At 42.8% G+C, this 54,557-nt stretch carries 69 protein-coding genes and 2 tRNA genes (1 of these 71 running past the window's edge); 28 read left to right on the top strand and 43 right to left on the bottom strand.

What is annotated here, in order from left to right; genetic code table 11:
- Positions 1-448, bottom strand: partial view of a galactose-1-phosphate uridylyltransferase gene (locus NITUZ_RS00345; protein ID WP_048194040.1) — the 5' portion only. Its footprint begins 569 nt before the window's first position; the window shows 448 of its 1,017 coding nt (coding positions 1-448); the start codon lies at positions 446-448; its stop codon lies off the left edge, out of view.
- Positions 449-539: 91 nt separating this feature from the next.
- Between NITUZ_RS00345 and NITUZ_RS00340 the strand changes: the two genes are divergently transcribed.
- The gene (locus NITUZ_RS00340; protein WP_244443772.1) at positions 540-1,844 is read left to right on the top strand and encodes a BPG-independent phosphoglycerate mutase family protein; all 1,305 of its coding nucleotides are present in this window, start codon (positions 540-542) and stop codon (positions 1,842-1,844) included.
- On the opposite strand, the gene NITUZ_RS00335 is transcribed toward NITUZ_RS00340, so the two are convergent.
- Positions 1,837-2,412, bottom strand: coding sequence for a DUF309 domain-containing protein (locus NITUZ_RS00335; RefSeq protein WP_048194038.1), 576 nt, complete (start codon positions 2,410-2,412; stop codon positions 1,837-1,839). The genes NITUZ_RS00340 and NITUZ_RS00335 overlap by 8 nt on opposite strands.
- A gap of 70 nt (positions 2,413-2,482) precedes the next feature.
- Here NITUZ_RS00335 and NITUZ_RS00330 point away from each other — a divergent pair, with 70 nt between their 5' ends.
- Together NITUZ_RS00330 and NITUZ_RS00325 are read left to right on the top strand one after the other, a co-directional pair.
- Positions 2,483-2,815, top strand: a complete 333-nt coding sequence (locus NITUZ_RS00330) for an eS24 family ribosomal protein (RefSeq protein ID WP_048194118.1) — start codon at positions 2,483-2,485, stop codon at positions 2,813-2,815.
- Positions 2,815-2,994, top strand: a complete 180-nt coding sequence (locus tag NITUZ_RS00325) for a 30S ribosomal protein S27ae (protein ID WP_048194036.1) — start codon at positions 2,815-2,817, stop codon at positions 2,992-2,994. Before NITUZ_RS00330 ends, NITUZ_RS00325 begins: the two co-directional genes overlap by 1 nt.
- Here NITUZ_RS00325 and NITUZ_RS00320 read toward each other — a convergent pair.
- The 6 genes from NITUZ_RS00320 to NITUZ_RS00295 form a co-directional block, all read right to left on the bottom strand.
- Positions 2,988-3,695, bottom strand: coding sequence for a hypothetical protein (locus NITUZ_RS00320; protein ID WP_048194035.1), 708 nt, complete (start codon positions 3,693-3,695; stop codon positions 2,988-2,990). The two genes, NITUZ_RS00325 and NITUZ_RS00320, sit on opposite strands and share 7 nt — an antisense overlap.
- A gap of 12 nt (positions 3,696-3,707) precedes the next feature.
- On the bottom strand, positions 3,708-4,886 hold the full coding sequence (locus NITUZ_RS00315) for a tRNA pseudouridine(54/55) synthase Pus10 (protein WP_081844805.1): 1,179 nt from the start codon (positions 4,884-4,886) through the stop codon (positions 3,708-3,710).
- A gap of 35 nt (positions 4,887-4,921) precedes the next feature.
- Positions 4,922-6,250 (bottom strand): signal recognition particle receptor subunit alpha, encoded by a 1,329-nt coding sequence (locus NITUZ_RS00310; RefSeq protein WP_420887303.1) that lies wholly within the window; start codon positions 6,248-6,250, stop codon positions 4,922-4,924.
- Entirely contained in the window at positions 6,247-6,930 is a 684-nt protein-coding gene (locus tag NITUZ_RS00305; RefSeq protein ID WP_048194030.1) for a diphthine--ammonia ligase, read from the bottom strand. Before NITUZ_RS00305 ends, NITUZ_RS00310 begins: the two co-directional genes overlap by 4 nt.
- Before the next feature lie 437 nt (positions 6,931-7,367).
- Entirely contained in the window at positions 7,368-7,778 is a 411-nt protein-coding gene (locus NITUZ_RS00300; RefSeq protein ID WP_048194028.1) for a translation initiation factor IF-5A, read from the bottom strand.
- A gap of 60 nt (positions 7,779-7,838) precedes the next feature.
- Positions 7,839-8,450: a hypothetical protein gene (locus NITUZ_RS00295; RefSeq protein ID WP_420887302.1), complete on the bottom strand. Its 612-nt coding sequence runs from the start codon at positions 8,448-8,450 to the stop codon at positions 7,839-7,841.
- A 92-nt stretch (positions 8,451-8,542) separates the two neighbouring features.
- On the opposite strand from NITUZ_RS00295, the gene NITUZ_RS09900 reads away from it, so the two are divergent.
- Positions 8,543-8,662, top strand: a tRNA-Tyr gene (locus tag NITUZ_RS09900).
- A gap of 181 nt (positions 8,663-8,843) precedes the next feature.
- Here the strand turns inward: NITUZ_RS09900 and NITUZ_RS09595 are convergent.
- The 3 genes from NITUZ_RS09595 to NITUZ_RS00280 all read right to left on the bottom strand — a co-directional run bounded on the left by NITUZ_RS09595 (position 8,844) and on the right by NITUZ_RS00280 (position 10,425).
- Complete coding sequence (locus NITUZ_RS09595; protein WP_052370012.1) at positions 8,844-9,752, bottom strand: DUF642 domain-containing protein; 909 nt, start codon at positions 9,750-9,752, stop codon at positions 8,844-8,846.
- A 110-nt stretch (positions 9,753-9,862) separates the two neighbouring features.
- On the bottom strand, positions 9,863-10,051 hold the full coding sequence (locus NITUZ_RS00285; RefSeq protein WP_048194026.1) for a hypothetical protein: 189 nt from the start codon (positions 10,049-10,051) through the stop codon (positions 9,863-9,865).
- Positions 10,048-10,425: a hypothetical protein gene (locus tag NITUZ_RS00280; protein ID WP_048194024.1), complete on the bottom strand. Its 378-nt coding sequence runs from the start codon at positions 10,423-10,425 to the stop codon at positions 10,048-10,050. Before NITUZ_RS00280 ends, NITUZ_RS00285 begins: the two co-directional genes overlap by 4 nt.
- Positions 10,426-10,972: 547 nt before the next feature.
- Between NITUZ_RS00280 and NITUZ_RS00275 the strand changes: the two genes are divergently transcribed.
- On the top strand, positions 10,973-11,911 hold the full coding sequence (locus NITUZ_RS00275; protein ID WP_155991143.1) for a hypothetical protein: 939 nt from the start codon (positions 10,973-10,975) through the stop codon (positions 11,909-11,911).
- 50 nt (positions 11,912-11,961) lie between these two features.
- Positions 11,962-13,221: a hypothetical protein gene (locus NITUZ_RS00270; protein ID WP_048194019.1), complete on the top strand. Its 1,260-nt coding sequence runs from the start codon at positions 11,962-11,964 to the stop codon at positions 13,219-13,221.
- Here the strand turns inward: NITUZ_RS00270 and NITUZ_RS00265 are convergent, their stop codons facing one another.
- The 5 genes from NITUZ_RS00265 to NITUZ_RS00245 form a co-directional block, all read right to left on the bottom strand.
- Positions 13,222-13,980, bottom strand: a complete 759-nt coding sequence (locus tag NITUZ_RS00265) for a PhnE/PtxC family ABC transporter permease (protein ID WP_052370011.1) — start codon at positions 13,978-13,980, stop codon at positions 13,222-13,224.
- Positions 13,970-14,674: a phosphonate ABC transporter ATP-binding protein gene (locus NITUZ_RS00260; RefSeq protein ID WP_211198866.1), complete on the bottom strand. Its 705-nt coding sequence runs from the start codon at positions 14,672-14,674 to the stop codon at positions 13,970-13,972. The genes NITUZ_RS00265 and NITUZ_RS00260 overlap by 11 nt, the downstream gene beginning before the upstream one ends.
- 29 nt (positions 14,675-14,703) lie before the next feature.
- Complete coding sequence (locus NITUZ_RS00255) at positions 14,704-15,666, bottom strand: phosphate/phosphite/phosphonate ABC transporter substrate-binding protein (protein ID WP_052370009.1); 963 nt, start codon at positions 15,664-15,666, stop codon at positions 14,704-14,706.
- 98 nt (positions 15,667-15,764) lie between these two features.
- On the bottom strand, positions 15,765-17,273 hold the full coding sequence (pstS, locus tag NITUZ_RS00250) for a phosphate ABC transporter substrate-binding protein PstS (RefSeq protein WP_052370008.1): 1,509 nt from the start codon (positions 17,271-17,273) through the stop codon (positions 15,765-15,767).
- A 123-nt stretch (positions 17,274-17,396) separates the two neighbouring features.
- Positions 17,397-17,675 (bottom strand): hypothetical protein, encoded by a 279-nt coding sequence (locus tag NITUZ_RS00245; protein ID WP_048194017.1) that lies wholly within the window; start codon positions 17,673-17,675, stop codon positions 17,397-17,399.
- A 126-nt stretch (positions 17,676-17,801) separates the two neighbouring features.
- Between NITUZ_RS00245 and NITUZ_RS00240 the strand changes: the two genes are divergently transcribed.
- Positions 17,802-19,061, top strand: a complete 1,260-nt coding sequence (locus NITUZ_RS00240; protein WP_244443771.1) for a cation:proton antiporter — start codon at positions 17,802-17,804, stop codon at positions 19,059-19,061.
- Positions 19,062-19,235: 174 nt separating this feature from the next.
- Here NITUZ_RS00240 and NITUZ_RS00235 read toward each other — a convergent pair whose 3' ends face one another.
- The 3 genes from NITUZ_RS00235 to NITUZ_RS00230 form a co-directional block, all read right to left on the bottom strand.
- On the bottom strand, positions 19,236-19,628 hold the full coding sequence (locus NITUZ_RS00235) for a response regulator (protein ID WP_048194015.1): 393 nt from the start codon (positions 19,626-19,628) through the stop codon (positions 19,236-19,238).
- Between the two features lie 84 nt (positions 19,629-19,712).
- A complete protein-coding gene (locus NITUZ_RS10320) occupies positions 19,713-19,847 on the bottom strand; it encodes a hypothetical protein (protein WP_275040812.1) in 135 nt (44 codons plus the stop codon).
- Between the two features lie 78 nt (positions 19,848-19,925).
- Positions 19,926-20,834, bottom strand: coding sequence for a transcription initiation factor IIB (locus tag NITUZ_RS00230; RefSeq protein WP_048194098.1), 909 nt, complete (start codon positions 20,832-20,834; stop codon positions 19,926-19,928).
- A gap of 286 nt (positions 20,835-21,120) precedes the next feature.
- Here NITUZ_RS00230 and NITUZ_RS00225 point away from each other — a divergent pair, with 286 nt between their 5' ends.
- A complete protein-coding gene (locus NITUZ_RS00225) occupies positions 21,121-21,621 on the top strand; it encodes an Lrp/AsnC family transcriptional regulator (RefSeq protein ID WP_048194013.1) in 501 nt (166 codons plus the stop codon).
- On the opposite strand, the gene NITUZ_RS00220 is transcribed toward NITUZ_RS00225, so the two are convergent.
- The 3 genes from NITUZ_RS00220 to NITUZ_RS00210 form a co-directional block, all read right to left on the bottom strand.
- Positions 21,610-22,362, bottom strand: a complete 753-nt coding sequence (locus tag NITUZ_RS00220) for a response regulator (RefSeq protein ID WP_052370007.1) — start codon at positions 22,360-22,362, stop codon at positions 21,610-21,612. The two genes, NITUZ_RS00225 and NITUZ_RS00220, sit on opposite strands and share 12 nt — an antisense overlap.
- Positions 22,363-22,429: 67 nt before the next feature.
- Positions 22,430-23,422, bottom strand: a complete 993-nt coding sequence (locus NITUZ_RS00215; protein WP_048194006.1) for an inorganic phosphate transporter — start codon at positions 23,420-23,422, stop codon at positions 22,430-22,432.
- Positions 23,423-23,426: 4 nt separating this feature from the next.
- On the bottom strand, positions 23,427-24,059 hold the full coding sequence (locus tag NITUZ_RS00210) for a DUF47 domain-containing protein (protein ID WP_048194004.1): 633 nt from the start codon (positions 24,057-24,059) through the stop codon (positions 23,427-23,429).
- A gap of 123 nt (positions 24,060-24,182) precedes the next feature.
- Between NITUZ_RS00210 and NITUZ_RS00205 the strand changes: the two genes are divergently transcribed.
- Entirely contained in the window at positions 24,183-24,518 is a 336-nt protein-coding gene (locus NITUZ_RS00205; protein WP_048194003.1) for a P-II family nitrogen regulator, read from the top strand.
- Here the strand turns inward: NITUZ_RS00205 and NITUZ_RS00200 are convergent.
- Together NITUZ_RS00200 and NITUZ_RS00195 are read right to left on the bottom strand one after the other, a co-directional pair.
- A complete protein-coding gene (locus NITUZ_RS00200) occupies positions 24,515-25,072 on the bottom strand; it encodes a P-II family nitrogen regulator (protein WP_048194002.1) in 558 nt (185 codons plus the stop codon). The two genes, NITUZ_RS00205 and NITUZ_RS00200, sit on opposite strands and share 4 nt — an antisense overlap.
- A 13-nt stretch (positions 25,073-25,085) precedes the next feature.
- Positions 25,086-26,135 carry an alcohol dehydrogenase gene (locus tag NITUZ_RS00195; protein ID WP_048193999.1) on the bottom strand — a complete coding sequence of 350 codons (1,050 nt, stop codon included), beginning with the start codon at positions 26,133-26,135 and terminating at the stop codon, positions 25,086-25,088.
- A 97-nt stretch (positions 26,136-26,232) separates the two neighbouring features.
- On the opposite strand from NITUZ_RS00195, the gene NITUZ_RS00190 reads away from it, so the two are divergent.
- From NITUZ_RS00190 to sufC, 7 genes are all read left to right on the top strand, one after another.
- Positions 26,233-26,904 (top strand): chromosome segregation protein ScpA, encoded by a 672-nt coding sequence (locus tag NITUZ_RS00190; protein WP_048193997.1) that lies wholly within the window; start codon positions 26,233-26,235, stop codon positions 26,902-26,904.
- 2 nt (positions 26,905-26,906) lie between these two features.
- The gene (scpB, locus tag NITUZ_RS00185; protein WP_048193995.1) at positions 26,907-27,467 is read left to right on the top strand and encodes an SMC-Scp complex subunit ScpB; all 561 of its coding nucleotides are present in this window, start codon (positions 26,907-26,909) and stop codon (positions 27,465-27,467) included.
- Between the two features lie 45 nt (positions 27,468-27,512).
- The gene (locus NITUZ_RS00180; RefSeq protein WP_048193992.1) at positions 27,513-27,893 is read left to right on the top strand and encodes a 30S ribosomal protein S8e; all 381 of its coding nucleotides are present in this window, start codon (positions 27,513-27,515) and stop codon (positions 27,891-27,893) included.
- 4 nt (positions 27,894-27,897) lie between these two features.
- Positions 27,898-28,197: a signal recognition particle subunit SRP19/SEC65 family protein gene (locus NITUZ_RS00175; RefSeq protein WP_048193991.1), complete on the top strand. Its 300-nt coding sequence runs from the start codon at positions 27,898-27,900 to the stop codon at positions 28,195-28,197.
- 74 nt (positions 28,198-28,271) lie between these two features.
- Positions 28,272-28,535, top strand: coding sequence for an H/ACA ribonucleoprotein complex subunit GAR1 (locus tag NITUZ_RS00170; RefSeq protein WP_081844804.1), 264 nt, complete (start codon positions 28,272-28,274; stop codon positions 28,533-28,535).
- On the top strand, positions 28,532-29,491 hold the full coding sequence (locus tag NITUZ_RS00165; RefSeq protein WP_048193989.1) for a transcription initiation factor IIB: 960 nt from the start codon (positions 28,532-28,534) through the stop codon (positions 29,489-29,491). Before NITUZ_RS00170 ends, NITUZ_RS00165 begins: the two co-directional genes overlap by 4 nt.
- Positions 29,492-29,572: 81 nt before the next feature.
- Positions 29,573-30,337 carry a Fe-S cluster assembly ATPase SufC gene (gene sufC, locus NITUZ_RS00160; RefSeq protein ID WP_048193987.1) on the top strand — a complete coding sequence of 255 codons (765 nt, stop codon included), beginning with the start codon at positions 29,573-29,575 and terminating at the stop codon, positions 30,335-30,337.
- A gap of 59 nt (positions 30,338-30,396) precedes the next feature.
- On the opposite strand, the gene NITUZ_RS00155 is transcribed toward sufC, so the two are convergent.
- On the bottom strand, positions 30,397-31,140 hold the full coding sequence (locus NITUZ_RS00155) for a tetratricopeptide repeat protein (RefSeq protein WP_048193985.1): 744 nt from the start codon (positions 31,138-31,140) through the stop codon (positions 30,397-30,399).
- A gap of 146 nt (positions 31,141-31,286) precedes the next feature.
- Here NITUZ_RS00155 and NITUZ_RS00150 point away from each other — a divergent pair, with 146 nt between their 5' ends.
- The 5 genes from NITUZ_RS00150 (at position 31,287) to NITUZ_RS00130 (ending at position 34,689) form a co-directional block, all read left to right on the top strand.
- A complete protein-coding gene (locus tag NITUZ_RS00150) occupies positions 31,287-31,955 on the top strand; it encodes a chlorite dismutase family protein (RefSeq protein WP_048193983.1) in 669 nt (222 codons plus the stop codon).
- A complete protein-coding gene (locus tag NITUZ_RS00145; protein ID WP_048193981.1) occupies positions 31,956-32,501 on the top strand; it encodes a DUF1802 family protein in 546 nt (181 codons plus the stop codon).
- Positions 32,498-33,493, top strand: a complete 996-nt coding sequence (locus NITUZ_RS00140) for an aldo/keto reductase (protein ID WP_048193979.1) — start codon at positions 32,498-32,500, stop codon at positions 33,491-33,493. Before NITUZ_RS00145 ends, NITUZ_RS00140 begins: the two co-directional genes overlap by 4 nt.
- A gap of 124 nt (positions 33,494-33,617) precedes the next feature.
- The gene (locus NITUZ_RS00135) at positions 33,618-33,896 is read left to right on the top strand and encodes a hypothetical protein (protein ID WP_155991141.1); all 279 of its coding nucleotides are present in this window, start codon (positions 33,618-33,620) and stop codon (positions 33,894-33,896) included.
- A 16-nt stretch (positions 33,897-33,912) separates the two neighbouring features.
- Positions 33,913-34,689, top strand: coding sequence for a hypothetical protein (locus NITUZ_RS00130; protein WP_048193975.1), 777 nt, complete (start codon positions 33,913-33,915; stop codon positions 34,687-34,689).
- Here NITUZ_RS00130 and ahbA read toward each other — a convergent pair.
- Positions 34,686-35,708, bottom strand: a complete 1,023-nt coding sequence (gene ahbA, locus NITUZ_RS00125) for a siroheme decarboxylase subunit alpha (RefSeq protein ID WP_420887301.1) — start codon at positions 35,706-35,708, stop codon at positions 34,686-34,688. The genes NITUZ_RS00130 and ahbA overlap by 4 nt on opposite strands.
- A gap of 99 nt (positions 35,709-35,807) precedes the next feature.
- Between ahbA and NITUZ_RS00120 the strand changes: the two genes are divergently transcribed.
- From NITUZ_RS00120 to NITUZ_RS00105, 4 genes are read left to right on the top strand one after another with little or no spacing between them, the layout of a single operon-like run.
- Positions 35,808-36,461: a precorrin-2 dehydrogenase/sirohydrochlorin ferrochelatase family protein gene (locus tag NITUZ_RS00120; RefSeq protein ID WP_048193969.1), complete on the top strand. Its 654-nt coding sequence runs from the start codon at positions 35,808-35,810 to the stop codon at positions 36,459-36,461.
- Entirely contained in the window at positions 36,452-37,711 is a 1,260-nt protein-coding gene (gene hemA, locus NITUZ_RS00115) for a glutamyl-tRNA reductase (RefSeq protein WP_048193967.1), read from the top strand. Before NITUZ_RS00120 ends, hemA begins: the two co-directional genes overlap by 10 nt.
- A 45-nt stretch (positions 37,712-37,756) precedes the next feature.
- Positions 37,757-38,740: a porphobilinogen synthase gene (gene hemB, locus NITUZ_RS00110; RefSeq protein WP_048193965.1), complete on the top strand. Its 984-nt coding sequence runs from the start codon at positions 37,757-37,759 to the stop codon at positions 38,738-38,740.
- Entirely contained in the window at positions 38,737-39,048 is a 312-nt protein-coding gene (locus NITUZ_RS00105) for a hypothetical protein (RefSeq protein WP_048193963.1), read from the top strand. The genes hemB and NITUZ_RS00105 overlap by 4 nt, the downstream gene beginning before the upstream one ends.
- Here NITUZ_RS00105 and NITUZ_RS00100 read toward each other — a convergent pair.
- From NITUZ_RS00100 to NITUZ_RS00090, 3 genes are all read right to left on the bottom strand, one after another.
- On the bottom strand, positions 39,045-39,665 hold the full coding sequence (locus NITUZ_RS00100; RefSeq protein WP_048193962.1) for an HD domain-containing protein: 621 nt from the start codon (positions 39,663-39,665) through the stop codon (positions 39,045-39,047). The two genes, NITUZ_RS00105 and NITUZ_RS00100, sit on opposite strands and share 4 nt — an antisense overlap.
- Position 39,666: 1 nt before the next feature.
- Positions 39,667-40,287, bottom strand: coding sequence for a hypothetical protein (locus NITUZ_RS00095; protein WP_048193959.1), 621 nt, complete (start codon positions 40,285-40,287; stop codon positions 39,667-39,669).
- A 290-nt stretch (positions 40,288-40,577) separates the two neighbouring features.
- Positions 40,578-40,675: transfer RNA gene (locus tag NITUZ_RS00090), tRNA-Leu, on the bottom strand.
- Positions 40,676-40,800: 125 nt separating this feature from the next.
- Here NITUZ_RS00090 and NITUZ_RS00085 point away from each other — a divergent pair.
- Positions 40,801-41,094, top strand: coding sequence for a single stranded DNA-binding domain-containing protein (locus NITUZ_RS00085; RefSeq protein ID WP_155991140.1), 294 nt, complete (start codon positions 40,801-40,803; stop codon positions 41,092-41,094).
- On the opposite strand, the gene NITUZ_RS00080 is transcribed toward NITUZ_RS00085, so the two are convergent.
- Positions 41,091-41,690, bottom strand: a complete 600-nt coding sequence (locus tag NITUZ_RS00080) for a hypothetical protein (RefSeq protein WP_048193957.1) — start codon at positions 41,688-41,690, stop codon at positions 41,091-41,093. The two genes, NITUZ_RS00085 and NITUZ_RS00080, sit on opposite strands and share 4 nt — an antisense overlap.
- A gap of 46 nt (positions 41,691-41,736) precedes the next feature.
- The gene (locus tag NITUZ_RS00075; protein ID WP_052370005.1) at positions 41,737-42,525 is read right to left on the bottom strand and encodes a coiled-coil domain-containing protein; all 789 of its coding nucleotides are present in this window, start codon (positions 42,523-42,525) and stop codon (positions 41,737-41,739) included.
- A 142-nt stretch (positions 42,526-42,667) separates the two neighbouring features.
- Between NITUZ_RS00075 and NITUZ_RS00070 the strand changes: the two genes are divergently transcribed.
- Complete coding sequence (locus NITUZ_RS00070; protein ID WP_048193955.1) at positions 42,668-42,979, top strand: hypothetical protein; 312 nt, start codon at positions 42,668-42,670, stop codon at positions 42,977-42,979.
- Here NITUZ_RS00070 and NITUZ_RS00065 read toward each other — a convergent pair.
- Positions 42,962-43,561 carry a phosphatase PAP2 family protein gene (locus NITUZ_RS00065; RefSeq protein WP_244443770.1) on the bottom strand — a complete coding sequence of 200 codons (600 nt, stop codon included), beginning with the start codon at positions 43,559-43,561 and terminating at the stop codon, positions 42,962-42,964. The genes NITUZ_RS00070 and NITUZ_RS00065 overlap by 18 nt on opposite strands.
- A gap of 173 nt (positions 43,562-43,734) precedes the next feature.
- Here NITUZ_RS00065 and NITUZ_RS00060 point away from each other — a divergent pair, with 173 nt between their 5' ends.
- Positions 43,735-44,943, top strand: a complete 1,209-nt coding sequence (locus NITUZ_RS00060; RefSeq protein ID WP_048193953.1) for a phosphoglycerate kinase — start codon at positions 43,735-43,737, stop codon at positions 44,941-44,943.
- Here the strand turns inward: NITUZ_RS00060 and NITUZ_RS00055 are convergent.
- The 11 genes from NITUZ_RS00055 to NITUZ_RS00005 all read right to left on the bottom strand — a co-directional run.
- Positions 44,936-45,259, bottom strand: coding sequence for a hypothetical protein (locus tag NITUZ_RS00055; protein WP_048193951.1), 324 nt, complete (start codon positions 45,257-45,259; stop codon positions 44,936-44,938). The genes NITUZ_RS00060 and NITUZ_RS00055 overlap by 8 nt on opposite strands.
- Positions 45,260-45,267: 8 nt before the next feature.
- Positions 45,268-45,708 (bottom strand): Fe-S cluster assembly sulfur transfer protein SufU, encoded by a 441-nt coding sequence (gene sufU / locus NITUZ_RS00050; protein WP_048193949.1) that lies wholly within the window; start codon positions 45,706-45,708, stop codon positions 45,268-45,270.
- Positions 45,701-46,948 carry a cysteine desulfurase gene (locus tag NITUZ_RS00045; protein WP_048193947.1) on the bottom strand — a complete coding sequence of 416 codons (1,248 nt, stop codon included), beginning with the start codon at positions 46,946-46,948 and terminating at the stop codon, positions 45,701-45,703. Before NITUZ_RS00045 ends, sufU begins: the two co-directional genes overlap by 8 nt.
- Positions 46,949-47,257 (bottom strand): Rieske (2Fe-2S) protein, encoded by a 309-nt coding sequence (locus NITUZ_RS00040; RefSeq protein ID WP_048194084.1) that lies wholly within the window; start codon positions 47,255-47,257, stop codon positions 46,949-46,951. It lies immediately after the preceding gene.
- A 5-nt stretch (positions 47,258-47,262) separates the two neighbouring features.
- On the bottom strand, positions 47,263-48,663 hold the full coding sequence (locus tag NITUZ_RS00035; protein WP_048193945.1) for a SufB/SufD family protein: 1,401 nt from the start codon (positions 48,661-48,663) through the stop codon (positions 47,263-47,265).
- A 27-nt stretch (positions 48,664-48,690) separates the two neighbouring features.
- Positions 48,691-50,091, bottom strand: a complete 1,401-nt coding sequence (gene sufB / locus NITUZ_RS00030) for a Fe-S cluster assembly protein SufB (protein WP_048193942.1) — start codon at positions 50,089-50,091, stop codon at positions 48,691-48,693.
- Between the two features lie 82 nt (positions 50,092-50,173).
- Complete coding sequence (locus tag NITUZ_RS00025; protein ID WP_048194081.1) at positions 50,174-50,974, bottom strand: uroporphyrinogen-III synthase; 801 nt, start codon at positions 50,972-50,974, stop codon at positions 50,174-50,176.
- On the bottom strand, positions 50,971-51,714 hold the full coding sequence (cobA, locus tag NITUZ_RS00020) for a uroporphyrinogen-III C-methyltransferase (RefSeq protein ID WP_048193940.1): 744 nt from the start codon (positions 51,712-51,714) through the stop codon (positions 50,971-50,973). Before cobA ends, NITUZ_RS00025 begins: the two co-directional genes overlap by 4 nt.
- Positions 51,711-52,643, bottom strand: coding sequence for a hydroxymethylbilane synthase (gene hemC / locus NITUZ_RS00015; protein ID WP_048194079.1), 933 nt, complete (start codon positions 52,641-52,643; stop codon positions 51,711-51,713). The genes cobA and hemC overlap by 4 nt, the downstream gene beginning before the upstream one ends.
- The gene (gene hemL, locus NITUZ_RS00010) at positions 52,643-53,926 is read right to left on the bottom strand and encodes a glutamate-1-semialdehyde 2,1-aminomutase (RefSeq protein WP_048193938.1); all 1,284 of its coding nucleotides are present in this window, start codon (positions 53,924-53,926) and stop codon (positions 52,643-52,645) included. Before hemL ends, hemC begins: the two co-directional genes overlap by 1 nt.
- A 54-nt stretch (positions 53,927-53,980) precedes the next feature.
- Positions 53,981-54,557: calcium-binding protein (locus NITUZ_RS00005; protein ID WP_048193934.1), on the bottom strand; the 577-nt coding region annotated here is incomplete at its 5' end.

Raw genomic sequence — 54,557 nt, 5'->3', positions numbered from 1 at the left:
TCACATAAATTGATACATAAGTTACGCCGCGCTGCGTGTAGAGCCATCTGAGCCTGTCCTGTATTACTACCAGGATGTTGGACCACTGCTCCACAGGTATTGTGGAAAGCGACTCTTTGTGCTTTTCTGATGCTACTACTACATAATGGTATCCGTATGCCGGCTCAGAGTACAGCGGCCTCTCAGAATACGAGTTTTCCGCCGAAGTTGATACTGCGGGGAACTTTGATTCAAAGACTCGTACCGTCCAATCCTCGACATAGTTGTCCTCGCTGTCCTGTAGTCTTTGCAGCATGCCGTCCTTTGCGACAAGTGATAAAAGTGAGGGATTTGTCATCGATTCGTTTCCAGGACAAAATGAGCATTTTTTTGTCTCTTCAGAGGGCGCCTCGTTCGGGGACACTATCACAAACCTTTCAGAGATGTAGTCTTTTCTCATGCTCCCCATACTCGTTACTATGATTACGTGCATGATAAAACCTTTTTTGAATGATCGCATGTATTGTGAATTTTCTGGAAAGTTTAAAGTGATCTTGCATATGCAAAAATCAAGTGAGTTTATGATGGATGCAAATTCTAGTGTAAAGATGGTTTATGTTTTGCTTGATGGTGTCGGGGATCTTCCGCATCCAGATCTGAAGGGCACAACACCACTAGATCATGCAAGTACACCAAATCTTGACAGACTTGCAAGAAATGGTGCCATGGGCGAGGTAATCTCCGTAGGAAAGGGTATTGCTCCGGAATCAGATATTGCAGTCTTTAACATGTTAGGTTACAAGTTTCAGCATTCCGAGTATGCTGGAAGGGGAGTAATTGAAGCCGTTGGCACGGGCATAGATTTTAGAGATGGGGACTTGGCGCTTAGAGGAAACTTTGCCACGCTCGATGATGATGGAATCATAATAGATAGAAGGGCGGGCAGAAAGATAGAGAGAGAGGACGCTGTAGCAGTTTCAAATGAGATTGAGGAAAAGATCAAATTCTCAGTTCCAGGCGCTTCAGTGGTCGTTGCGCCCACAATAGGCCATAGAGTAGTAGTGAGAATACGGTGTGATGGAAAGCAACTTTCTGCAGAAATTACAAACACTGATCCGGCATATTCCAGGGTGGACGGAATGGGAATTGCAAAGGCAGTAGGGGATTATTTGAAGATTGAGAGATGCCTGCCGCTCAAAGACATACCTAATGCGTCGTTGACAGCTAAACTGGTTAACGAGTTCACCGAGCAATCGCTCAGAATACTATGTGATAGTCCCACAAACAAGAAACGAAGGGAGCAGGGCAAAAAGCTTCTCAACAGCATTCTTTTGCGTGACGCCGGAAACCATTACCCAAAGACAGTTCCCATAAACGAGCTGTACTCGCTTAGATTTTCATGTATTGTAGACATGCCAGTAGAGATAGGAATCGCAGAGATTCTCAAGATGAAGACGTTCAATGCTGGTGGACTGACTGACTATGAAGAAAAAGCGCGTGTTGCCGCAAAGGCCATGGAGACAGAGAATGCCATATATGTACACCTGAAAGGACCGGATGAATTCGGGCACGACGGGGATGCACTAGGTAAGATGAAAAACATTGAAGAAATAGACAGGAGATTTTTTGGCACATTGCTTGAGAATATAGATACTGGCAAGGTTGCAGTGGTCATATCTGCGGATCACTCAACACCGTGTATAAACAAAGGACACAGTGATGATCCTGTTCCGGTTTTGGTATCAGGTGACATGGTCAAAAAAGACAATAGTATGAGGTTTACGGAAAAAAATGCAAAAATAGGAAGTATTGGACTTTTGGAAGGGGCCCAAGTGCTCAAGACGGCGCTACAGATGATCAAATAGAGAAAAGCGAGATATTCCCAGAACTAATAATTGATTTGATGTTGTTCCGCAACAGATCTATATTGATATTATGATAGGTTCCTGTCGCGTTTGCGAGTTTATCAAGTGCTCTACCAAGCACAGAGAGGCATATTGATGTCTCATCTTTTTGATAATGTACAAAGGCTGCTGCAACAAGTATGATTCCCTGCACCAGATCCCTTTCGCCTTCAAAGCATTTTTTCCAGACTCCTTCAAGTACTTCGTGTGCCTCCCAGAATCTCTCCTCGTTAAAGTAAAAGACCCCGAGCTTGACTGCCTCGTTCTTTTCAAGGTGCTCTTCTATCACCTGCCTTGCATGATCAATATCTGCAATGGGTTTTAGCTTCTCGACAAGGCTGTTCATATGCGATTTGTCTATTGATACGTCAAATTCGACGTATTTTGTTGCGACACGGCAATCACGTATTGTGGCATCAAATCCTGCAGCAAGACTTCTTGCATCGGCGAGGAGTTTGGTTGTATCAGAAGGCGCAAATCCGGTGTTCTTCAGGTGTAGCATGAACCTGTCCATTATCTCCAATGACATGGTTTTTCTTAAATTCCTTCTTGCGGTCAGATTGAAGATTTATATGAAATGGTTAATCGAGGTGGAATACATGTCAATAATAGAGACCGTAAGCGATGTCAACAATACGTTTCTTGCAAGACGTGAGCTTGTTTGCACCTTCAAGGGACTTGGCGGTAAGCTCAAAAAACTGGAAGCTGCCGATATGATCGCAAAACAGTTCAAGCTTGACGGCAAGGTGATCATTCCAATTAATATGAAAACTCATAGTGGTACGCAAGAAGTTACAGGAACATTCTATGTATACGATGATGAAGGACTTGCAAAAAAACAGGTAAACCCCGTGATCTTTGCAAGGCTGGAAAAGGCAAAGGCAAAAGCAACACCACCAGCTGAGGAAAAGAAAGAAGAGGTAGCAGCGTAATGGCAGGAAAGAAAGAAGCTAAAAAGGTGGCCGGCATTGCAGCTTACTATAAAGTAGACGGAAGCAAGGTGACGCGACTGCATAAGGTCTGCTCACGTTGTGGTAAAGGGGTCTTTATGTCAGAGCACAAGAACAGGCGCACTTGCGGCAAGTGTGGACTTACAGAGTTTAATCAGTAGATTTTTTTCTTCCTAAGTTTTGATTCGCGTGTTTCGTATTCTTTTATTTTTTCGAGCAATTGCGGATCCCATGATATTTTTGCCAGCGATTCTGCCGACAGCTTTACTGTGTTGGCGTCAAGTGCAACGTTAATCACTGGAAGCTGTTTTGATATCCATAGTTTTTCTGTCTTGTCTTCAAGCTTATAGTCTTTAAAGCCGGTAGGAAATTTTTTTGTAATGTGTGTGAGCAGCGTTTTGTCGTCGAACACTGCACGTGCTTCAAACAGTCTTGTGCTGTCTGCATAGACGTTCTCGAATAGACTGGCAGATATCTCGTCTGAGAGCATCTCCATTCTTGATGCCTTTCTTACAAGTTCAAGATAGTGTAAAAATTCATGAGCAAGAATAGCATGAATTGTGCCCTTGAGTCCAAAGGCCACAAGTGGTGCGGATATCTGGATCATTACTTGAAACTTTTCCTCAAAGAATACAGGTAGTGTTCTTGCATAGAGTATTCCGTAGCCAAATGTGACATCAGGTGAGCTTGTCAGGATTGCCGAAGGCTCTACATAGTATATTGGAAATTTTGTTCCAGATGCTCTCTCTATTCTTTCAATTCCAGTTGTGACAAGAGAAAGTCTTTCTTTGATTGTCTCATAGACGGTCTGCGGTATGAGTCCTTTTTCAAAGGACTCTCTGACCTTTACTAGATGATCCAATAAAAAATCTGCTCAGACATGGTGTAAAAAGTGTTGGTTTGTTATCGAGATTTCTTCAAAATCGAATGTTTCACACCGGCATTTTGTACCTAACAGATCAGAGATGTTTGGAAATACATTCTCTCCGCTTACAAAATGCTTCATGGGCAAACCTCCCTCTGCAGTCATTGAAAGAGTAAGCAAGTTATCAGATTCGGCGCGGTATCGTACGTTGCGCACAGATTTTTCAGATCTTTTTCCGGAATCCTCGTATACTGTTATCTTTGATTTCTGCAGTTCGTCAAGTTTAGAGAGGGTTTGGTCAGATAGTGGCTGTTCGGATGAGATCAAAAGCGTCACATCAGAGATAAAGGATACCGGTCCTGCCGGCAGTCTTGGTATTTTTTTCAGATTTAGGACAGTGATTTTGTCAGTTGTGATTTTTTTCTCCATTCGAATATTGCGCTTTTTTGGGTTGATAAGCTTGACAAAGAACGGCCTTCCAGAACCCAACACCTTGCTTGTGGCATCCTCTCCCCCAACCCAAGTAATTTTTGTCTGAACTGCCCCGAATCTCTCAAATAGCATTTTTGAAATCATTCCTTCTACACTGTCAAATTCCGTCATACCGTGTTGTTTGCATGTGACGCATCCCTTTCCAAGGCAATTCTCGCACGGCTTTTGTTTTTGTGGTACGCCCCGCACGCTTTTGGTGTACCTACCAAAAAGAAACAATGGTTTTGACTGGATAGTGCAAGAGTCGGCCTTGAAATCAACCGTGAACACTACGTCTGGTTCCGCAGGATTTGCTGTTGCCCCAGTTTTTTTTGAGAATTGGCGTGCAAGATGGCGTGTTATCGCAGTCTTGATCGAATCGATTCCCCTTAGCTGGAACTGGGATCTTATTTGGTCATCACGGTCTAGAATGGAAGGCTTTATCTTGGCGCCCACAAGGAACGTCTCAAATTCGTATTCCTTTGAAATATGATCTAGTTTTTCCACGTAATGTTCTAATGAATCAAAGAGGTTTTTGCAGACATAACATTTGATTGTTTTTTTTCTGAGCAGCGCGTGTAGTTTTTTTCCAAGGCGGGAGTTTGATTGCAGATGCAGTTTTTTTACAAACAGTCTGCCAAGACAGTCATCGCATAGATCATATTCGCCAAGTATTTTCCTTGATATATGAAGAACGTCAGATGGATTACCGCTCACACTATCGATTTGAGATACTTGGTATTCTTTCTTTGCTAGCCAAGCCCCATCTTGCGCATAAAGCCTTGCATCTGCCTTCCCTTGGCTGCCTTCATCATGCCCTTGGAGTTCTTATAATTTTTGAGAAGCTCTTTTACTTCGTGTTCAGGCCAGCCAGATCCTCTTGCGATTCTTTTGATCCTTGAGGCGTTAAGCAGATCAGGATCTGCTTTTTCCTGTTTTGTCATTGACTGGATGATAAAACGCCATTTTTGTATTCGGCCTTCCATCTGGTCTAGCTGATCCTCCTTTACCATTCCTGAAAGTCCAGGCATGCTATCAAGGAAGCCGCGTAGTGAGCCGACCTTTGTTACTTCTTCTAGTTGATAGTAAAAATCATCCATATTCATTTTGCCAGACGAGATTCTCTTCATGCGCACATCATCTGCCTCTGATTCTAGTCGTTTTGCAAGATCAAGAAGTGCCTGGATGTCACCCATGCCAAGAAGCCTGCCAACAAACCTTGTTGGCGAGAAAAGCTCAAGGTCGTCTATTCGTTCGCCGGTTCCAACATACATTATCTTAGCGCCAGTAGCAGCAGATGCCGCCAGTGCTCCTCCACCTTTTGCTGAGCTGTCAAGCTTTGTTATCACTATTCCCCCGACAGGCACTGTCTTGTGGAATGATTCTGCTTGGCTGTAGCACTGCTGGCCAATCGTACCATCTATTACAAGCAGTGCGAGATCAGGCTCTGCGATCTTGCTTATCTCCTTCATTTCATCGAGGAGATCTTTTTCCTCCTTGTGTCTGCCTGCAGTATCTATTAGTATGATATCAAGCCCCGAGTCGGCAAAGTGTTTGAGCCCGTTTTTCACTATTGCCGGAGAATCTTTGTTTCCCTCCTCTCCATACACGTCCACGTTTGCTTTCTCACAGTTTGTTTTCAGCTGTACCAAAGCGCCAGGTCGGTACGTGTCAGCCCCGATTACCCCTACTTTATATCCCTGTTTTGTTAGGAATTTTGCAAGCTTGCCTGTCAAGGTGGTCTTGCCGCTTCCTTGGATGCCCAGCATCAGTACTTTGTTGAGCTTGCCAGGCTTGAATGAGAACTCGTTTTCCTTGCCAAGAAGATTTGCAAGCTCGTCGTATAGTATTTTCACAATGTGGTCTTTTCGTGAAAGTCCGGGTGGAGGATTTTCATTCAGTGAGCGATATTCCAAGTTTTTTGTAATCTCTAGTACTAGTTTGACGTTAACGTCAGCCTGTAACAGTGCGCGCTGCACGTCCTTGGCCAGTTCCTTGATTAGTGCCTCATCTACCCCAGAAGAGTTTACTATTTTCTTTATTGCCGCCCTGAGGCTTGTCTTGAGATTATCTAGCATTATTTTTCTAATTTTGCTTGGAGTATTTCAATGGTTCCACGGTATCCGTCCCAGCTTGACCGTGTCTTTTCCAATGCAATTGGCCAGTGAAATAAAGGACAGTTGAGTACGAATGTTTCGGCTTCTCCTCCCTCAAAGCTTAGATTAAAGTGGTATTTTTCCGAAAGATATGCTAATTCTGCAATATTGGTTTTTGTTATTTTTTTGCCTAGCCATGAGCTGTCAAGGCCATCACATGAAACAGATGTTATTATGAATTCAAATCCAAGGTCCACCAGCTGGTGCATATACTGTTTTTGATCAGATCTCCATATTGGCGCAATCACTTCAAGTTCGAGTTCCTTTGCCACACTTTCAAACTTGGAGCGTTGAAATTCGCTCAGTATCCCGCCGTGAACTATTCCTTTGATAGAGTATTTTGTTTTTGCTTCAATTAATGCCGACTTTATCAGCTCAGTCTCTTTTTGTGTTTCCTCAGTATTTGATGCGATGATTAGCTGCGGAATATTCATAGACTCAGCCTGAAGTGCCGTGGTTCCAATATTTGGATGATGTAAAAGATGACTTTCAGCTGACTGAGGCATTATTGTTATCAGACAGACTACCTGATGACCTAGTTGCTGTGCTTTGTATATTGAAAATGTGCTGTCTTTTCCTCCAGAAAAGAGCGCTGCAAGATTCATCTGATTTTCATGTTGCGAGCCTAATAACTAAACATATGGATTGGCGGATGCCTCATCACTCATAATCGTCATCAACGCTCAGATGGCTTTTCCAACTCATCATCAGCATCCAAGGTGGGCAGGCATTACGCGTTATTTATTCAGATAGAGTTACAAGAGATTAAAAGTGTGGTTTTTATCTCATTGCATGCCTGAAGAAATTCTCTTTTTTTACAAGTTTCCGAGCATTTTTGCCAAATGAGAACTTGCCGTTCACGAGTATCTTGCATTCCAAGGTATGGTAATGCCTTTAGGCTATCATACGGTATGTAAATCGGCTTGCCTGAGCCTTGCTTTAGCCATCAAGAAATCGTGCCATAATGAGTCCGTTGCTCACATCTATGTTTGGAGTTTTGCGTTATGTATTGTCAAGCAGAATATCAGATATGAGAGTGAATCTAGCTTTTGATTCGCATTATCTTGGTTCGGTCCATGACCTTCCAGTATTCGACCATCTGACCCTGTTCAAGCTTGCCTTTAACCTCGTCATCTATCATCTGCACGTCGACTGTTTCAAACGTCTCATTGTCCATCACTTGGACCTGTTCGCCTGTAATTGAGATTATCTGGCCGGTTCTCTTGTCAATCAGTGGCACATGGACTTGCTGGCTCACAGGACTGACGTGCGGACGCTTTTGATTGTCAAATATACCAACACCTACGATCCTTGCCTTTGCTGCTCCGTGTTTTCCAGGTTTGCTTGTATCATATTCTATTATTCTGCACGGCTCTCCAGTTGGCTGATCCGCCACTGGTAAAAGTATGTAAGAGCCTATCTTTAGTGAACCAAGTTCTGCAGGCTTGCTCATATCAAGACAGATTTTTGATCAATATTTAACATTTTTGAACGAGTTGTGATCTGATAGATCCTACTTTAGCTTTTCAAGAATTGATAGTCCAACCATGTTGGTCATTGTTATTCCCTTTCTGCATACGTTACGGCGTGTCATCTCGCAGTATTTGTTAACACTCTGATGGCTTTTCTGGCTGGACACCTCAAGCACCACCATATTGTTACTATACGGGAATGTGAATTTGGACGGTTCCGAGGAAAATGTGAGCATGTTTCCAGTAGAAGCCTTGCTAACACGATCGTTTTTTGATACTACCATTGCTAAATCGGACAGATCTTCGTCCGATTTTGAATATTCTAGATAATACACTGAAACAAAGTTCATTGTGCCTTCCACGTCACGCTCAAAAAGCTCGCTGCTTATGTTAAAGACAAATGCTGTTTTTTCCTGTGGATGCATTGCCATATCTTTTGTAATTTTTGCATTATCTGAAAATTTGGCCAGCAGGTAGTGGTTAGCATGGGACGGAAAATACGGTTTGCTATCGCTGGAAAAGGTGGCGGTCACAAAAAACATGTTTTCCACGTTGTTTGATGCATACCACGCATCCTTGATTTCAATCGATCTATGATCATGCATGTATGGGACGCATGCATATCCATCAAGCATTGTCTGCGACAACGAGATTTTCCGTCCTTTTTGCTATTTAATATTTTTTAGATCGACAATACGATGCTTTCGATAGTTATTTAATGGCAGTGTGTGCCGACAATTTTTGTCCCAAGCTAGCTCAGCCTGGTAGAGCTTCCGGCTGTAGTGGTCGGCCATTGGCTAACCGAAATCAGCCTACTAGGCACACAGAAACCGGAGTGTCGAAGGTTCAATTCCTTCGCTTGGGACTACAACTTTTATTGTTGAATAGAATATGGTAGTATCACTTCATAGCTAGCTTTGGATCCAGATCGTCGTATGATCTTCGTTGCATAATAATCAACACTTAATGAATGCCCGATCATCCATTAAAAGTGTGTATTTACGTCATCATTACATCGATTAGAAAATAGAAAAAAGAAGAAAAGGTTATCTTTTCACAATTCTAACGCTGTCTGTTCCTTCAAACAGTCCGTTAGCATTAGAGCCTGCCACTGTAACTGGTTCTGTCCCACTAACCACGGTTGTTGCAGCACAAACATCAAATGTATTTACATGGATTACAACATCGTCAATAGAATCTTCATTCAAATCTTCAATGTGTAAAATTCCATGCGCCTCTGTTACCGGTTTGCCGTTTATGGTGATGTTTGATAAATCAATTGTTGTCGCATCAAATGAACCGTCAGAGTATATTCCAATTGGTACGACGCCTTTTGATTTACAATTTACGCTGTTTGGATCACTTCCTGGTTTGATGTCTATGTCAGCTTCAAAGGTTGCTACAACGACACTTACGTCGTCAATAAAGCCTCCCAGCGTTTCAGGTGTTCCAGCCGCCCTAAATTCAAGTACAGTAGAACCGCTTGATGAGACAAGTGTGTATGTTTTGACACTCCAATCTGTGCTAGTAAGACCTATGCCATCCTCTGAAAGCGTATCTACTAAGGAGCCGTCCCAATAGACTTCAATTGTATTTGATTCTGCTGAAACCCCCGGTCTTGGAGTATACGCAAAGCTGAGTTCATAAAATGTCCCTGGTGCGGTAGATAATGTCTGTGCCATTCCACTGTTTCCAGGATTTGGATGACTGTCTAGCTCCACATATTGATCGCCATCAAATGCAAGTGTTGGGTTGTCTTGGATTTCAATTCCAGGTCCAAACGATGTTATCCATCCCGGGATGCTGCCGAACACAGCAAACGAGATTGATGGAATGTTTGGCTCTTCAAAGCTTCCATTGACAACAAGATTTGTATTTGCATTTGCAGTGGGTGATATTACAGTACCGAAAAGTATGGCAGAAACGAACGCAGTAAACAGTATCGTTTTTGTCATTAGCGCATATCATACTTTAAGCAAATATTAAATTTACTCGTATTAATGAGACATATTTTTTGCATGATTATAATGAGATTAATGCATATTCGTTGAATAGAACCTCAAGATCATGCAGGGATTGTATCAGATGATTTGCCATATTTAGTAACAATATAGCTTATTTTATCATCGTTTTCAGGCATCGGGTTGGAACACTTGCCGCATAATGGCATTGTGATTTCAGCGTCGAACTCTATTTCTCCGATAAACTTGCCGCACCGATAACAGTGTATCTGCTTCATATCATAAATGTTCATGTGTTTACACCCGAATATGCCTGATCATAGATTTTTTTCAAGTTTTCCACATATTGTATGACTGCGATATCATCCGAAAGGTTTGTAGCAATTGCAACCACTATTCTGTCCTTGCTTATCTGCTTGCATACAAATTTTGACTTGTCACGCTTTGTCAGCAGGAATTGCATTTTTCCAAAGTCGTCGTCTTGCTCATCTTGCATGGAGCACTGGAGAGCAGTCTGTATGAAAAGCATCTCTTTTTTCTCCTTTGAGATGCTCATTTTGCCTTCGCCAAAAGAATCGATAACCCTCCCCCTTTTGTTTATTATTGTAAGCGTCATGATGCCGATTTGTGCCATCTGACTTTCCACTTCTGACGACGTAATGCTCATAGAAGTCATGCGTTTAGATTCTCATGCTGATTAATAACCACGATCCGTGCAGCTGCTAAAACATGTTTGGTTTTTTTAAAAAAATTTCACAAAACGAATTTCATCTTTTTAGTATACGCAGTATCCTAGTCAGATGGCCATCCAACTACGGTTGACAATAAGATTGCCATGCACTCAGTCAAATATGCAGGCAACCGCTACCAAATTTTGGTGTCAGCACAAGATCGACGTTGCATTTGATTCAAGTAGATCCCTGCGTTTAATTGCCTGAATTGTGAGTGATGATTATCTTTTCCTCTTCAACTAGCATTACTCGTTGTCGTAGTTGTTAGGCCAGACATTTCTGTTACTGTCAGTGTATGTACTGCGATCGCAAAAAACACAACAAAAAAACAAGATATGTCCGAGATCGTATAACGTACATCTCTAACGAATAGGAACTATTTGGATCACATAGCATACCACAAATCATGAATAATGCTTAAGTATGTAATTTCAACGAACACCCACATAGGACTAGAAGATAATGAAATATTTGTTGTTGATAATGGTTCTTGGACTAGTCTCATTTGTAAATGCTTTTGCAGAGCCGCTCATCATGCTTGACAAGCAATCATATATCGAAGGAGATACTATCAGAATCTCCGGCAAAGTTCAGTACGAGCAAGGCATGTTTGTGTTAATACAGCTCAGGAGCCAGACAGACATTGTTGGCATAAACCAGATATTCCCAAGTCAGTCAGGCTCATTCTCATCTACCTTCGAGGCAGAAGGCCCAAAGTGGCAGCAATCTGGCACATACACGGTTATGGTATCATACCAAGGACAGACTGCAGAAAAATCATTCCAATACACAAAACCTGTACGTCAAGAGTCAGTTGAAGAAAATAAGCAAGTGCAGCCCATGCAGCCTGTAAAACCGAAAATAACCATAAAGGGATTCCCAGACATTACGCAGCCGCCACAGCACTATTATGACAGATATGACAATGAGCCGGAATTCAAGGCATGGTTTGACTCCATATTTGCTGGTCATACCATATATGAGATAGTAGGCTACAGACATACACATGTTGCAGGATTTCCTGACCCTCAGTACTCTCCACAATATTATATCGAGCGATACACACACGAAGCTGCATTTCAGGAATGGTTTGACTTGCAGTTCCCAGAAAAGACCATACATGATGTGGTAGGAGTCCCAGAAGAGGTAAAGGTGCTGGTCCCAAGCTGGGTAAAACAGTATGCAAGATGGTGGGCGACAGGTGCTATTGATGATGCGCAGTTTGCTTCGAGGATATCTGAGCTCATAAAACAGGGAATAATCACAATCGATGGCCACATTCCAGTAGCAGGCGGCGCGGATAACACAATTCCCAACTGGTTCAAAAACAACGCAAGATGGTACTCTGACGGACACATAACAGAGGAGGACTTTTTGCGTGGAATAGAATACCTTGTGGAAAATCACATAATAATAATTTAGGAAAATCCGTGCTGCATAACATTTTTTAGCGATGGTATCGTGCATTTTCCATGAAAGCAGTTTTTTTCCTCCCGGTGTTCTTGATTGCAAGTATTTTTCTAGTGAATAGCGCGTACGGGGATGCAATATCTCCGATACGCCAGTTAAATGCAGGAATAATTCCCTCAGAGGTTGTATGCAATGACGGACTTGTCAGGATAGTAGACCATGCAAAGAACAAGTCCGCTTGCGTGAAGAGCTCGTCAGTTGAGACGCTTGTCAAAAGAGGTTGGCAGGAAGCCCCTGGCAGGCAGGTACAGACAACAGAGATTAACGATACGATAAAGCCGATCTCAACTACCAAAGTAGAAGGTGTCGGCGTTAAAAAGAGCACCACCGCGGTATATGACCACATATTTGAGATCTGCGCAGGCTCAATTGACCTTGTGGCGCCAGAGGTAATCATAAAATCAGACATAGAGACAAAGACTGTGATAATATCTGCCGACGTTACGGCAAACTCTTGTATCATATCTGCAGCAACCATAATAGCAATAGACGACGAATCCATTCAATCGGAGCTAAGAAATCAGGACAGTATTATTGCAAAGATAGCCTCTGTAAGATCAGACATTGAGAGATCAATATTACAGCTCGAAGAGGAGCGAATGAAATTTGCCACGATCCTAGCAGAGCAGGACGGAGAGATAAAAAAGCAGAGAATGGATGAGAGCATAGCGAAAATTAGTCAGCTGAGACAGTCAATTAGCGACCTCAAGGATGACCTGAACCGATATTATTTTGTGTTGTATGATGTGCCAAAATCAAAGACCGTACAGCAGTCTAAAGTCTCATTCACTGGCTCTGATATAACAGAGCGTTCCGTGAAGATAATTTCTCTGACTCCTGCAAGAACGGAGGGCGTCTTTGATGTGGCACTTGAAGTGTGCGCTGGAAATAACCCGATTTCAGATCCGATGATAAGCCTCTCATCGGATAGAAAGCAGAGTACGCTTAAGCTCAACAAGGTAATTGCCAACACGTGCTACAAAACTGGTGCCAAGATAGATGCCACCTTGCAAGAAAGCATAACTGCCAGCTTTGTCGACTCTGTCTCCGACACAATCGCACTTGAGAGCACGATAAGGGAGCTAGAGTCAAAGATTAGTCAGGCAAGGGCCGAGCTTACCAACCTGACCCAGAACACGATAAACCCAGACCCAAAAAGAATCCACCAGTTAACAGAAGAGATAACAGCTCTCAGAGCAGACATTGTGGCAACAAAGGCAATGTACTATCAGAGCCTGTACAAGGCATACAAGGCAGAATAGTTAGTTGTGCACCAGTTTCTTTCTGAGTTTGGTGCTAAGATAATCCATTCCAAGCGTTACTGCCAGTATTGCAAGTATGAATGGCGCTGCCTTACCATAGTTGAGACTCTCAAGATGATGTATTATGTAAAATCCTATTCCGCCTGCACCTACAAGGCCCAGTATTGAGGATTCCCTTACGCTGTATGCAAGAAGGAAGAGATATTGGTTGCTCATGTGTGGCAGCGCCTCCGGGATTGTTACAAACTTGGCAATCTGCATCCTAGTTGCTCCAAGGACATGCATTGTATCGTATGCCGCTGCATTCTGTGATTCATAAATCTCATACAGGTATTTGCCACTCAGTCCCATTATGTATAACGTTATTGCGAAGATTCCCGCAGTCGGCCCAAGTCCAACTATCACCACGAGTAAGATTGCCCACAATAATGGAGGCATGGACCAGAGAATCCCAAGCAGTCCCCTGAATATGGCACTCATAAAGGAGGGTGAGATGTTCCTTGCGGCAAGCAGCGCTGCAGGTATCGACAATGCAAATCCAAGACTTGAGCCAATTAACGCCATCTCAAGAGTCTCAATTAGCGAGAAGAACACCTTGTCGCCTACGCTAAAGTCAAACTGGAGCAATTCGCCAATTATTGTTGCAGAGTTGTTGGCATCTTGCAATATCGAGAGAGGATTAAATCCCATATGTACTGAGCTCCCGACTATTACCAGTACCAGTACTATCCACGCATACTGGAATCGGCTAGGTCTCATACAGGTCTTCCACCGCTTCTTTTGTAAGATCCTTTGATTGGATATTTTTCTCTATCCTGCCGTTCATCATGATAAGTACATTATCGCTGTACATCCGCGCAATCTCAGGGTTGTGGTGCGTCATCAGTAGTGTGATTCCCATTTTTTCTTTAATCTCTGCAAAAATATCCATTACTGCCACTGCTGCCTTAAAGTCAAGACTGGCTGTCATCTCATCTGCAAGTATAATCGATGGTTTTTGTATCAGAGTTCGTGCTATTGCTACTCTTTGTTTTTCACCACCGCTTAATTTTTTCACTTTGGTGTTCATCAGGTGGGAGACCTTCAAGTCATACATTAACGAGTATGCTTCAGTGACAAGATCTTTTGTATACACACCTGCAATGGAGCGCCATCTTGGCATTCTCTTTATGGCGCCGATCATGACATTTGAGAAAACGCTTAGCTCGCCTACAAGCCCCAGATTTTGTGGAATGTATCCAAGAAGTTTGCGATTTTCCTTGTCAAAACCCCTATTCCCAAAAATATGCAAGTCTCCTGCGGTGGGTTTTACAAGCCCTAGTGCTACACGAAGCAATGTGGTCTTTCCAGCCCCATTGGGCCCCATTATCGTAACTGCGCTGCCATGCGGAACTGACATTGAGAGGTTGTTGAGTATCTTTCTGTTGTTAATGACCAGCTGAACTGAGTTCATGCTGAGCGCATCAGACATATGGTTCCTGACTATACTCTCTCTGTATATTTCAAACCGGTCAGATTGAGCGCATCCTGGAGGTTTCCAAGGTGTTGGTCTGCAGTCGTCTCGCGGAAGCCCACAAATATGGCAGATATGAGCTTTCTCATGATTTGTTTTGAGCTTTCATCTTTGCCAAGCTCTAGTAGTGCTGCTTTTACCTTGCTTTTTGCAGTTGCATCCATGTCCTTGCTAAACACCACACCGTGCGATGGAATCGGACCTTGCTCATGAATCACTTTGGTGCCATCTCTTACTTCTCTGTACAATTTCTCGCTTACATCGCCTGCGATTATGCTAACATCAACTCGTTTGTTCTTTAGTGCTTCCCAAGCTTGTCCGTAACCGCCTGCAAAGACGACATCTGAAAAGTATGTTTTCGGATCAATCTCTTTTCCAGGTTCCACCGTTACAAGTCCAGTCTCCACCAAAGTCTTCATCGGAGTCACGTATCCTGATGTTGACAGTGGGCTTGGAAATGCCGCGCTCTTGCCACGCAAATCTTCAAGTGTGTTATACGGGGAATCCTTTGGAACCACCCAATAAGAGTAATAGTATGTTTCTGCAGTCAGTGTGTCACCTATGACGACCTCGCGTACTTCTGCAAGCTCTAGTGTAGCTCCGGCCTTTTGCACTGCAAGGTATGATGGCCATGCGCTCATAAACGCCATGTCTGCTTTTCCAAATCGCAGTGCCTCCACTACACCTGCGTACGAAGTTGGTACGTAGATTTGTATGTCATAACCAGTTTTTTGTTCCAGAAACTGTTCAAGCTCTTTTGCTTGTGATTCAATATCACTTGCCTGAGCTGTTGGCTGGATTGCAAGAGTTACGATTTGTTTGGTAGGAGTCTGCACTGTGCTAACACCACTGTCTGCTGCTACGAATATTCCATATCCTATACCGATTCCAGCGGCCAAAATTATTGGAATTATTGCGTAGAGTTTGTTCATGCCATGCGTGAATTTGAATCGTTATTTAAATCCGTAAGAAGATTCTATAGTTTTAGACCATACACCGAAAACAGTATCTGTTTTGTCAGGCAGAAGGACTAGAATCGCTTCTTTCTTGTAGCAAAAGATTTTCTTGCAATAATCAAGGTGGTCGGTGCTACAAAATAGATTCCAAGATTTAGCAATATTATTCCTATGCCGTATCCGAGCATTTCCTGTTCTGAATCAATATCAACATAATTTAGAACCGAAAGTGTCAACAACATTGGTGTTATTGCAATCTTGACAAACTCTTTGAAAACAGGTTGGTCACGCTCAAGGTCTGCCACTGCGGGGCTGAACGTATAGTATAGTACATTGAATCCAGACATAAAGTGTGTGCCAGATTTAGTATTAAGCAAAACTCCGTCCCGTATTTCGCGCAACATCTGCACTTGCGGTGCAAGTTCCGAACCGTATGCGGCAGTTGCAATCAGGCACCCACCTCCCTGTGAGGAATCCGGTTTTGCCTCATGTATCGTCGGTTGTGTTTCCGATAAACTCTGACCGTTATACGTAACGCGCTCAAGTCCACGCAAGCCGATTTCTGTTACTTCGCTTGGAATCGGCACATACAGTAGTTCAGGCGAATGTTTTTGGCCGTTTGTTATTGTCCATCTTATAAAATTCACAGTTTCGGCTGCGTGTTCTTTGCTCTTTGTTGACACATCCATATTCTGGTGTATCAAAAAGTACGAAAAGCTGGTTATCGGGTACGAGTTAGGCCCCGGCGCATTGTTGATTGTGATGCCCTCCCAGTTTTCGTGTGCGGCAGGAAGACTTGGCGCTGCGCCTGCTGCGGCCGCAGATAAAGTGTCAAGTGTTGGCTCTACGAATGCAGTACCATCGCCATTCAAAATATACGCGTATGTCATTTTATTTTGGAATGCGTATGCAAGCTCCACGTATCCTACCGAGTACGGAGTTGTCCTCACAGTAGCTGCAACTCCCTCGTTTCCTGCAGCACCAACTCCCACCGGCCAAGGAACGCTCTTTCCAAATCCGACCTTCTGGTCCCATTCCTGACTGACCAGGTGAAGATATTCCGTAAAGACGTGTGTTGTTCCCGAGCCATCAGAGCGACGCGCCACCAAAATATCCCTGTCTGGAAGATTCAGATCAGGATTGTTTTCCCGTATCGCAGGGTCATTCCATTTTTTTATCTTACCAAGGTATATGTCTGCCACATTTTCTCCAGTAAGTCTCAGTCCACTGCTTGGAACCTCAGGAATATTATAGCTTACTGTCACGCCGCCTATTGTCATAGGTATGTGTAGCGAGTCTGGAACTAGATTCATCTCGTTTGTAGTAAGCGGCGCATCGCTTGCGGCAAAGTTAACTGTGTTTTCTATGTGTTGTTTTACGCCGCCGCCGCTCCCTATTGACTGGTAATTCAAAGTGATGTTTGGATGTTCCTGGTTGTACTTTACACGCCACAGATCAATTAGTGGGAACGGGAAAGTGGCTCCTGCGCCAGTTATGGTAAACTCGCTTTGCGCAATAGCCGTTTGCGAGAGCATTGCACCAAATAAGATTGCAAAAACCACTGCGGCTTTGAAAACTTTCATGTATGTGCTCACATTGTACTTTATTTCTGTAAGCCCACTATAGATTACGGTTTTTCAGTAAAACAATATTTTCTATATAGGGCTCTGTATAGATACCTGCAGTTCCAATATTAAAAAAATGGATCAGAGCCGCCTGATGGACTGGACTAGACGTTCTTTGATTTTGACATCATACTCTGTTGTGATTATCTCTCCCTGTTTTGCGTCGCATTTGCCTATTGGCACAAGATAGTTATCTGCAGTTTGCGCAACGCATCTTCCCTGATCGTCCACATAGACTACAAGTACTTCTTCGGTAACATAGCTTGGAATCAGGTTCCAAAAAGGCCAGACAAATACACCAAATACGGTCACTGCTATACCTATTACGACTGCAGCAAATATTGCGTTCTGTCCTACCATACAGGTAATACAAAATACAAATATTTAGTACCAAAACTCGATGTTCATTTCTGATTATCAGTGCTGAGAATTTTGCTGAAATCGAAAATTCATATGATTTATGTAACATGAATGTGAGCAGAATGTGTGGAGTCTGATATCATCTCCCAGGTGTCAAGACCTATTTTAGACAAAGTCTTTGCTACTCCTTCAACGTCTGAGCTGATAGTGCAGGATTTTGCAGTAATTATGATAATTGCATCCATCATGGCGCTAATCTCATATAAGCTAAAGCAACCAATGATAATGGCTTACATTATTGCAGGAATGCTCATAGGACCGCATACACCTCCATTTAGCCTGATCGTGAATGTGGACATTTTGCATGTGTTTGCAGAAATCGGAATCATCCTGCTCTTGTTTGTAATTGGCATGGAATTTCCAATTGAGAAGCTCAAAAACATTGGAAAAAAGGCCACATTCATAGCTGTGGTTGAAGCATCTGGCACGTTCATGGCAGGATTTGCAGTGACGCAAGCTATGGGATTTGCGTTTTTTGATAGCTTGTTTTTGTCGTTGGCAATATCAGTGACAAGCACTGTCATCATAATGAGGGTTCTAGAGGAGCTCGGTATGCTAAAAGACGAGGCAACATACCTTGTCATCGGCATTGCAGTGATAGAGGATGTCATAATAATCTCGCTACTTGCCGTGCTGCAATCTGTTGCAGCCACTGGAAACCTTTCCATTACAGAGGTCGGCGTTTCCATCACGCTGGTAATTGCTTTCATTGTGGGCGCCATCATAGTAGGCTCCAAGGTAATTCCAAGATGTGTGGATTTGGTCGGCAGAACAAATCATGATGAGTTATTGATCATAGGTGTACTGGGAGTAGCCTTTGGTCTTGCATTCATTGCATTCAGACTAGACATATCGGTTGCAACAGGTGCATTCTTTGCTGGTGTTTTGGTGGCAGGCTCCAGGATGAGAATGGCTACCAAAGTGCTTGCCACTCCAATTAGAGACATGTTTGCAGCCCTCTTCTTCATTTCAGTTGGCGCTCTGATGGATATCAAGCTGCTGCCCATGTTCATTGTGCCTGCCGTGATTTTGGTGCTTGTCTCTTTTGTTGCAAAGTTTTCCACAGTGTGGGCATCCGCAAGAGCCCAAAAGCTTGGAAAGGTCACATCGCTCAAGACAGGCGTGGGCCTTTCCTCATCAGGGGGCGAGCTTGCACTTGTTGCTGCAAAGGGAGGAGTAGATGTGGGCGCCACTAGTTCATTTGTGCTTCCCATGGTTGGCGCCATGACAATTATCTCCACTTTCATCTCTCCATACGTGATAAAATACGGATGGAAGTTCACGGAGCGCCTCGCAAGAAAAGAGGTAGAAGGAAAGGACGGCTAAACATCAGATGTATCAGGCGTATTCGAATATTTGTCTAATGTAGGCAGAGATCTACTTTGTGGTCAGCCGCAAAAAGCAGACTGCACGCATTGCATTCTGTCATCTTTGCGTCATAAAGCTCGTCATTTTATGCCATGTCTTGACTATAGTCAGCACCAAACCCAAGACTGAACACTAGCCTCTGATGCGTTGGAGTGGCTTTCTGTGCTCGTCTACCAATTCTGCTACCACATCAACATCAAATGGCTTTAGTATTACCTTGCTTGGGCGCATCTTCTCAAGTCGTTTTTGATCATACCAGTCAAGATGGCTTGCTGTTAAAATCACCACGTTTGCCTCTGGATCGGCCTGCATTATCTTTTCCAGCGCGTAAAAGCCGTCATAGTCAGGCATTACAAGGTCCAAAAATACAATGTCCGGACGAAATTTGACATATAGCTCCTTGGCTTCTTTCCCGTTGTAGCCAAAGCCCTCTACCTTGACATCCAGAATCTTGAGATATTCGCAAAATACTGAGACTGTCTCTGCGTCATCGTCTACCACTATGGCAGTAGGGATATTGTACATTAACAAAAAACCACGCGTAATGACATATGAGTTGGCGTTTGATTATAATGAAAAGATCATACCATCATAAAAAAAGTGGGCATCCTAGGCGGTTGCTAGGAATGCTCCAATTCCGGCACCTACGCCGATTCCAAGGACGAAAAATAGCGTGTCCCAGGCAATCACCTTTTTGAAAGGTGCCTTGACTTGATAGTTCCAGTGTGTTTGACTTGTTTTCATGATTATACTACGACACGCTCAGTGATAATACCAGCTCAGCTAATGTGCTGAAAAGTAAGCTTGGCATTCAGACGCGACCTATAGATTGAGGGATTTTTTCAAATCCTTGTATCTATTGCGTATTGTGACCTCGGTAACGCCAGATGCGAGCGCTATTTGTCTTTGAGATATATCTACATCATATTTCATGCAAGATATGTAAAGTGCGGATGCGGCCATGCCCATTGGATCCTTGCCTGCAGTCAACCTCATTCCGTTTGCCTCCTTTAGGACTGCAAATGCATCTCTTTTGACCTTTTCACTTAACCCAAGATTATTTGCTATCTTGGACATGCATATAATTGAGTTCACCACCGGTATCCTCAGATCAAGCTCGTGCACAAGTAATCGATAGTTTTTAGAAAGATTCTTTCTCTTTATGTTAATTGCGTCAGCTACGTCGTTTAAGGTTCTTGGAGTTTCAGCATCCCTACATGATGCATAAACTGCCGCCGCAAGTACTCCTTCAATAGAACGACCCCTTACAAGACCTTTTGCCACTGCCTTTCTATACACATATGCTGCCTTCTCTACTATTGCGTCAGAAAGTACGAGTTTATCTCTTAACTTGCCAAGCTGAGTAAAAGCATGTTTTAGATTTCTGTCCATCTGCTCGTGCATCTGGCTACGACTGTCCCACGTTCTCAAACGGTTCATGCTGTATCTCATCGATGATGTTAGTGGCTTTCCCATAGCATCTCTGTTTGACTGTCCTATCATAGTGGCAAGCCCCATATCGTGAATTGCAAGTGATGCTGGGATTCCAGAGCGACTCTTATCATCATGTCCATCTTTTGAAAAACGTCTCTCAGGGCCAGAATCCTCGATCTGCTCAGATTCCACGTACCCACAACAGCTGCAAAAACGTTCGCTTGTAGTGCCATCAGTTAGCATTAGGCCTCTGCAACGCCTACAATGCCTCTCAATATCCAAATTATGTATTACCATCAGCCAAAGCACATGTTAGAATGTCCCAGCTAATAAGAACTAATGAAAATGCTGTACGTCGGACACAGTATTTAGAACCATTACAAATCCGAGTTTGGCCAATCACAATACTTGCAATAAGCATAATCGACGATACAAGGTGCAGAACATCCTAAAATCACAAAATAATTTTTACAATTTACCAATGTTGGAAAATGCCATTTGGCTGCCAGATCAGAGCATTATCCCCATTTTGTCCAGACATTCTGCATAATATTCAAAAGCTACTTGTTTTTTTCAGAATGTAATGAGTGGGGAAGCATGGTCCAACCTTGACAAGGTAGATCAGAAAATAATAGAAATTCTCAATGTAAATGCACGAACTCCATCAAAGGACATCGCAGTCGAATTACGCAAAATGGGCCACGATGTATCAGATAGAACTATCAGAAAAAGAATAGAGCGCCTTGAGAAGAGTGGAATTATCAAAGGATACAAGGCAGTGCTTACCGACGTTGCAGAATCCAACGAATACGAAGCACTATTCCTCAAATTCAAGGTTACAAAATCACTTGACACACTAAAAGAGTCAGTACGGGAACATGTAGTCTCGCTGCCATATTACCTGCTGGTTGCAAACATAGAGGGCGAATGGAACATGCTGGTGGTGCTTCGTGCCGAACGCGGCATAAAGAATCCAGGAGCAAAGATAATTGAGAAATTCTCAGAGGATGTAATTGACTACAGGGTAACCAAACTTGACTTTAAGAACATCAACATAGTGAACATGTCTTTGCTACTTCTCTAAAATAGAATACTCTGATTCAGCAGTCTCTAGTGCTCTTTTCAGCTCAGTTATTGTAAACGGTTTTTGTATGAACGCTACTGCACCTGAGCTTATCGTGTCTTTTACCCTCTTTGTTGTCTTTTCATCTGCAGTTATCAGAATAATTTGTGTGTCAGGCTTTTCCTGAAGTATTTTGTCTGCCACCACGTCTCCCGTTATGTCGGGAAGTCCCATATCCAAGAGGACGACCGGATTTTCTTTCAAGAGTTTTTTTACCTCCTTTAGCGCACCGTTTCCAGTAGACGCGGTGTGGATGTTCCTATACCCTAGGTTTTCAAGATGGTTTTCAAGCTTGAGTACGATTGCCCTGCTATCATCAACGACTAGTATAGGACGCTGGTCCTGTTCTGTGTCTTTTATCTGAAACTCTTTTGAGCGCTCAAAGGCGTCCTTTGCATCATCGTATCTGGATGCCTTCAGAAAACATTTTGCGGCGCACAGAAACGCAGATTTTGCAAGATAATCTTTTTGCTTTTTTCCATATGATAAAAATAGCCTTCCTGCCTCCGTTGCCTCCGATGAGGCATCCTTGTTCTGGCGCCCTCTGCACTCAGATGCCAGAATGTACGAGAGTGCGGCCTTTACCGGATCAATGTTTTTTATCGATTCCGCAATGCTGGTGAACATGTTGTATGCTGCCATTATCTGGTTGTTTCTCAGGTGAGTCAGCGCCAGATCAAAATCAGGCTCTTTTTTTGCCACGCAAAGAAGTGCATTCTGTTTTATTTTATACTAGCTGCTCAAGTTATGAACATACATTGTTGAAAAATTATACGCCAACTATCCAGTTAATCATCGTGGTGGCAGCAAACGCGATTGCCGCGCTTCCCGGTATGGTTATGAGCCAAGCTGCAACGATCTGTCTTCCCACCTTCCATCGAACAGCGTGTTTTCTGCGTGCTGCACCAGATCCCATAATAGAGCCCGTTATTGCATGAGTGGTGCTGGCAGGAATACCCAAGGACGCAAATACAGCAAGGACTATTCCACCACCAGTTTCGGCAGCAAATCCCTGATAGGGTTTTAGTCTTGCTATTTTTATTCCCAATGTCTTGATCACCTTAAAGCCTCCGATAAAGGTGCCAAGCGCTATTGCAGACGATGCTGCCAGAATCACCCATATTGGGACCTCGAATGTGCTCAGTATCCCTTCTGACATAAGTATCAGTACGATTATCCCCATTGTCTTCTGGCCGTCGTTTGCGCCATGAGTTAGCGCAAACCATGCAGACGAGAAAAGTTGGAGCTTGCCAAATGTCTTGTTCACAGGGCCTGGCCGCTTTTTTGCAAATACAGTAATTATCACTGTGGTAAAGATTATCCCTATGGCCATTCCACCAAGAGGCGAGACCACTATCCCTATCAGCACCTTGTAGAGCCCATCAAACAACAATCTTTCAAATCCTACTACTGCCAGGCCCGTTCCAATCAGTCCTCCTATAAGTGAGTGGCTCACGGAGATTGGCAGCCCAAAATACGTACAAATTGATGCCCACGATGTTGCGCCCACCAGACCTCCGATTATCATGTATATTGTAACATCATCAGGATTCAGAATTCCCTTTGCTATTGTCGTAGCAACTGCCACGCCAAACAGGAAAGGACCGATAAAATTTGCAGCCGCCGAGAGCAATACCGCATGCAGTGGTTTGAGTACTCTTGTACCTATCACCGTAGCAACAGAGTTTGCAGCGTCATTCCAGCCGTTGACAAAATCAAAAATTAGCGCTGCCACTATTGCCCCAATTGCAAGCTCGTACATACCCTTATGTGTATTTGAGAACTATGTCTTCTATTACATCAGCTACGTCAAGACACCTATCCGAGGCAGTCTCTATTGCCTCGTAAATATCCTTTAGTTTTATTATGTTAACGGCATCATTAGTCTCAAAGAGCTGCCCAACTGCAGTCCTGTACAGATCATCTATTTTGTGCTCAATATCGCTGATTTTCCGGCAGTGCTCAATTAGCGACTTGTCTGCCTTGACATGCTTGAGCTGTGATATCAGTATTTCAACTTCCTTGATTGCCTCTGCTAGCTGCTTTGCAATCTCAAGCATGAATGGAGGGGCTGACGCAATATGATAGCTTGTGATCCTTCCAGCAATGCCTTCCATGTAGTCTATGACATCATCTGTCTTTGCGGCAATCCTTTGTATGTCCTCTCTGTCAAGTGGCGTTATGAATGTCTTGTTAAGCTCTGCAAATATTGAACGCGTCAGATCGTCTGCCTCCCTTTCCAATTTTTTTATTCTCTCCTGATAATCAGATGCCCTGTCCATATTCAAGAACAGATCCACAAGCTGCTCTGATGTCTCCTTTGCCTTTAATGCAAGGTTATCCAGAATTGTAAGAATTTCCTTCTCGTTTGACTTTACCCATGATAGCCACTGCCCCATACGCATGCTCAAAACCTGCGTAATTAAAGCATGTTCTACATATACTATATTCGACTATATAGTTACAAATGATGATTACAAACCAACCAAAATGATTTTGTAACAGTCAGGAAAACCACAGTTGTGAAACGTATAGAGACCATAATACCAAACAACAAGCTGAACCTTGTAGTATCGGCCATAGAGGATATTGGAGTAGGTGGCATCACCATAACGGACTCTAAGGGCAGGGGTAAGGGTGTGCGTCCCTCACTTCGCAGTCTGCGAGGTACAAGCAAGCAGCAAGCCGAATATAACAGTCTTGCATCCGTAATGACCATAGTAGAAGACGATAAGGTAGACCGAATAATCGATGCAATAGTAGGTGTTGCAAGCACTGGCTCAAGCGGGGACGGGATGATCTTTGTTTCACGTATAGACTATACAGTAGACATACAGACAAAACAAAAGAAAAGTTAGACAGTATTCAAATCATACACTGATTTATGTGATCTTGTCTTCTCTTCAAAGATCGCCAAATGTTGCAGTATGCAAAAGTTCACAAAGTCGCTAAACGACTTTATTTTGTAGTTTGCCTGCAAAGACTCTTTGTTTTGCTCGTAGAATTCTTCCACTTTGAGTAGCGTGTATTTTTGAAGAGGTACAAGCCTGCTTCGCTTTGTGTTCGATTGTTCTGCCGTCTCAAGCTCCTTCTCACCCTCAAGCGTTGCCATATCAACTATCTCTGTCATCTCCGAGACGAATATCTTACCCCCATCGGACGGCTTTATGCCAGATGATGCAGAAATTATCTTTATGACATCTTTTGCTTCCAAGTCTGGAACTACAAGCTCTATTTTTACAAGAGGCACACTCTTGAGTCCCGTGCTTCCCAGCCGTGATCCTGATTGTTTTTCATATATCTCGCTGTTAGATATGTTATGCTTGGCGATGATGTAAGAGCCAACCTTTGATATCTGCGCCTTTATGTTTGCAAAGTTTTGGGAACGGATGATTGCCTCGATCTTTTTCATTATATTTCACTTATCACGGGTTGATGACTGCCCTTCCTAGTATCTTGCGAGCCTTTAGGTCTTCAAGGGCGGCGTTTGCCTCGGAAAGAGAATATCTCTTTGAGATTATCGGGTTGATAACACCCCTTTTTGCAAGTCCTAAAAGCTCAAGCATGTCATTGTAGCTTCCAGTGTATGCGCCTTGTATTGTGATTGCCTTCAAGGGGACTGTGACAAGTGAGAGATCAATTGAACCTCCAAAAAGCCCTACAAGAATAAGATTACCGCGCTTTCTTAGAACCGCAAGCCCCATCTTCACAGTGGGCGGCGCATTGACAAAGTCAATCACGCTGTCTGCTCCTTTGCCGCCGCAAAGACTGATTATCTTTTGGGTTGCATCAGCATCCTTGGAGTTGACCACGCTGTCTGCTCCAAGCTCTTTTGCAGTCTGCAGTTTAGCATCATCAATATCTACACAGATTATGTTTGCGCTGGTTATGGCACGAGCTATCTGCACTCCCATGAGTCCAAGGCCCCCAGCACCGAAAATCACTATACTGTGCTGCGAGTTTGCATTTGCCTTCTTTATTGCAGTATAAGCAGTAAGCCCAGAGCACGCAAGCGATGCTGCAGCGTCAAGGTCGATTCCAGATACCTTTGCTAAGAACTTAAAGTGTGGAACAAGCACATATTCGGCGTAACCACCATTCTGAAATACACCAAGCGAGCGCGGCGCATCACACAAATTATCATTTCCTACACGGCATGCAGGACAGTTACCGCATCCAATCCACGGATATACAAGCACGTTGTCCCCAACCGAAAATCCCTGAACTGAGCCTCCTACTTCGGTAATCGTGCCGACAATCTCATGTCCAGGTATGACAGGAAATTTTACTCCCCTGTCTGTGACTTTCATAAAACCATCGCCTGTATCGTATCCGCCTTCCCATAGGTGGAGGTCGCTGTGGCACACGCCGACTGCCTTGACCTTGACTAGAACTTCGGAGTCTTTTGGCTCTGGTGTGTCAACATCAGAAATTACAAGTGGTTTTTCCGGCTCTATTATTCTTGCAGCCTTCATGGGAATTCATCCATACCATTACAATATAAGAGTTGACAGACTGAGGCAAAAAAATAGAGCCTCACAGTATTATTGAGCAAGCAGGAGATTTCCATTATTGAGTCATAGTGCCGAGAACATCTCACAGGCGCCAGTGAATGTTCTATTCAACCCAAATACTATTACAAAAAAGGACGTCTGGGAGATCAACATAGTCCAGATTCTGGAAATTCTCATCTCAATACTGAAAAAGGCGGACAAAAAGGACTTGCGTGTAGCAGGAATGGCCGCCCTGTCATCATCGCTGATCCACAGAATGAAAGTGGAAAGAATATTTGCACTACAGAAGGCAGCGATGGAAAAAAAGCCCATGCGTGAAAGATCAGATGTAGACATTCAGCTTTTAAACATCCCATACAGGCACGAGGCCACATATCCAGTAACGCTGGACGAGCTTTTAGATCTGTTGGAGAATCTCATCGGGACCATCGCAAATCCAAGATCAAGGAGGGGGAGCCAGCTTCGCTTTGAGCCGGTCGAGGTTCCCGACTTTAAGGATTATTTCGTATCGCTTGAAAACATAATAGGAAAATACGAGGATCTCATACTTCGCAAGATAGAAAACGACGGTTTTGGGTTTCTCCACAAGATAGTTGCAGACCTTGATGTGACAGACTCTATACGATGCTTTTTTGCCATATTGTTCCTTGCAAGGGATCAAAAAGTCGACCTTGAGCAGATTGACGACGATATCAAAATCACCGTGATTCAGCAGGCTACAGGTGCATAGACATGACCAAGGTAGAAGATGAGAACGAGGCGGCGGCAAGACTGGAGGCGGCGCTTTACTCTGCAGGCAGGCCTCTTTCGGTAGAGGAGCTGATAAAGGCATCAGGCACAGAGTCAAGAACGAAAACTCTTGCTCTTCTTGGCGCACTTGAGAAAAAGGTAAAGACAGCATTCCGTGCCATTGAGATAGCCGTACTTCCTGACGGCTCGTACGTATTCCAGTTAAAGCCGGAATTTAACAACGTGGTCAGAAGATACGCCTCAAAACCCATACTTGCAAACGCGACACTGAAGACTCTCTCATACATTGCTTACATGCAACCCATATCATCAAAACAGCTGGTAGAGACAAGAGGGACCGGAGTTTACTCTCACCTAAAGGAGCTTGAACAGCTTGATTATATATCGCATCAGAATGTAGGTAGACTCAAAATATACATGACAACTGCAAAGTTCCAGAAATACTTTGGAATAAGCGGAGATTCGGATGTGCTCAAAGAAAAGCTCTTCAAGAAAATAAGAAGACCGGCTTCTGTGCCTCAGCCTCTGACTCAGCAAGCCTAGAAGAAAATGCGCTTTGTATAAATTAGAGTACTGCAAACCCGATTTGTGAAACGCTCAACTGAGAATCTAGCAACAAGCAAGATAACCGGTGGAAGAAGACATCCTCTCAGAACAAGAAGAAAATACGACATGGATAGATTCCCAAATGAGGCAGTAATAGGCACTCAGACCACAGTCACAAGGGACGTCAGAGCAGGTCTTGTCAAGACAGCATTAAAGACTGCAGATCATGTCAATCTTGCATTAAACGATGGCAAGGTAAAGAAATCAAAAATTCTCAAGGTATTAGAAAATGCAACAAACAACGACTACCAAAGGCGTGGTGTCATATCAAAAGGCGCAGTACTTGAAACCGAGGACGGCAAGTGCAAAGTAGTCTCAAGGCCGGGGCAGCACGGAGTAGTCAACGCAATTCTCATAAAGTGATCAGATGAAGGATTACGAACACTTCGTAATCTGGCTGGATTATTTTAACAAGACGCTCACCAAAAAAATGGGTCGCAGGCTTCCAAAGGAAAAATGTGTTTTTGACCCATCACTCAAAGAGCTAATTGATGCAACAAAGGAGGCCGGATTCGAGGTAACAGAGTCAGATGAGAAGGTAAGATTCCCAAGGAGGGCTTATGTCAGGTCAGGCTACATCACGCTGCCAAAATCAACGCCGAAGATGCAAGCTATGTACAAGATTTCTGAGCGTCTTGTTGCAAAAAGAGCAAAACAGTCAAAATAAAATTCGTTTCAGCTTGGAGCTAAAGTAAAGTTGACAGAAGTCTATGATTAGCTGACTACTGTTTTGAGTAATAATTGCAGGAGGTAGGGGAAATTATGCACTTGGCCAGTAGTGGCAGAGTCATCATACGACTCAAACGACAACTAGAGGAGGGCAACTTTGTATGCGATGAATCCGGAAGGAGAATTGCAAAGGTTGCAGAGCTTATCGGGCCAGTTTCAAACCCGTATGCGTCGGCAATCTCTCTTACGAACAACATCAAAAAATACGTTGGAACCAAGGTATACTTCCTTGATGAACCTGTGATTAAACAAAAAAATAGGAAGCAAAGAAGATGAACGTAACAGAACTAGAAACATGCTGCCCAGAATGCAAATCGTCACTTGTTGATGATTTGTCAAGCGGTGAACGCATCTGTTCCATGTGCGGCGTTGTCGTCATGGAACAGCTGGCAGATTATGGTCCAGAGTCAAAAAGCTCAAGTCTTGAAGAAAGATTCAAAGTAACGCGCGCAAGCGGACAGACAACATACTCGCAACATGACTTGGGGATCACCACAGAGATAGCAATCTCCACAAAAGACTTTAGCGGCAAGACGATCAACTATCAGGTTGCCAACCAGATGCATAATCTGAGAAAATGGCAACAAAGGGTCAGAGTATCGTCACCACGAGAGAGAAGACTGGCAAACGTCTTATCAGTGATAGGAACCGCATGTCAAAACCAGTCTCTGTCAGATAATGTCTTGGAGACGGCCTCGATGATATACCGAAATCTCGACAACCGTGTTGAAGTGAAGGGAAAATCTGTCGCATGCATAGCAGCTGCTGTCATATACATGGCGTGCAAGCAATGCGACGTCGTAAGATCCCTTGAGGAAATTTGCGCTGGAACCGGTCTTGCAAAAGACCTGAAGATGAAGACAAAACTTGCCGCAAAATACTATCGCACGCTGGTCATGGAGCTGGGCTCCGTAACGGCTCCGGTGATAACCATGGACAAGTACATCTCCAAGATATCCAATCTGACAAATACTGACGTACGAGTAGAAAGATTGGCCTTGGAGATAGCAGAGAAGACCAAGGACATGAACGTTGCAGACGGCAAGGCTCCAAATGGCATAGCGGCCGCGTACTTGTACATCGGCTCGATTTTGCTAGGCCAGAATGTCCTACAAAGAGACGTTTCAAGTGTGGCCGGTGTGACCGAGGTGACAATACGAAACAGATGCAAGGAGATACTATCGTGCTACAAGCTGAAACTGACACTCAGACCAACTTTTGCCAAAAGCTAACACTCCCCTCTTTTTGTTTTTTGGTTAGGAACAGCTAAAATCCGTCGGGGTTATATAGAGAAAAAAATTACTTTTGTGCATATGGCAGTACTGGAAATAGTAGACCTACACGTCCAAAGGGAGGGAAAGCCGATTCTCAAAGGCGTCAACCTCAAAACAGGTTCAGGCGAGGTGCATGCAATAATGGGGCCTAACGGTTCAGGCAAGAGCACACTGGCATACACGCTGCTAGGTCATCCAAAGTACGAGGTCACTCAGGGAAAAATTCTTCTTGATGGCGAAGACATAACAGAGGCGCCCACCGATGAGCGCGCAAAAAAAGGACTGTTCTTAGGATTCCAGTATCCAACTGAAGTGTCAGGTGTTGGCTATTCGCACTTCCTTAGAACGTCATACAATGCACTTAGCAAATCATTGCAAAGTAGCAACAGAGAAGTGTTTATCACAGTAAGAGAATTTCAAAATTATCTGAAGAAAAATCTCCAGACAGTAGGACTGCGAGACGATTTTTTGGGCAGATATCTTAACGAAGGATTCTCCGGAGGAGAGAAGAAAAGATCAGAGGTACTGCAGATGGCAGTGCTCAAACCAAAAGTGTCCATTCTTGACGAGCCAGATTCTGGCCTCGATATTGATGCAGTCCAAGCAGTTGCAAAAGCAATAAGCGACGTATCCACCCCTGATGCGACAGTAATAGTGATCACACATTATGCAAGAATACTCAAATTCCTCAAAAAGCTTGACTATGTGCATGTTTTTGCGCAGGGAAAGATTCTGAAATCTGGCAACGCACAGCTAGCAGACGAGCTTGAACAGAAAGGCTACGACTGGATTGTCAAAGCCTAGATGCAGCGCATGTGCAAGAACTTGACCAGATTTCTTAAAGCGAAATAAAACAGACTAGATCAAACAGATTTTGAACTCATTTTTTCCCGATGGTGCTTTTCTTTTGCCTCAAGTTCGTTGAATTCGTTTAGACAAAGCAGATCAAATGGTCGCATTCTTCTCTTTCTGGCCTCCTCTTTGAGCTTGCCTATGTCCTCATTTAGCATTCCCTGTGCTGCAAGAAGTGCGTCATCTTCCATACCGAGACCGTAGTATGCTTCGGATTTTGCGATTGCTACGCCCTTAAGCGACGGATCGATTTTTTGTGCACGATCATAGTACGATATGGCATCACCATACATTTTCAGAAATGCAAGTGTTGCGGCCGCGTTTACCAGTGCAGTAACATCGTTTGGATTGTGCTTTAAGGCTCGGTCATACCATGATAGAGCCTCCTCATGCCGTCCAATCTGGTTAAGAGCAAGTCCTCTGCCGTCCATTGCCCATATATCAGATGGATTTTTTTCCAAGAGTTTATCGTACAGTATCATTGCCTCCTCGTATCTTTTGAGACTCTCAAGTGCGTACACTTTGTTCTTCAAGGCATACTCGTCATACGGATTAAGTGATAGTACAGTATCACATGCAGATACTGCATCAGCAAATCGTCCTATCCGAATGTATGCTGACGCCAGATTCTGAAGTGCGATCATGTCATCAGGGTCATCGTCTAACATTTTCTTGCAAAACTCTATTACCTCATCCCATTTTCTGTCTGCAAACAGCTTCTTTATCACATCCACAGGATGTGCAACACCGCTCATATCTTCAATAGTAGTAGGTAGAAAATTAACATTTCAAACCAAGCAAGATAGCCACAAATGAGCCCATGCCTGTGCGCCAAGATAAGAACTCTGCCGAGATTGCAAATCTTGACTATCAATAAATATGGAATGAGTCGAGCAACAACATGGAAGCGGCAAGGACTTTTTTTAATTTCTCATTTTTTAAGATAGACCCAAAATGGAGATGGATGGCAGATCTTGCAAAAGAAGAATCCGCAAAAGAGGTCGAGCAGGTGATAAGAAACTCCAAAGTAAAATGCAGGTCATATTCCACACTTGGTTTGAGGGATGATACAGAATTCCTTCTCTGGTTTGCCTCCGAATCCATTGAGGAAATCCAAGGCGTGATATCGAAGATATATTCTACAGTATTTGGAAAATACATCATCGCGTCCAGAGTATACATCTCATCTACAAGGCCGTCAATCTATGCGAAGATGGGGCGGAGCATATCCTTTGTCGCAGGCGATGAGCCAAAAAAATATGTCATAGTATATCCGTTTGTCAAGACGCGTGAATGGTACCTGCTTCCTCTTGATGAAAGGAAAAAGATGATGGATGAACACATCCAAGTAGGCCACAAATACCCACAGATTCTCCTGAACACCACCTATTCTTTTGGGATACATGATGAAGACTTTATGCTCGCTTTTGAGACAGACGATCTACACGCATTTCAAGACCTAATAATGGAGTTGCGTGAAACACAGGTCTCACGGTATGTTGAACGTGATACTCCCATGATAGTGTGTGTCAAGAAGGATATTATTCCGCTTGTTGCAAGTCTTGGATAAATGAACGCGTTAAAGGAATGGGCAACGGTAGTGCGGGCCTTGGAGTCAGGCGAGCAGACAGTTCTGCTTCGCAAGGGAGGCATTTTGGAGACAGCATCAGGGTTTGTAATAGAATCAAAAAAATTCCTGCTATTTCCCACATATGAGCATCAGGCATTCGATAACATCAAACCTCAGTTTCATGCGCATCTAGAGTTCGTAAAAAATCACGTTCCCCCGCAAGGCACCAATACTATTGCCTCGTACGCAGAAGTTCTTGCCGAATCAGACATCAAATCAGAGAAAACCATAGGCAGACTCGCGGATTTTCACATATGGAGCGATTCTTACGTAAAGACTCGTATGGGATGGATGCCACAAAAGGCAATGAAGGCAATATTTCTCAAGACATACAGAATACCTGACATCACAATAACATTAAAGCCAGAGTATCAGGGCTGCAAATCTTGGATAGACATAAATGCAAATTTGGAATCTGGAAGACCAGTGCTTGGCGAATCAGAAATTGCATCAAGACTTGAAAAGTTCAAGGAGATTGTAAGTTGAAGTATAGAACTCTTGGTAAAAGCGGCATCAGGGTTTCAGAGATAGGATTTGGCGCATGGACGATAGCACTTGATTGGTGGGGCAAGAAAATAGATGATGATGAGGCAAAAAGGATGTTAAAACGCGCATACGATCTTGGCATTAATTTTTTTGAAACTGGTGACATGTATGGAAAAGGCAAGAGTGAGAAGCTGATAGGAGAAGTATTCAAAGGAATGCGCAACGAAATTGTGATTTCGACAAAGTATGGGTATGAGTTCGAGGGGGTGACTCAAATAGGACATAGCGAGCTTCCACAGAGGTTTGATCCCTTGTTCACAGAACATGCGCTGAAAAACAGCCTTGCTAGGCTGCAGACTGATCACATAGATGTTTACGGCCTGCATAACCCCAAGATGTATCATATCAAGGACGACACCATATTTCATACTCTTGATAACAAGATTAACGAGGGAGTCATAGGAACATACCAAGTTGCGCTTGGCCCCGCAATAGGCTGGACGCAGGAGGGATTAGAGTCAATGAAAAGACCTAATGTGTCCGCAGTGCAAACAGTATACAACATTTTGGAGCAGACGCCAGGCAACGAGCTTATCGATGCTGCAGCTACAAAAGATGTCGGAATACTTGTCCGTGTTCCAGACGCATCAGGAATTCTCACAGGGAAGGTTACTGCAGACACCAAGATAGACGAAAAGGATCACCGCTCCGTAAGGCGCGGAGAATGGATAAAATCCGCGCTACAAAAAGTAGAACAGTTAAGACCAATAGCTCAGAGAAACGGGCTGAGTATAACAGAGCTTGCAATCAAATTCATTCTGTCAAAAAATCCCGTATCGTCTGTTTTGCCTACGGTTGTAAGTGTGGAGGAGATCGAGCAGTTTGCCGCAATGTCGGACGGTCACTACCTACCAAGTACTGACATGGTAGAGATCGCTTCACTGTACATGTCGTGGCCGCCATACGAGATCAAGGCCACCGCCATTACATAGTAAATACGCAAGTATGCCATTTTGGAATGCAATTTTGGCGCGTTTTTTCAAGAACGGTTCTAAAAACAATTCCTAAAATCCACCATATTTAATATCTAAAATAGACTGTGATGATATTATGAATGTGGAAAACAATGCTAAGAGAGCTCTACTGGTTTTTTCCATCGAAAAGGTACTAATGAAGATGGGCCAACCAGAATACGAGCTTGTTGTGGCACGTCTGAAGAACGAATACGACTGCTTTCTTGTAAACTGCGCGGAAAACCCCCAATACCTAAAGCGAATACTGGAAGATGTTTACGGCAATGCATACGATGACATTCTAAGAGAAATACGGAAGGAATTTGGCGAATTTGTCTCTCAGAAATATTATTCGGATTTTCTTGTAGCCATGTCAAGATGACCTACAAGACAAGAACATGATAATTTCTCAAAAAGAAGCACTTCTTGCGTGCCTAGTATTCGTGGCAGCATTTTTTGCTGCTGTAAACGTCACAGGATATCAGGAATATCTGGTTGCTGACAAATGGTATTATACGGACTTTTTGTTCATTGTTGCCCCTCTAGCTGTACTCGTCGTCTCGGCCATACTTGTTGCACGATACAAGATCAGCGGCAGTCATGCCATATCTTGGATTCTATTTTTTGTTGCGACAATATCATGGTTTGCAGCAGACCAGATCTACTCTTATGATAACGAATATTATCAATTCTCAGGCCCCTATCCTTCAGACTGGCTCTACATAGCAGGCTACCTATTCTATTTTACCTTTGCACTGTTCTATCTCAAGCCCAGAAAGGCAAAGATCACCAAAAATGCAATAATTGTTTCAATCGCAATTGCCACATGCTTTGTAATTCCAAGTATCTACTTTGTTCACAACAAAATATCTGCAGATGTCGAGGTTTTATTGAATTTAATTTATCCCGTTCTTGACGGCATGGTGCTTGTTCCCACCATAATTGCCATAATCCTATTTTTCAGAGGACAGGTTAATTTTTTGTGGATTTCAGTGCTAATTGCGTTTGTTTTTTCTGTCGCAGGCGACACGTTATACCTTATAGAATCGTACAATGACGAATTCAGGCCAGGAAGTGTAGCAGATATGTTCTTTGTTTGGTCTTACGTATTTTTCGCATTTGGAGCTTACTCTCATATCAGGCTGTTTGGAAGATCATCAAATGTTGCATCCTAGGCAGGGATAGTTTCTTCAAGAGTGAACTCGTGTTCAACAAAATATTCCACGCGTGTTTTCTTGAATTCTCGTGAGCTGAATAGTATTCTATAGTCGTCCACATTGATGTGTTTTTGTATTTCTTTTGCCATATCTTCTGCTTCGCTCACCGACTTGCAGTGAACCATGGAGAACACGTTGTAAGGCCAATCCGCATAGACAGGTCTTTGATAGCAGTGGCTTATTTGTGGAAATGAACCAAGTGTTGCGCCAACCTGTTCGATTCTATCCTCAGGTACGCGCCAGACAATCATGCCATTTGCTACAAATCCTGCATCCCTGTGCCTAAGTATTGCAGCATATCTTCGCATTACTCCAATTTCTTCATAGTGTCTTAATTTCTCAAATACCTGAACCTCTGTCATACCAAGGTTTTGTGCAGCAGGGAGGAAAGGTCGGTCTATTACTGGAAGGTCTTTTTGTAGTTGCCTTATGAATTCCTTGTCTTCCTCAGTTGGGACGAACTTTGTTTCATGAATCTTTTTCTTTTCCTCGGTGGGCGCCACTTGTTTTTTCTTGTCATCAACCATGTCAAGTTTTACTCCGATTTTGAACAGCTTTATTGTTGGAAGTAATCTGACCTTACGGATTCCCGAGAGCTTTGAGAATTTGTCAACTTCTGTCTTAAGATCACTTCCAGGAGGAGTCGCAAGTGTAAACCAAAGATTGTATTCGTGGTTTCTCTCATAATTGTGGCTCACGCCAGGATGTCTATTGATTTGATTTGCAACGTAATCGAGCTTGTCAGAGTCTATTGCCATGGCCACCAGTGAACTTTTGTAGCCAAGTCTTCGTGTGTCAAAGATTGCCGATAGCTGTCTTAGTATTCCACTCTCTTTCATGGCAAGAATGCGTCTTTTCATCTCATCTACCGGGATGTTGAATCGTATAGCTAGTTCCCTATACGGTTCTGCGACCAACGGAAATGACCACTGTATTTCATTTAGTATCTCCTTATCAAGCGTGTCCAGCTGGGCCATTAATTTTAAAATCTCAGTTTTGATTAAAAATGTAACGAGAGATATGCACGGTCGCAACTCTGGCAATCGTATAAATACAATTTCGGACGTGCCCTGATCGTGATTGTAGACCTAAACCTAAAAGGCAGATTGGTCATAGTAGTCGGTGCGGGCGGCGAAGGGCTAAAAAAGGTCAACTCACTTCTCACTCAGGATTGCCAAATTCTCGTAATATCAGATAGTGCAAGCTCTCAAATTCTAAAGCTTGCCAAGGAAGGCAAGATTGAATTCAAGAAAATGAAACTTGAGAATGCCAAATTCCTCACAGAGTACGATCCAATTCTTATCATGGCTGCAACTGATGACCGAGAGCTTAATCGAAAGATAGTGCAGCAAGCAAAGTCGATGAGGTGCTACGCTTATGCGGCCGATGATCCTGAAGTCTCCGATTTTGCTCATCCCTCAGTGATAAACATAGAAGATACAGTTCAGATAGCCATATCTACAGGTGGTAGGAGCCCTGCAATGGCGCGTAAGCTAAAGCTAAAGGTGGAGAAAATATTCAAAGATGCCATAAATAAGGAAGATATCTATCAAATAAAATTGCAGAAAATAGCGCGTGATGCTGCAAAACAAAAGATCCCAACTGTTATCCAGCGAAAAAAATTCCTCTACTCTGTTTTAAATAACAACAAGATAAAACAGTTATTAAAAGAAGATGACTTGCCAAGTGCACAAAGAGAAGTAATGAATATGCTAGAGGGATGGAAATGAGCAACATAATAAACGCGCGTGTTACATTCAGGAATTCGCCAATCCACATTCTAGAAAAGTTTACTTTCAAGGATTTAGATTCTGCGTACGAGTCGTTCAAAAAACATTCTGGTCTAAACGAAATAGTAATCCTGCAGACATGCAATAGGGTAGAGATATTTGGTTCCACCAAGGAAATGAATATAGGCAAAATCAAAAAGACGTGGGCCTCGCTGTCAGGTCTCGAAGAAGTTGCATTTAATGAAAATTTCGAGATCTCATCAGATGATGAGGTTTACGAGCACTTGCTGAAGCTTACATCGGGCCTTGATTCCATGGTTTTGGGCGAAGAGCAGATTCTTGGCCAAGTAAAGGAAGCCATGATCACTGCAAAGGAGATGAGAACGTCAGGAGAATACCTCAACACGCTTTTTGACAAGGCAATCAAAATCGGTACGCGTGTTAGAAATGCAACTGGAATCAACAAGGGAACAATCTCGGTTGGTTCGATGGCAGTCAAGCTGGCCGAAGAAAACATCGATGACCTGAAGACTAAGAATATTTTGCTTATTGGAACTGGTGAGGCTGCAACACTTGTAGCAAAATCTCTAAACAAGAGAGGTTACAGGTTTTTTGTCACAAGTAGAACGTTGCAGCGTTCGCAGGCGTTCTCAGAGACGGTTGGCGGCATACCAATAGGATTTGAGGATGTACTTTCCGGATTTTCAAACTATGATGTATTGTTTGTGGCAACAATAGCTCCGTACTTTCTTGTAACGTACGATAGAATCAGAGATGCCATGAAAACAAAAAAGACAGGCATGATGATATTGGACCTTTCCAACCCACGAACTGTAGACGAGAAAGTGGCCACGATTGGCGGAATCAAGATGATGAACCTTGATCAGATAGCTGAAATGGTTGACAAGAACATCAAGTATCGTTCAAACCAGCGCACAAGCGCAGAAAAAATAATTAACGAAGAGGCGGCAGTACTAAGAGCACAGATGAGAAGATTGGAGGTGGAGCCAGTAGTCAAAGAGATCTTTAAGGACATAGATATGAAAAGGGCCAAGGAGCTTGAGAAGGCTCTTCGTATGCTTGGCGAGACGGACCAATCAAAAATCAAAATAATTGACGATCTAACCAAGGCCATAGTAGAAGGGATAATATCAACTCCGATGAACAACCTGAGACGGGCCTCGGAGCAAGAAGATGAGGATATCCTCAGCGCAGCTACAAAGATTTTTGATTATAAGAAAAAAGACTAGCAGTTTGTGATCTAGGAATATATTGAATCAAGGCAGATCTTTATCATGTCTGCACCATTCCCTACAAGAAGGTTAAGAAGATTAAGAAAAAATGAAAAGATGCGCAACCTTGTGCAAGAAGTAACCTTTTCAGTAAACGATCTTATTTGTCCCGTATTTGTTCAAGAAAATCTCAAGTCAAGGACGTTTGTAGAATCAATGCCTGACATACAGCGTCTGCCACTCTCAGACGTCACGCAGGAAGTTCAATCGATAAAAGATCTAGGCATACCTGCCATCATGCTGTTTGGGATACCAGAAAAAAAGGACGAATATGGGACAGGTGCATTCGCAGACGACGGCATAGTACAAAAGGCAGCCTCGGAGATAAGAAAGAGTTTCGGAGACAGCATGGTAATAATGTCAGATGTGTGTCTCTGCCAGTATACATCCTCAGGTCACTGTGGCATATTAAATGGCAACATCATAGATAATGATTCAAGCCTGATGACGCTCTCCAGAATTGCATTAAGCCAGGCAGCGTCTGGCGTAGACATCGTATCACCATCTGCCATGATGGATGGGCAAGTAAAGGCCATCCGGAATGCACTAGATGAAAAAGGCTTCTCAGATGTTGGAATCATGTCGCACTCTGCAAAACACAGATCATCGTTTTACAACCCATTCAGAGATGCAGCTGATTGCGCGCCACAGTTTGGCGATAGGAAGACATACCAAGTGCCTTTCACCAACCCAAGAGAAGCTATGCGGGAAATCGAGATGGATGTGAGTGAGGGAGTGGACATAGTCATGGTAAAACCGGCTCTATCCTATCTTGATCTTATTGCAAAGACAAGAGAGAGATTCAACGTTCCTGTATCCGCATACAGTGTGTCAGGCGAATATGCACTCGTCAAAGGTGCAGCCAAACAAGGCTGGATTAACGAAGACGAAATAATGGCCGAAATACTATATTCAATAAAGCGTGCAGGTGCGGACATGATAGTCACATATTTTGCAAAAAAGATGGCCGAGTATCTTAACAGATGAGAGAAGACGAACGATTCGAGATAGAGCGTGCGTATGATCTGCTACCTCATGTTGTAGGCGCAAGCTGGGCATCGATATACTTTAGGCTTAACAAGATCAAAAACCCCACTGTGCAAGAATTCCGGGACAAGGTTGCCGAATATTTTAGTGCACTTGAAAGGCTAGGACAGTATCTTCCCGACAATGAGCAGTTTTTGCCAATAAAATCATACATTAGAAGCAGACATGATGTGGAGATAAGGAAAATTCTTGATGGCGAGAATCCGGAAGTTGAAAAAAGGTACAAAAGATACATAGATTATGGCTAGATTTCACGCTTTAGTTCAAGCAGAAAATCCCTCATGACTTTGGTTCTTTTGCGTGCTTCCTTTTTTGCAAACTTGGTGTTCATCTTTTTTTCCAAAACCAATAATTTACGATAGAAATGATCCACAGTCCACGACTTGTCGTCGGGCTCTCTCTTTTGACAAAACGGATCTAATCTGTTGTAAATCAGTCTTGATTCTGCACCGCCGACAGCAAAAGTTCTTGCGATTCCTATCGCTCCAAGTGCATCAAGTCTATCAGCATCTTGAAGAATTTTACCCACCATTGTTTTAGGTATCTTGTTCCTTGAATAGCTGTGATCCCTTATTGCATCACATATTATGGCAATGTCCTTTTTTGAATATCCTTGTTTTTTCAGAATCTTTTGCGCCTCTTTTGCACTTCTGACTGATGCTGTTTTCGATCGCCTATCAGACTTTGGAAAGGTCACAATGTCATGCAATAATGTTGCAACCAGTACCAGATGAAGATCCACCTTCTCGTGTTTGGCAATCATCTTGGCGTTGTTGTATACACGCATTATGTGATCAAAATCATGTGCAGGATCGTTCTGTATCCTTTCTCTGACATATGACTGCAGTTCGTCTATCTTGTTCATATCACATCTTCCAGAATTTTGGTTTGACAAAGCGTATCTTTTTTTCCGACACCAGAACGTTCCAGTTTATAGACGCAAAGACAATTAGCATTACTATACTGAGCAAATCTATAACCAATACGCCCACATATTTTTCCTCAAACATCTGCATAAATGGCGTAAGCACTGCTGAACTTATTGAGAGCATTACATAATATGCTATAAGGCGCCCTATCCAGTATCCGCAGTAGACCTGGACGCTCTTTACCTTCATGAGACCATATGTGATAAACAGCATGTTGTCTGGTAGTGGAGTAGTAGCGAATACGAAGGATGCAAGAAAATATCCGAGTTTTTTTGTTTGCAAGTAGTTCTGTATTTTATCAAGACTTGATTTTCTATCGCTGCTAAGAAACCTTCGAAAATATGATGTTGCTCGCAAGAGGGTAAACCGCCCCAGTGTGGCGCCGCTAGCACCTACTGCGGCAAGAACAAGCGGGTCAAGTCCAGGGTCTAGGGCATGGAATGATACCAAAACTATCCATGTAGGAGGCATCAGTATTGGAGCTGTGTTTAACACATACATGAAAAGAAACACCCCAAAATACCACAGATTTGCAAAAATGGCTAAAATGTCGCTCACGGATCAGGTTTTTGCGCCTCAAGTAAATTAGTTTGGGCAGCATCCGATAAATTCATCAATATTTTGATAGTAATATGTAATTTTTAGCTATTTTGATCGCATTATGCAAAAAAGTGGATGAAAGGTCCAATATCCTTAAATTTTAAGAATGTACTATATAACCATGAGTGCCAGAGCGTGGAAGTGTTATAGGTGTAACCTAATCTTCCGCGAGCAGTCCGTGGCAGATCTTCACAAGACACTTTCTAATCATCATGTTACCCGTGCAGATATAATCGAAGTCTAAAAAGTGCAGGGGGTGGGATTTGAACCCACGAACCCCTGAGGGAAGGGATTTCCTATTTGGATCTTGAGTCCCTCTCGGTTGACCGGGCTTCGATACCCCTGCAAGAGCAGTTTTCAATTCAGAGTATATAACTGCTATAGAGTTAATGCCGAGAGTTTGTCAGTTGAAAAGACAAATCCATCTTTAGAAATTAAAAACTTAATACTGGTTTGTGCCCGAGCAGATTTGTGGTAACCACAGAACAAGCAAAAAACATGCGAAACAGAATAGACATCGAAGGAACCATAGAAAGGATGGAAGAACCACGAACGGTTAATCTAAAGACTGGCGGAACTACCGAGGTCTGCAATGCATACCTTGTCGATGAAGTAGGCGAGATCAAGATAACCTTGTGGGGGGAAGACATCGCCAAAGTTAAGAACGGCTCGAAAGTAGCGTTCAAGAACGCATATACCAGTACATTCAAAAATGAAGTATCGCTTGCAAAAGGAAAATACGGCGAGCTAATCGTAAAAGATTAGACGTATTCAGAATTTTGTCTTTTTTTATAATCAAATACAGTAAGTATTACACCTGCACACACCACTATAATTCCAAGTATTAGCAGTATTCCTATTGCTGCAAGCGGAACAAGTGTTTTGTTCAGTGGCGAATCAGGGTCTGAGAATCGCTCATTCTCTCCAGGGTTTTTCGTGAACATCATGACAAATGTGATTGTTCTTGATCCTTTATTTTCAACATTAAAGTTGAGTGATTCGCTCTGAGTAATTTCCAAGGTTTCAAAAAATGCAGGCTGATCAGACTGAAACGTTCCGAATTTGTCTCCATAAATGTTTGTGATCGATACTTGCACTTTGTCCCCACTCTGATAATCGGTTATCTGCATACCCCAAAGAATATTTTTTGTATCGTGTGACGCGTCGAATTCAAACGACATGCTCTCGCCAGGTCGCAGTTGTGTGTTATCTGTAACTTGATCAAACATACCCTCAAGTAGAGATGGTATAGACACCTCACCGTCAAACCCGTCACTACCAAGTAATGATGCAGCTATTGCAAATGAGCCTATAATCATAAACAGCCCGGCCACAGATACAATAATTCCACGTTTATTCATCTAAAGTATACTCTTGCTTCCGCTTTATATTCAGAATGAAGTCCTTCTAGCGTCTTGATTTTGTTTTGGATCTGTTTTTTGCCTGTTTTTTGCCTGTTTTTTTGGCAGATGTTTTTCTTTTTGCTGCGGATTTCTTCTTTGTTAATGCCTTTTTCCTAGACCTCTTTATTGCGGCCCTTTTTGCTGCTGCTTTTCTTTTTTTAGCAAGGATCATCTCCAGTTTTTCAGTTACTTTGGTCAGGTTCTTGCTAACTGCAGTTTCCTTTTTTGCAGCAATTTCAAACTGTTTTTTTAGTTTTTCAGAGTCAGATTTGCTTTTCTTTATCAGGTTGATCAGCGATGGCTTTGTTTTTGTCTGTTTATGCAGTTGGTGAGATGTATGATCTTTTGATTTTTTAAAGCTCTCAATTAGCTTGACAAGCTTTTGTGCAGCAGATTCTCTTTGCTTGATTTCAGATTCTAGCTCGCCAATCTTCTCGGTAATCTGGGCAATTCTCTCAGAGGCGCTCTGTCTTGCCGCATCAGAATCTGCGTTTGCCATATCAATTTCTGCCTGCTCCTTTGATTGAGTTTCAAGTGCCAGCCTTTCCTGTGCTGCCTGAATCAATCTATCTATGCTTTCTTTTCTGGATAGAATTTGATTAAACTCTGCGTTAATCTCACCTAATTTCTCTTTAGAATCCTCAATGCGCCTTTCAAGCGAAGAGAGACCAGATGAGGAACGGCGTCCGAGTGACATGGCGGCCTTTAGCTTGTTTTCTGTCTGTCGCCTAAGCTTTGCCGCCTGTTGCTTTTCATGTTTTAGCTTTTCAGCTAATTTAGCTAATGACGCCACGTTTGAACTCGCATATGATTATCGATAAGTGTTAACTATAATCAGTATTTGACTTGTGAGTTAAGAATTTTAACACATAACTAGGCATTGTGAAACAGATCTGATCGTCATTAGTTAAATTAAACTCCTACGAGTTTGCAGTATGGAGTTTCACCCATCACAAATCCCGATCGTAAAAACATTCACAGTAAAGGACGAAAAAGCCGCTTCCGAGTCGGCTGCCCAGATGACTGAGATCGGATTTGAGAACCAGAAGGGAGGGTTCAAAGTTCTGATGCCAAAACAGGAAAAACTTGCAAAACGGATAGGATTCACAATAACGTCTGAGCTGAACTTTAGACTAAGAAAGCTAAGACAGGAACGCAATCTTAGATATTGGACATACCATCACGATGATGAAAATTATGCCATTGTTCTTATCAGCGCCAATGTTTTCTCAGAGCTCGGGCTCTGATTTTTTGAATATATCATAGAGCCTTAATTTTTTGCCTATCACACCTGCAATCAGGATTCCAAACACCGTGCCACCAAGAACGTCCATCGGATAATGCTGTAGGACGTATACCCTGCTGATTGACTCCAGTACCGGAAATATCCATATCAGATAGCACCACTTTGGAAACCTTTGTGAGAGAGCAAATCCTAGGATAAGCGCAATTATTGCAGCTCTTGCAGCATGTCCTGAAGGAAATGACCCGTCAGTCCCTAGCACGAATGTATCTCTGCCGATATCCCCCGGCAGTGTCGAGCCCATAAATTCCAGATTTGGCCTAGGATTGTCTACAACATATCCTTTGAGGTAGCCAGCCCCTATCGTGCCTGCTACAAGTGAGAGAAGTAGTATCAGGCCGGTGCGCCTAGTTCTTCTTATGACAAAGATCACAATGCTGAACAGAACAAGCCACATTACATCGCCTATCTCCGTAATCATCCACATTGCCATGTCCAATGCGTAATTGCCAGCAGATGATTGGAAGTGTATCATAGCGGATTTATCAAACTCAGAAGTTATTTTTTGATCCACCAAAATTGACATGACTACAAATGCGGTAACCAGTACAAAAAAAGGTCTAGATCGGATGCCGAATAACCAATTTTGCAAACACAGACAACCCAGAACTGCTCTTTTTAATTTTTCCTTAGATGTGCAGATTCTTCCGAATTCTGATCGGCTCAAAGATTTTAAGATGGCAATAAAAGACTCAGGTTGTGGATATTCTTACACTGGCTGACTTTGACTTGAAAGGAAAGACAGTGCTTTTGAGAGTTGATATGAATTGTCCAATAGATCCAAAAACGGGAGAGATATCAGGTACAAAAAGAATTGAAGAAACAATAGAGACGATTAACGCTCTGAAGGACTCAAAAGTTGTAGTGGCCTCGCATCAAGGAAGAGTCGGAAACAAGGACTATATTGGAATGGAACAGCATGCAAAAATTCTAGAAAAGCTTCTTGGGAAAAAAATTATTTATGTTGAAGATGTGATGGGCTCACTTGCCCAGTCAGAGATCAAGAAAATGAAGAACGGTGATATTTTGCTACTAGACAATCTAAGATTTTGCGCGGAGGAGAATTACGAGTTCACGCCAGATGATGCTGCAAGTACAATAATGGTAAAGCGTCTTGGGCATTTATTTGATCTGTGTGTTCTTGATTGTTTTCCAAGCGCTCATCGTTCTCATCCTTCCTTGGTAGGATTTGCCAACATCATCCCTGCCTGCGCAGGAAAGGTTGTAGAACGTGAAGTACGCAAGCTGGAGGAGATCCTAACTGTAGCCAAAGCCCCCCATGTCGTGGTGTTAGGAGGTTCCAAGGTGGCAGATAGACTGGAGGCAATCAAGATGCTCATCAAGCGTGGACGGGCGGACCAGATACTGCTTACGGGTCTGATTGGCAATGTGTTTATGCGCGCGCAGGCCAGAATCAAGTATCCTTTAGGTATCAAAGGTGAGGATGATGCAGTATCCAAGGCTCACGCTCTTTTGGGAGAATATCCCGATGTGTTCAACACACCAGTGGATGTAGCAATAAACAAAGATGGGCAGAGAACTGAGCTTGACGTAAGACTGCTTAACAAAGGCGACCAGATTTATGACATAGGACAGAAGACAATTGAACACTATTCCAGAATAATAGCAAGCGCAGGAACAGTCTTTATCAGCGGCCCGCCCGGATTCTTTGAGATGGAAAATTTTAGCATTGGGACAAAAAGCCTTCTCGAATCGGTTGCTAATTCCATGGCTACGACCATTGTAAGCGGTGGTCATCTTACATCAGCACTCAAAAAGTATGGTCTTGTGGAAAAGATAACTCACATCAGCACTGCAGGCGGGGCGCTTGTTTTGTACCTGACAGGTGAGAAGCTCCCGATGATTCAGATGCTAGAGAAGGCAGCTATGCGGACCAGAGTCAAATAGGTTTTTGGCAATAAAGACAGTTAGACTCTTCCGATTTTGAAAGAAAATTCTGCATGCCGCACGATGAGCATTTTTTCTCTTCCAATGGCTCGAATAATTTGAACCACTGAGTGGTAAAATTTTGCGCTATGTTTCTCATCATACCAGAGCTGCATAGATTCTCAAAGTGTGGCTCCATGTCATCTATGATCAATGATTTGTCAACCAAGTTGTTTTGTTGTAGTACGGCAAACACTTCATCGTTTGTAAAGCGCGTATCAGGGTCGTTGTACTTTTCAAAAATTATTTTACGTATTTGATTGGAGAGATCCGACATACTGATTCCTAATATAGTGAAGATGCTTCTTGTTTTAGCACATCTGCGTCCCCCGACTTTAAATGCTTTGCAAGATAAGTGTAAAGACCATATTTGAACACTTTCAAAGATAGCAATGCGCATTTTATTCTAACTGCCTGAAGATTTTCCAGTCCAAGCTCGCTCAGAACATCGTTTTTCTGGATTTTCTTTGCCTCCTCTATTGTCTTGCCCTTGACTATCTCAGTTAAAACCGAGGAGCAGGCCATACATATAGCGCATCCCCTACCATGAAATTTGATATCAGATATTTTATCATCAGAGACATTTATGTAAATGTCTATGCTGTCCCCGCATAGTGGATTGCTGTCGTGGTACATAACATCAGCATTTTCTATTTTCCCAAAATTACTTGGGTTCCTAGAATAATCGACTATCATTTCATGGTAAATGTCTGCATTGTTACTCAAGCTTAAACAACCTCGCTGCCCTATGCAGTGATCTTACCAGAGCGTCAACTTCCTCTTTGGTATTGTAAATGTAAAAGCTTGCCCTTGAAGTAGCTGCAACATCAAGTCGTTCCATAAGAACTTGTGCGCAATGATGTCCAGATCTTATGGCAATCCCATCTTCATCTATTATGGTAGCCAAGTCGTGTGGATGTATGTCTCCGAGGTTAAATGAGATCACGCCCCCTCTTTTTGTGATATCGGATGTACCGTACAACTTCATACCCTTTACTTGAGATAGTTTTTCTAGCGCGTATTTTGTTATTTCAATTTCATGTTGCCTAACAAAATCCATCCCAAGTTTGTTAAGATAATCAATTGCGGCCGCAAATCCTATCACATCTGCAATATTTGGTGTTCCCGCCTCGAATTTATACGGAAGATCGTTCCATGTTGTTTCGTATTTGTGAACTTCACGTATCATGTCTCCTCCACCATGAAAGGGAGCCATATTTTCAAGCAGTTCCTTTCTTGCCCACAGTACACCCACTCCGGTGGGGCCAAGCATCTTGTGAGCAGAGAATGCAAAAAAGTCGCAACCTAGTTTGTCAACATCAACTTTCATGTGAGGTACAGATTGAGCTCCGTCCACCAGGACTCTCACCCCGGCCTTTTTGCACCTACGTATTATCTCTTCAGTGTCCGTAATTGTTCCAAGCACATTTGACATTTGGCTCACAGTCACTAGTCTTACTCTGCCGGATTCAAGATAGGAGTCAAGCTGATCCAGTATCAGCTCTCCGTTGTCATCAACACCGATATATTGTAGCTTTGCCTTCTTTTCCTGTGTCAAGAGCTGCCAAGGCACAATGTTGCTGTGGTGTTCATATTCAGTTGTAACTATAATGTCATTTTGCGATACATTCTGGCGCCCCCAAGCGTATGCCACCAAGTTGATTGCCTCGGTGGTGCCGCGAACAAAAACTATTTCCTGCCTGTCCTTTATGTTCAAAAACTGCGCAATCTTGTCCCTTGTTACCTCATAAGCTTCCGTTGCCTCTTCTGCCAAGGCATGCACGGCACGGTGTATGTTTGAGTTATGATTGGTATAGTAATCAGATATAGCATTGATTACCTGTATAGGCTTTTGTGTAGTTGCAGCGTTATCAAGATATACAAGCTGTTTGTCGTTTCTTACCTTTCTTTGCAGAATTGGAAAGTCTTTGCGAATATTTTCAATTGAGAGTGCTGTTTGCATCATTCATACCTCAACGTAGATCTCGTTTTGATCTATTTTAACATTGTATATTTTCAGTGGTCTTTCTGCCGGAGGATTTTGCGGTATGCCATTTTCCAAATTGAAAACAGAAAGATGTAATGGGCATCTTACTCCCTCGCTGCTCAGAAATCCGGTAGAAAGATCAGCTTCTTCATGTGTACATATTCTATCACTAGCAAATATTTTTCCACCCAAATTAGTTATCAGCAATCTCTTGTCTTCAAAGTCAAAGCTATACATTTCATTTTTCCCAACTTGGCCCATTGTACATGCCCTTATCCACCTAGCCATTCCGTTCACCGGTATTTGTAGTGGGTCTCTAGCTGATCAGCTTCTTTGTATCTTACTTCCTCGACTTCTACTATTGCCCTTAGATTCTCATCAGATTTTATTACAAGGTCTCGTCCGCTCCACTTGGCATCAATAAGATATGCTATCCATGCTCTTACCTGATAAGACATCGAACGTGACATAGGTTCCAAAAATCCTTCAACTATGATTCGTTCCGCTTCCTGTCTGTCAAGACAACGGCATCCAAGATAGAAGATTTGTTCCTCATCAACCTGCGCCACGGATGCGGAATGGGTTGCCTTGACATCATTTGTGAGTATCTCAAGCCCAGGTATGGCATCTGATTTGGCATCTTTGTCAAGTAATATGGAACGCCCGGAAAGAAATGATTTTGATTGGGATGCTCCTTCTAAAATCCTTATCATGCCCTTGAAAAGCGAGCGTGACTTGTTTTTGAGCACAGCTCTCTGAACGACTTTCCCTTCTGTAGAAGGCTTTTGATGAATTAGGTTAGCAGCAAGATCAAAGGATTGCTCGTTGTGTCCAAATACAATTTCTGCATCATCAGCTGATGCCCCAGTGCCATTCAGATAATAGTTTGTTCTATATCGCGATAGCATAGAGCCAAACAGTCCAAGATACCAGCTTATTTTTGCATCCTGTTGTACGTTACAGTATCTTGTAGAAAAGCTAACTGAAGACTGATCAAGCGCTTCAAATGTTGTTATGTTCAGATTGCTATTAGGTTGCAGATCTGCAGTAAGCAGTTCCATATAGGCCTGCTGTTTTGATCCTTTTGGTGAGTAAAGCTCTTGTACTAGACTTGCTTTGCTTCCCTGCTCTGCCAGGATTATGTTCCTTGAGATTGTAGATGTTCCGTCGGGGGACAGCGATGATACAATGTGTATCGGTTTTTCCAATACAAGATTTTTTGGAATTTTTATGAACATTCCAGAATTGAATGCAGCGTGATTTAGCGCGGTGTATTTGTCTTCCTTTGGATCACTTGACTCCAGAATTTTTCTTATCAGATCCCCGTCATTTCGTATTGCGTCATAAATTGAAGATATGATCAAACCCTTTGATTTTAACTCATCAGGTATGTTAATGCCAAATATCCCAGTTCCAGATTGGATGATATGTATTTCGTTTTTCAGTTCTTCTAATCTTGGTTTTAACTTGTCAAATATTGCACCATCAGATGAGATTGCAAGAGATACCTGCGAAGGATCCATCCTTTTTGCGTCAGTGTATTTGTTGTATAGTGGAGAGACTTCTGGTGGGAGTTCCTGATAAATTGAGAGTGATTTCTTCCTGAACTGTTTTAGCCATTCCGGCTCATTTTTTGAGGCTGAGATCTCGTCTACGTGACTTGATGTTATTGTGGACAGGGCAAGAGTTTGCATTTTACCAACGAAAAGTGTGAAGGATTGCTATCCTACAGAGTCGTCCATTTCAAGCTTTATGAGTCTGTTTAGTTCTACGGCATATTCCATTGGGAGCTCTTTTGTAAATGGCTCCATGAATCCGTTTACAATCAGTGTGAGAGCTTCTTCTTCTGAGAATCCTCTAGTCATAAGGTAGAAGATTTGTTCGTCGCCGATTTTCCCCACTGTTGCCTCATGTGTCACAGTAGCATCTTCCTGATTAATTTCCATATACGGGTAAGTGTCTGTCTTCGAAGTATCATCTAAGAGAAGAGCATCACATCGAACTGATGCCTTAACGTTTGTGGCACCTTTTCCCACATGAAGTAACCCTCGGTAGGTAGTTCTTCCATTTAGTCTGCTTACAGATTTTGACGTTATTCTGGATGTTGTGTCAGGCGCCAGATGTACCATTTTTGCTCCAGTGTCTTGATGTTGATTTTTTCCTGCAAACGCAATTGAGAGTGTTTCACCGTGTGCTTTTGGCTCAAGCAAGTATATTCCAGGGTACTTCATGGTAATTTTGCTTCCTATATTGCCGTCAATCCACTCGACTTTTGCTCCTTGGTATGCATATGCACGTTTTGTGACAAGGTTGTATACATCGCTACTCCAGTTTTGAATTGTGGTGTATCGTAGCTTTGCATCCTTGTGTGCCACTAGTTCTACTACAGCAGAGTGCAACGATTCTGAAGAATAGACAGGGGCCGTGCAACCTTCAATGTAATGGACTTCAGAGCCTTCATCTGCAATTATAAGGGTTCTTTCGAACTGTCCGATATTTTCTGCGTTGATTCTAAAGTATGCCTGAAGTGGCATGTCTACTTTGACCCCTGGAGGTATGTATATGAAGGATCCACCGCTCCAGACGGCACTGTTCAGGGCCGCAAATTTGTTGTCTTCCGGCGGAATTATCTTGCCAAAATATTTTTTGAATATCTCAGGATGCTCTTTGAGTGCAGTGTCAGTATCAAGGAATATGACGCCTTTTTTTGCAAGATCCTCTCTTAGGTTGTGGTATACTACTTCTGATTCATACTGTGCTCCTACACCTGCCAAGAACTTTTTTTCGGCCTCCGGTATGCCAAGCTTGTCGAATGTTTTCTTTACATCCGCCGGAACGTCATCCCAGCTTTTCTCGGTCTTTTCTGAGGCCTTTGCATAATAATAGATGTTTTGAAAATCAATAGCACCTAGATCAGGACCCCAATTCGGCATTGGTTTTTTCATAAATACTTCAAAAGATCTCAGTCTAAAATCAAGCATCCATTGCGGTTCATTTTTCAGTTTGCTTATTTCCATTACAACTTCTTTTGAGAGTCCTTTTTTGCTAAGATGAACATACATCTCAGTCGAATCTTTAAAATCATATTTTGAATAATCCATCTCAAGATTTTCTGCAGTCATGAGAGTTCAAAGTCCGTTATCTTATAAATAGATTATACACTGTTTACTAGCTGTTTTACGGAGTAGGTAGAGCTAATGTAGCTTAAGCTAATGAAAAAATATTTTTCATTGCATCAAATGCGCCGGAGACAGTATGTACATCAGCAACCGTAGTGTTAACGTTGAATTTTTTCAGCTCTTCAGCTGTGAATGGACCGATTGATACGATCTTGACCTTTTGCAATTGCTTTAGAAGATCAGACTCGCTTCTGTCTTGCAGCATGATTTCAAAAAATCCTCGTACAGATGAAGCACTCGTGAAAACAATTCCGTCCACTTTGTTATTTGTGAGTTTTTCTTTAAATGCACCCCATTGTGCAGTGTCTGAAAAAGATTTCACATCGTAAAGATAGTTCTCTTTTACTTCTAGTCCAATTTTGTGTAGGAGATTTGCCAGAAATTCAGTTGATGCGCCACTTCTAGGCACTATCACTTTTTTTCCTACCGCGTTTAGTCTTGTGAACAACTCTCCGACTCCAACAGATGAGTATCTTTCCGGCACATAAGCAACCCGTATTCCCTCTGTTTCGAGCGCAAGTTTTGTTTTTGGCCCTACTGCTATCACTATTGTATTGGCAATGGTAAGTTGAAGCTCGTGTTGTTTTGAATTCTTTCTTGCCACGTCAAATAACAGTTTTACTGCCTTGGAGCTCATAAAGACGGAATAATCAGGCTCGAATTGAGTCACATCTGCAATGAATTGGTTCACTATTTCGTCCCCTTTGCTCACGAGCTCAATTGTCGGAAGCGATATCGGAATCGCATGCTCCCTTACTGCAAGCTCAGAAAATTCCTCTGAATCCTGCTCTGAGCGAGTTATCGCGATAGTTTTGCCAGATATCATTTTCTCCATCCCACTGTTTTGTGGAGTTTTACTACGTTTCCTATTATAATTATTGAGGGCGGCGTTATCTTGTTTTGTTTGATCTTTTGCTCTATATTGGACAGTGTACCGATCAACAGTTTGTGTTTTTCTGTAGTTCCATGCTGTATTACTGCCACAGGAGTGTTTTTAGGTAGGCCGCCGGCAACAAGTTGTTTTGATATGGATCCTATTCGCGAGAGCCCCATCATTATCACTATTGTCTCCACAGACTTTGCCAGTTTCTTCCAGTTTACAGGATCTTTTGTCTTCATAGGATCCTCATGGCCCGTTACAAATGCAACAGATGATGAATATTTTCTGTGAGTTAGAGGAATTCCAGAATATACCGCGGAGCCTATTCCCGATGTTATTCCAGGTATGATTTCAAACTTTATTTTATGTTTTAGCAAAAATTCGGCTTCCTCACCACCTCTTCCAAATATGAACGGGTCTCCCCCCTTTAGTCGCACTATGGAGTTGTGCTTTCTTGCAAGGCTCACCATCATTTGGTTGGTAGAGTCCTGATGTTTGTAATCGTCGCCGACTTCTCGTCCAACATAGATTCTTTTTGTCTTTTTTGGAATCATTTCTATTATTTTCTCACTCACAAGTCGGTCATAGAGAACAACGTCTGCTTTTTTTATCAGATCCACTGCACGGAGGGTGATCAGTTTAGGATCCCCCGGTCCTGCACCAACCAAGTATACAGTTCCGCTCATTTGTTCCACTCCTCAAGTTTTTTTCTCCAGTTTGCAGCAAGTTTGGCGATTCCTTTTGCTCTCAGCTCGTCCGCTGCTTGTTTACCTACTTGGTGCGGATCCAAAGCAGAGCCACTTTTTTTCACCGTTATTGACTCTTTTCCATCTATGGAGTAAGCCACCACATTCAGCTCCACCATACTGCCCTCAACCTTTCCGTATGCCCCTATCGGAAATCTGCAGCCAGAGTCCACAAACTCGGATAATGTTCTTTCCGCTTCTATTGCAGTTCTTGTGTTTTGATCTTCGATTGTTTTTAGCATAACTTGTGTGCTTGTATCATCAGACCTGCAAACTATACCTATCGCTCCCTGACCAGGCGATGGAGGAAATTCGTTGATTGGAAGATCATAATGTCTTACATCAATTCCTATCCTGTTGATGCCTGCCTGAGCTAGCACTATGCCGTCATACTGTCCGCTCTCAACCTTTTTTATCCTAGTTTCAATGTTACCTCTAATCGATTTAACCTTGATATCACTTCTTATGCGCGATATCTGTACTGCTCTCCTAAGACTGCTTGTACCGATAACAGAGTTAGATGGCACCTCACGCAGTGACACGCCATCTTTTGTGATAAGAACATCATTTACTGCTTCACGTATTGGTACGCAACCAAGCACGAGATTATCCATCAGGACTGACGGTATATCCTTAAGACTGTGTACTGCAAAATCTATTTGACCATCAGAAACAGCTTTGTCAATTTCTTTTTCAAATATCCCTTTTTGATCTATCGTAAATAACGGTCTTGCGTCAGTATCCCCTTTTGTTTTTATTGTCTTGATTTCAAACTGGCAGTCTGGATTTTTCTTTTTGAGTTCTTCTATAACCCAGTTTGTTTGTGCCAAAGAGAGTTGACTACCTCTTGTTCCAAGCACTAGATTCATCATCGCACCATCCTCAATGCCTGATCGTAGGCTGCAATTGTCTTTAATACATCCGCTTCACAGTGAGATGAGGAGAGAAATGCAGTCTCAAATTGAGAGGGCGGAATGAATATTCCTTTTTTCAACAGATAGTGAAAAAACGCATGAAATTTCTTTGTGTCTGATTTCTTTGACGATACATAATCAAACACAGGAGAAGATGTAAAAAATATCTGAAACATTGATTCTATAGAGTTTATCTGGTGTGCTATTTTCAAATCATCAGCAATGTCACCTATTGCGTTTACGATCTCCTGCGTGTATTTTGCAAGTCTAGGATATAGTTTTGATTTTGATTTAATGAGTGTCTTTATCGTAGATATAGCCGCGGCCACAGAAACCGGATTACCCGCAAAAGTGCTGGCAGCGTAAACCTTACCATTTGGCGCAAGTTGATCCATTATGTCATTTCTTCCACCTAGTGCAGATATTACAAATCCGTTTCCAAGTGCCTTGCCGAGAGTAGTGATATCAGGTTTTATCCCATAGTATTGCTGCGCTCCTCCTATTGACATTCTAAATCCAGTTATTGTCTCATCAAAGATCAATGGCACGTCATGTTGTTTTGTGATTTTTCTCATCCGTGCAAGGTAGTTTTTTTCCGGAAGTATTAGACCCATGTTGCCAAGAACAGGCTCCACTATGACACCTGCAATGTCATTGTTTTTTGATATGACGCTCTCAAGCTGCTCTATGTTGTTATATTGTACTACTATAGTATGCCTTGCAAAGTCATTAAGCACTCCGTCGGAAATGGATATACTATTGTGGGCAGAACCCGCATGTACCAACATCGATTCATGCGCCCCATGATAGCATCCTTCAAATTTGATTATCTTTTTTCGTTTCGTTATTCCTCTGGCAAGACGTATTGCAGTCATCGTTGCCTCAGAACCGCTGTTCATTAGCCGCACCTTCTTCATGGTTGGGTAAAGTTTTGATATCAGACGCGCTAGATCAACTTCTTGTTCTATAGGTGCGCCATACAATGTACCATAAGCAAGCCGTTTTTTGACAGCATGTATCACATTCTTGTTTGCATGACCCAGCAGGAGTGCGCCATACCCGTTGCAATAATCCACGTATTTGTTGCCATCAACATCCCAAATTGAGCTTCCATGCGCCTTCTTAACAAAGAATGGGTACGGTGCATAGTATCTGACTGGACTGTTGACTCCTGATGGAATCACCTTCCTTGCACTGTCAAATAGCGACTTGGAATTTGGCAATAACTTGCGCTGCATTTTGGGATTATTATTCCTGACGCGTGAGTTTTAGATTGCCTGCGTTTGTATCAGTCAGGATTCACATTTGACTACTATGTCATTATCGTTTTCTGTCATGATGCATCTGTCGTAATCATCTCCACCATCGATTATGTCATTGCCAAGGCCACCAATCAGCATATCATCTCCTGATTGTCCCTTTATGATATCTGCACCATCGCCGCCGTGGACATAATCGTTTCCTTCGTCTCCATACACTACGTCTTCGCCATCCCCTGCAAGTATGCAATCATTTCCTTTATCGCCATAGATGATATCATCACCACCAAGGCCGATTATCAGATCTGCAAGTGTGGTTCCGAATAGGACGTCATCGTCCTCGCTACCAATTATCTTGTTGTATGCCGACTCTGGCTTTCCGCATGCCTCCACGGTCACAATCTGTGTTTGAGTCATCGAGTTGCCAAGCATATCCACTGCAGTCCATGTGATCGTTGTCTTCCCAATTGGGAATGTCTCTGGAGCGTCGTTTGTGATTTTTGGCAGACTATCCGTTAGATCGCTTGCAGTGGCACTTCCGATTTCAACAGGAGTGAATAGAGATACTGCATTAACTATTATGTTATCTGGAATTACAAGCTTTGGAGCC

The organism is Candidatus Nitrosotenuis uzonensis, assembly GCF_000723185.1.
Classification (GTDB): Archaea; Thermoproteota; Nitrososphaeria; order Nitrososphaerales; family Nitrosopumilaceae; genus Nitrosotenuis; species Nitrosotenuis uzonensis.
The sequence above is the reverse complement of the archived record's forward strand: the minus strand, read 5'-3'. Positions and strand labels throughout refer to the sequence as shown.

What these genes read in the sequence shown, in the direction of transcription:
- NITUZ_RS00340 (WP_244443772.1), top strand. Translation starts at nt 540, where the DNA reads ATGCAAAAATCAAGTGAGTTTATGATGGATGCAAATTCTAGTGTAAAG.
- NITUZ_RS00335 (WP_048194038.1), bottom strand. Translation starts at nt 2,412, where the DNA reads ATGTCATTGGAGATAATGGACAGGTTCATGCTACACCTGAAGAACACC.
- NITUZ_RS00330 (WP_048194118.1), top strand. Translation starts at nt 2,483, where the DNA reads ATGTCAATAATAGAGACCGTAAGCGATGTCAACAATACGTTTCTTGCA.
- NITUZ_RS00325 (WP_048194036.1), top strand. Translation starts at nt 2,815, where the DNA reads ATGGCAGGAAAGAAAGAAGCTAAAAAGGTGGCCGGCATTGCAGCTTAC.
- NITUZ_RS00305 (WP_048194030.1), bottom strand. Translation starts at nt 6,930, where the DNA reads ATGAATCTTGCAGCGCTCTTTTCTGGAGGAAAAGACAGCACATTTTCA.
- NITUZ_RS00300 (WP_048194028.1), bottom strand. Translation starts at nt 7,778, where the DNA reads ATGAGCAAGCCTGCAGAACTTGGTTCACTAAAGATAGGCTCTTACATA.
- NITUZ_RS09595 (WP_052370012.1), bottom strand. Translation starts at nt 9,752, where the DNA reads ATGACAAAAACGATACTGTTTACTGCGTTCGTTTCTGCCATACTTTTC.
- NITUZ_RS00285 (WP_048194026.1), bottom strand. Translation starts at nt 10,051, where the DNA reads ATGAACATTTATGATATGAAGCAGATACACTGTTATCGGTGCGGCAAG.
- NITUZ_RS00280 (WP_048194024.1), bottom strand. Translation starts at nt 10,425, where the DNA reads ATGAGCATTACGTCGTCAGAAGTGGAAAGTCAGATGGCACAAATCGGC.
- NITUZ_RS00275 (WP_155991143.1), top strand. Translation starts at nt 10,973, where the DNA reads ATGGTTCTTGGACTAGTCTCATTTGTAAATGCTTTTGCAGAGCCGCTC.
- NITUZ_RS00270 (WP_048194019.1), top strand. Translation starts at nt 11,962, where the DNA reads ATGAAAGCAGTTTTTTTCCTCCCGGTGTTCTTGATTGCAAGTATTTTT.
- NITUZ_RS00265 (WP_052370011.1), bottom strand. Translation starts at nt 13,980, where the DNA reads ATGAGACCTAGCCGATTCCAGTATGCGTGGATAGTACTGGTACTGGTA.
- NITUZ_RS00260 (WP_211198866.1), bottom strand. Translation starts at nt 14,674, where the DNA reads ATGAACTCAGTTCAGCTGGTCATTAACAACAGAAAGATACTCAACAAC.
- NITUZ_RS00255 (WP_052370009.1), bottom strand. Translation starts at nt 15,666, where the DNA reads ATGAACAAACTCTACGCAATAATTCCAATAATTTTGGCCGCTGGAATC.
- pstS (WP_052370008.1), bottom strand. Translation starts at nt 17,273, where the DNA reads ATGAAAGTTTTCAAAGCCGCAGTGGTTTTTGCAATCTTATTTGGTGCA.
- NITUZ_RS00245 (WP_048194017.1), bottom strand. Translation starts at nt 17,675, where the DNA reads ATGGTAGGACAGAACGCAATATTTGCTGCAGTCGTAATAGGTATAGCA.
- NITUZ_RS00235 (WP_048194015.1), bottom strand. Translation starts at nt 19,628, where the DNA reads ATGTACAATATCCCTACTGCCATAGTGGTAGACGATGACGCAGAGACA.
- NITUZ_RS10320 (WP_275040812.1), bottom strand. Translation starts at nt 19,847, where the DNA reads ATGAAAACAAGTCAAACACACTGGAACTATCAAGTCAAGGCACCTTTC.
- NITUZ_RS00230 (WP_048194098.1), bottom strand. Translation starts at nt 20,834, where the DNA reads ATGGTAATACATAATTTGGATATTGAGAGGCATTGTAGGCGTTGCAGA.
- NITUZ_RS00225 (WP_048194013.1), top strand. Translation starts at nt 21,121, where the DNA reads ATGAGTGGGGAAGCATGGTCCAACCTTGACAAGGTAGATCAGAAAATA.
- NITUZ_RS00215 (WP_048194006.1), bottom strand. Translation starts at nt 23,422, where the DNA reads ATGTACGAGCTTGCAATTGGGGCAATAGTGGCAGCGCTAATTTTTGAT.
- NITUZ_RS00210 (WP_048194004.1), bottom strand. Translation starts at nt 24,059, where the DNA reads ATGGGGCAGTGGCTATCATGGGTAAAGTCAAACGAGAAGGAAATTCTT.
- NITUZ_RS00200 (WP_048194002.1), bottom strand. Translation starts at nt 25,072, where the DNA reads ATGAAAAAGATCGAGGCAATCATCCGTTCCCAAAACTTTGCAAACATA.
- NITUZ_RS00195 (WP_048193999.1), bottom strand. Translation starts at nt 26,135, where the DNA reads ATGAAGGCTGCAAGAATAATAGAGCCGGAAAAACCACTTGTAATTTCT.
- scpB (WP_048193995.1), top strand. Translation starts at nt 26,907, where the DNA reads ATGACCAAGGTAGAAGATGAGAACGAGGCGGCGGCAAGACTGGAGGCG.
- NITUZ_RS00175 (WP_048193991.1), top strand. Translation starts at nt 27,898, where the DNA reads ATGAAGGATTACGAACACTTCGTAATCTGGCTGGATTATTTTAACAAG.
- NITUZ_RS00165 (WP_048193989.1), top strand. Translation starts at nt 28,532, where the DNA reads ATGAACGTAACAGAACTAGAAACATGCTGCCCAGAATGCAAATCGTCA.
- sufC (WP_048193987.1), top strand. Translation starts at nt 29,573, where the DNA reads ATGGCAGTACTGGAAATAGTAGACCTACACGTCCAAAGGGAGGGAAAG.
- NITUZ_RS00155 (WP_048193985.1), bottom strand. Translation starts at nt 31,140, where the DNA reads ATGAGCGGTGTTGCACATCCTGTGGATGTGATAAAGAAGCTGTTTGCA.
- NITUZ_RS00150 (WP_048193983.1), top strand. Translation starts at nt 31,287, where the DNA reads ATGGAAGCGGCAAGGACTTTTTTTAATTTCTCATTTTTTAAGATAGAC.
- NITUZ_RS00145 (WP_048193981.1), top strand. Translation starts at nt 31,956, where the DNA reads ATGAACGCGTTAAAGGAATGGGCAACGGTAGTGCGGGCCTTGGAGTCA.
- NITUZ_RS00130 (WP_048193975.1), top strand. Translation starts at nt 33,913, where the DNA reads ATGATAATTTCTCAAAAAGAAGCACTTCTTGCGTGCCTAGTATTCGTG.
- ahbA (WP_420887301.1), bottom strand. Translation starts at nt 35,708, where the DNA reads ATGGCCCAGCTGGACACGCTTGATAAGGAGATACTAAATGAAATACAG.
- hemA (WP_048193967.1), top strand. Translation starts at nt 36,452, where the DNA reads ATGGAAATGAGCAACATAATAAACGCGCGTGTTACATTCAGGAATTCG.
- hemB (WP_048193965.1), top strand. Translation starts at nt 37,757, where the DNA reads ATGTCTGCACCATTCCCTACAAGAAGGTTAAGAAGATTAAGAAAAAAT.
- NITUZ_RS00105 (WP_048193963.1), top strand. Translation starts at nt 38,737, where the DNA reads ATGAGAGAAGACGAACGATTCGAGATAGAGCGTGCGTATGATCTGCTA.
- NITUZ_RS00100 (WP_048193962.1), bottom strand. Translation starts at nt 39,665, where the DNA reads ATGAACAAGATAGACGAACTGCAGTCATATGTCAGAGAAAGGATACAG.
- NITUZ_RS00080 (WP_048193957.1), bottom strand. Translation starts at nt 41,690, where the DNA reads ATGAATAAACGTGGAATTATTGTATCTGTGGCCGGGCTGTTTATGATT.
- NITUZ_RS00070 (WP_048193955.1), top strand. Translation starts at nt 42,668, where the DNA reads ATGGAGTTTCACCCATCACAAATCCCGATCGTAAAAACATTCACAGTA.
- NITUZ_RS00065 (WP_244443770.1), bottom strand. Translation starts at nt 43,561, where the DNA reads ATGTCAATTTTGGTGGATCAAAAAATAACTTCTGAGTTTGATAAATCC.
- NITUZ_RS00055 (WP_048193951.1), bottom strand. Translation starts at nt 45,259, where the DNA reads ATGTCGGATCTCTCCAATCAAATACGTAAAATAATTTTTGAAAAGTAC.
- NITUZ_RS00045 (WP_048193947.1), bottom strand. Translation starts at nt 46,948, where the DNA reads ATGATGCAAACAGCACTCTCAATTGAAAATATTCGCAAAGACTTTCCA.
- NITUZ_RS00040 (WP_048194084.1), bottom strand. Translation starts at nt 47,257, where the DNA reads ATGGCTAGGTGGATAAGGGCATGTACAATGGGCCAAGTTGGGAAAAAT.
- NITUZ_RS00035 (WP_048193945.1), bottom strand. Translation starts at nt 48,663, where the DNA reads ATGCAAACTCTTGCCCTGTCCACAATAACATCAAGTCACGTAGACGAG.
- sufB (WP_048193942.1), bottom strand. Translation starts at nt 50,091, where the DNA reads ATGACTGCAGAAAATCTTGAGATGGATTATTCAAAATATGATTTTAAA.
- NITUZ_RS00025 (WP_048194081.1), bottom strand. Translation starts at nt 50,974, where the DNA reads ATGATATCTGGCAAAACTATCGCGATAACTCGCTCAGAGCAGGATTCA.
- cobA (WP_048193940.1), bottom strand. Translation starts at nt 51,714, where the DNA reads ATGAGCGGAACTGTATACTTGGTTGGTGCAGGACCGGGGGATCCTAAA.
- hemC (WP_048194079.1), bottom strand. Translation starts at nt 52,643, where the DNA reads ATGAATCTAGTGCTTGGAACAAGAGGTAGTCAACTCTCTTTGGCACAA.
- hemL (WP_048193938.1), bottom strand. Translation starts at nt 53,926, where the DNA reads ATGCAGCGCAAGTTATTGCCAAATTCCAAGTCGCTATTTGACAGTGCA.